This window comes from Rhodocaloribacter litoris (assembly GCF_011682235.2).
GTDB classification, from domain to species: Bacteria; Bacteroidota; Rhodothermia; order Rhodothermales; family ISCAR-4553; genus Rhodocaloribacter; species Rhodocaloribacter litoris.
In genome coordinates, this window is the sequence record NZ_CP076718.1 from 2,472,689 (window position 1) to 2,525,188 (window position 52,500).

The 52,500-nt window shown below is 67.9% G+C and carries 32 protein-coding genes and 1 pseudogene (1 of these 33 running past the window's edge); 26 read left to right on the top strand and 7 right to left on the bottom strand.

The annotated features are described in order from the left end of the window. The 21 genes from GQ464_RS10395 to GQ464_RS10500 all read left to right on the top strand — a co-directional run. Positions 1–1,105: type VI secretion system domain-containing protein (locus tag GQ464_RS10395; protein ID WP_228350191.1), on the top strand; the 1,105-nt coding region annotated here is incomplete at its 5' end. Positions 1,106–1,391: 286 nt separating this feature from the next. Then, positions 1,392–1,916: a type VI secretion system contractile sheath small subunit gene (gene tssB / locus GQ464_RS10400; protein WP_166980271.1), complete on the top strand. Its 525-nt coding sequence runs from the start codon at positions 1,392–1,394 to the stop codon at positions 1,914–1,916. A 67-nt stretch (positions 1,917–1,983) separates the two neighbouring features. Continuing rightward, positions 1,984–3,516: a type VI secretion system contractile sheath large subunit gene (gene tssC, locus GQ464_RS10405; RefSeq protein WP_166980269.1), complete on the top strand. Its 1,533-nt coding sequence runs from the start codon at positions 1,984–1,986 to the stop codon at positions 3,514–3,516. A gap of 184 nt (positions 3,517–3,700) precedes the next feature. Continuing rightward, positions 3,701–4,153, top strand: coding sequence for an Hcp family type VI secretion system effector (locus GQ464_RS10410; protein WP_166980267.1), 453 nt, complete (start codon positions 3,701–3,703; stop codon positions 4,151–4,153). Between the two features lie 109 nt (positions 4,154–4,262). After that, positions 4,263–4,679 (top strand): type VI secretion system baseplate subunit TssE, encoded by a 417-nt coding sequence (tssE, locus tag GQ464_RS10415; RefSeq protein WP_166980265.1) that lies wholly within the window; start codon positions 4,263–4,265, stop codon positions 4,677–4,679. A 78-nt stretch (positions 4,680–4,757) separates the two neighbouring features. Then, positions 4,758–6,521: a type VI secretion system baseplate subunit TssF gene (gene tssF / locus GQ464_RS10420; protein WP_166980263.1), complete on the top strand. Its 1,764-nt coding sequence runs from the start codon at positions 4,758–4,760 to the stop codon at positions 6,519–6,521. Then, positions 6,518–7,582 carry a type VI secretion system baseplate subunit TssG gene (gene tssG / locus GQ464_RS10425; protein ID WP_166980261.1) on the top strand — a complete coding sequence of 355 codons (1,065 nt, stop codon included), beginning with the start codon at positions 6,518–6,520 and terminating at the stop codon, positions 7,580–7,582. Before tssF ends, tssG begins: the two co-directional genes overlap by 4 nt. A 36-nt stretch (positions 7,583–7,618) precedes the next feature. Beyond that, positions 7,619–10,354: a type VI secretion system ATPase TssH gene (tssH, locus tag GQ464_RS10430; protein ID WP_166980259.1), complete on the top strand. Its 2,736-nt coding sequence runs from the start codon at positions 7,619–7,621 to the stop codon at positions 10,352–10,354. A 51-nt stretch (positions 10,355–10,405) separates the two neighbouring features. Beyond that, positions 10,406–13,111 (top strand): type VI secretion system tip protein TssI/VgrG, encoded by a 2,706-nt coding sequence (gene tssI, locus GQ464_RS10435; protein WP_166980257.1) that lies wholly within the window; start codon positions 10,406–10,408, stop codon positions 13,109–13,111. A gap of 15 nt (positions 13,112–13,126) precedes the next feature. Next, positions 13,127–13,456 (top strand): PAAR domain-containing protein, encoded by a 330-nt coding sequence (locus GQ464_RS10440; protein WP_228350192.1) that lies wholly within the window; start codon positions 13,127–13,129, stop codon positions 13,454–13,456. Between the two features lie 125 nt (positions 13,457–13,581). Further along, the gene (locus GQ464_RS10445) at positions 13,582–16,161 is read left to right on the top strand and encodes a DUF6531 domain-containing protein (protein WP_166980253.1); all 2,580 of its coding nucleotides are present in this window, start codon (positions 13,582–13,584) and stop codon (positions 16,159–16,161) included. Next, the gene (locus tag GQ464_RS18740) at positions 16,158–17,186 is read left to right on the top strand and encodes a pentapeptide repeat-containing protein (protein WP_166980251.1); all 1,029 of its coding nucleotides are present in this window, start codon (positions 16,158–16,160) and stop codon (positions 17,184–17,186) included. The genes GQ464_RS10445 and GQ464_RS18740 overlap by 4 nt, the downstream gene beginning before the upstream one ends. Before the next feature lie 9 nt (positions 17,187–17,195). Then, positions 17,196–18,275, top strand: coding sequence for a DUF2169 family type VI secretion system accessory protein (locus GQ464_RS10460; protein ID WP_166980249.1), 1,080 nt, complete (start codon positions 17,196–17,198; stop codon positions 18,273–18,275). A 197-nt stretch (positions 18,276–18,472) separates the two neighbouring features. Beyond that, complete coding sequence (locus tag GQ464_RS10465) at positions 18,473–20,392, top strand: type VI secretion system contractile sheath domain-containing protein (RefSeq protein ID WP_166980247.1); 1,920 nt, start codon at positions 18,473–18,475, stop codon at positions 20,390–20,392. A 35-nt stretch (positions 20,393–20,427) separates the two neighbouring features. After that, the gene (locus GQ464_RS10470; RefSeq protein WP_166980245.1) at positions 20,428–22,062 is read left to right on the top strand and encodes an FHA domain-containing protein; all 1,635 of its coding nucleotides are present in this window, start codon (positions 20,428–20,430) and stop codon (positions 22,060–22,062) included. Between the two features lie 25 nt (positions 22,063–22,087). Continuing rightward, positions 22,088–22,846: a Stp1/IreP family PP2C-type Ser/Thr phosphatase gene (locus tag GQ464_RS10475; RefSeq protein WP_166980243.1), complete on the top strand. Its 759-nt coding sequence runs from the start codon at positions 22,088–22,090 to the stop codon at positions 22,844–22,846. A 120-nt stretch (positions 22,847–22,966) separates the two neighbouring features. After that, positions 22,967–24,922 (top strand): serine/threonine-protein kinase, encoded by a 1,956-nt coding sequence (locus tag GQ464_RS10480; protein WP_166980241.1) that lies wholly within the window; start codon positions 22,967–22,969, stop codon positions 24,920–24,922. 188 nt (positions 24,923–25,110) lie between these two features. After that, positions 25,111–26,181, top strand: a complete 1,071-nt coding sequence (locus tag GQ464_RS10485) for a CsgG/HfaB family protein (protein WP_166980239.1) — start codon at positions 25,111–25,113, stop codon at positions 26,179–26,181. After that, complete coding sequence (locus GQ464_RS10490; RefSeq protein ID WP_166980237.1) at positions 26,178–27,500, top strand: tetratricopeptide repeat protein; 1,323 nt, start codon at positions 26,178–26,180, stop codon at positions 27,498–27,500. The genes GQ464_RS10485 and GQ464_RS10490 overlap by 4 nt, the downstream gene beginning before the upstream one ends. Before the next feature lie 48 nt (positions 27,501–27,548). Further along, a complete protein-coding gene (locus GQ464_RS10495; protein ID WP_228350193.1) occupies positions 27,549–32,408 on the top strand; it encodes a choice-of-anchor D domain-containing protein in 4,860 nt (1,619 codons plus the stop codon). 61 nt (positions 32,409–32,469) lie between these two features. Beyond that, entirely contained in the window at positions 32,470–33,558 is a 1,089-nt protein-coding gene (locus GQ464_RS10500) for a hypothetical protein (protein WP_166981187.1), read from the top strand. Positions 33,559–33,644: 86 nt separating this feature from the next. On the opposite strand, the gene GQ464_RS10505 is transcribed toward GQ464_RS10500, so the two are convergent. The 4 genes from GQ464_RS10505 to GQ464_RS10520 form a co-directional block, all read right to left on the bottom strand. Beyond that, the gene (locus tag GQ464_RS10505; protein WP_166981183.1) at positions 33,645–38,282 is read right to left on the bottom strand and encodes a CHRD domain-containing protein; all 4,638 of its coding nucleotides are present in this window, start codon (positions 38,280–38,282) and stop codon (positions 33,645–33,647) included. Between the two features lie 64 nt (positions 38,283–38,346). Beyond that, positions 38,347–39,249, bottom strand: a complete 903-nt coding sequence (locus GQ464_RS10510; RefSeq protein WP_166981180.1) for a hypothetical protein — start codon at positions 39,247–39,249, stop codon at positions 38,347–38,349. Positions 39,250–39,294: 45 nt separating this feature from the next. Further along, complete coding sequence (locus tag GQ464_RS10515; protein ID WP_166981177.1) at positions 39,295–41,187, bottom strand: serine/threonine protein kinase; 1,893 nt, start codon at positions 41,185–41,187, stop codon at positions 39,295–39,297. Positions 41,188–41,424: 237 nt separating this feature from the next. Further along, positions 41,425–43,107 (bottom strand): N-acyl-D-amino-acid deacylase family protein, encoded by a 1,683-nt coding sequence (locus GQ464_RS10520; protein ID WP_166981174.1) that lies wholly within the window; start codon positions 43,105–43,107, stop codon positions 41,425–41,427. Positions 43,108–43,365: 258 nt separating this feature from the next. Between GQ464_RS10520 and GQ464_RS10525 the strand changes: the two are divergent. Next, positions 43,366–44,547 (top strand): annotated as a pseudogene (locus GQ464_RS10525) (RNA-guided endonuclease TnpB family protein). Positions 44,548–44,698: 151 nt separating this feature from the next. Beyond that, on the top strand, positions 44,699–46,105 hold the full coding sequence (locus GQ464_RS10530) for an IS4 family transposase (RefSeq protein WP_228350194.1): 1,407 nt from the start codon (positions 44,699–44,701) through the stop codon (positions 46,103–46,105). A 190-nt stretch (positions 46,106–46,295) separates the two neighbouring features. Here GQ464_RS10530 and GQ464_RS10535 read toward each other — a convergent pair whose 3' ends face one another. After that, entirely contained in the window at positions 46,296–46,931 is a 636-nt protein-coding gene (locus tag GQ464_RS10535; RefSeq protein WP_166979540.1) for an OmpA/MotB family protein, read from the bottom strand. A gap of 226 nt (positions 46,932–47,157) precedes the next feature. On the opposite strand from GQ464_RS10535, the gene GQ464_RS10540 reads away from it, so the two are divergent. Further along, entirely contained in the window at positions 47,158–48,738 is a 1,581-nt protein-coding gene (locus tag GQ464_RS10540; protein ID WP_166979542.1) for a choice-of-anchor B family protein, read from the top strand. A 6-nt stretch (positions 48,739–48,744) separates the two neighbouring features. Here GQ464_RS10540 and GQ464_RS10545 read toward each other — a convergent pair whose 3' ends face one another. Then, the gene (locus GQ464_RS10545; RefSeq protein ID WP_166979544.1) at positions 48,745–49,356 is read right to left on the bottom strand and encodes a YqaA family protein; all 612 of its coding nucleotides are present in this window, start codon (positions 49,354–49,356) and stop codon (positions 48,745–48,747) included. 121 nt (positions 49,357–49,477) lie between these two features. Then, a complete protein-coding gene (locus tag GQ464_RS10550) occupies positions 49,478–50,890 on the bottom strand; it encodes a tetratricopeptide repeat protein (protein WP_166979546.1) in 1,413 nt (470 codons plus the stop codon). Between the two features lie 435 nt (positions 50,891–51,325). On the opposite strand from GQ464_RS10550, the gene tmk reads away from it, so the two are divergent. Further along, positions 51,326–51,976, top strand: a complete 651-nt coding sequence (tmk, locus tag GQ464_RS10555) for a dTMP kinase (protein ID WP_166979548.1) — start codon at positions 51,326–51,328, stop codon at positions 51,974–51,976. Between the two features lie 51 nt (positions 51,977–52,027). Beyond that, positions 52,028–52,500 carry the 5' portion of a Fur family transcriptional regulator gene (locus GQ464_RS10560; protein ID WP_166979550.1) on the top strand. Its footprint extends 4 nt past the window's final position, so only the first 473 of its 477 coding nucleotides appear in the window; its start codon is at positions 52,028–52,030; its stop codon lies off the right edge, out of view.

Genomic DNA, 52,500 nt, shown 5'->3' on the forward strand with positions numbered 1-52,500 from the left:
GGCGCTGGGGGATCAGGCGCCGGCCCTGAGCGGGCTGGTGTCGCTGTTGAACGAGCGGCTGCGTCGCGTCCCCGAGCCGGAGCCCGAGCCGGAAGCCCCGCCTGCATCCCGGCCGGCACCGCCGGCCGGCACCCCCGCTGCCCCGGCTGCCGCCCCGCCCGCCGCGGCGGGCGCCCCGGCCGAGATCAAAGCCGCCACCGACGCCGAGAGCGCCGTGCTGAAGGCCATCGGCTTCCTGCGCAACGACAACCCGAAAAACCCGCTGCCGTACCGGCTGCTGCGGGTACTCTACTGGAGCAAGATTCCTTCGGACCCGCCCCATGAGAACGGGCTGACGCGGGTGCAACCTCCCAACCTGAGCCGCCTCGCGGTCTACGAGCAGGGATTTCAGAAAGGTCTCTACGAAGACCTGGTGCGCATCGCCGAGTCCGAGTTTCCGGAAGGGAGCTTCTCGTTCTGGCTGACGATCCAGCGTTTCGTCGGGCAGGCGCTGGAGGCGCTGGGCGCGCCCTATGCCCCCGTGGCCGAGGCGGTGAAGCTGGAGCTTGCCCTGCTCCTGCGGCGGGTACCCGTCCTGACGACCCTCGCCTTTGCCGACGGCACCCCGTTCGCCGACCCGCTGACCGTCGAATGGGTCGAGACGCAGGTGAGGCCCCTGCTCGGCAGCGGCGACGGGGGCGGGGCGGCGACCGCCGCCGAGGACCACCTCGAAAGGCTATTTCAGGAGGCCAGGAAGAAGCTCGGCACGGGCGATCTCAAGGCCGCCCTCGCGGTCATGCAACAGGAAGCCGACCGGGACACCTCCGACGCCCACCGCTTCCGGCGGCGCCTCTACGTGGCGCTGCTTTGCCTGCGGGGCGGACAACCGGGCGTGGCCCGCTCGACGCTCGAAAGCCTCGACCAGCAGATCGCCCACCACGCCCTCGACGCCTGGGATCCGGCCCTGGCCCTGGAGGTGTGGTCGAACCTCTACACCTGTTACGCTACGCTGGCCCGTACCCCCGACGGCGAGCAGGCCGGCTTCCAGGAGAAAGCCCGGCAGACGCTCGACAAGATCTCCCGGCTGGACGTCGGCTATGCCCTCTCCCTGCTCGGAAAAAAATGATACGCCCCTTTTGGTTTTTTGAATTTCTTGCTATCATGAACACCTGCCGTCGCCACCGTCCCGGTGTGGCCGGAGACGTTCGCCGCGCGCGGCCGGTGTGTCGCTCCTCCTTAGTGGCTGGCGCGCGGTGGTGGGCAGAAACCCGGTGCGACGTGGCGTTGCTGAAAACCGTTCCGAGGTGAGTGGCGGGCCGGGCACGGGCCTGCACGGGTGCCGGTTATCCCTTTTCGGGCACTTCCTGGTCTCTCATCCTTATCGACAATCGCTTACGCAACGAGGTGTAGTCATGGCGAAGAGCTTTCAACACGAGAAACCCCCGGCTCGCATCAACCTTTTCCTGGAAGTGGAAACGGGGGGGGCCAAGAAAAAAGTGGAGCTCCCCCTCCGGTTGCTCGTCATGGGGGACTTTCTCGGGCGCGAGGTGGACGAAGACGTCGCCGACCGCGAGATCATCAACATCAACAAGGAGAACTTCGAGGACGTCATGCGCTCGAGCAACCTGAACCTCGAGTTCACCGTGGCGGACAAGCTCCGCGGCGGGGACAACGAGATGAAGGTGCAGCTCCACTTCGACAGCATGAAGTCGTTCAGTCCCGAACAGGTGGCCCGGCAGATCCCCGAGCTGGACCGGCTGCTGGCGGCACGCAACCTGCTGCAAGACCTGCGCAACCGCCTCATCAGCATGGGCGAGTTTCGACGGGAACTGGAGAAGGTCGTCAAGGACGAAGCGCTGCGCGAGAAGCTGCTCAGCGAGCTGGGCCAGCTCATCTCCGAGGAGGAAGCCGCCTCCGGAGACGAAGAGGCGTCGTGATCCCCCCGGAAGGCTCCCCGTTGGGTTGCCGGTTATCGTTGTTCCCTTAGCTTAATCACGTATCGTCATGGCAGAAGCACAAGCAAACCAGCAGGCGGGAGCACAGGTCGAGACCCTCGAAGGAAAGGAGAGCCTGCTCGACAGCATCCTGGCGAAGGTGGACGTCCGGGCACCGAAGGAGGCCGTCCGGATCGAGGAGTTCAAGGAAGAGAAGGCCATCGCGGAGAAGGACCGCGGCCAGATGATGGCGGCGGCGATCAAGGTGTTCGTCGAGGCCATCGTGCAGCAGGGCCGGCCGCTCGAGAAGATTGACAAGTACCTGGTCGACGGGCTCATCGCCCAGATCGACAGGAAACTCAGCGAACAACTCGATGAGGTGTTGCACCATCCCAAGTTTCAGGAGCTCGAGTCGGCCTGGCGCGGGTTGAAACTGCTGGTCGACCGGACCGACTTCCGCAAGAACGTCAAGATCGAACTGCTCAACGTTTCGAAGGACGATCTGCGGGAGTCGTTCGAGGATTCGCCGGAGCTGATCCAGTCCGCCCTCTACCGGCACGTCTACACCAACGCCTACGACCAGCCCGGCGCCGATCCTTATGCGGCCATCATCACGAACTACGAGTTCGAGAACACACCCCAGGACATTGCCCTGTTGCAGAATGCGTCGAAGGTGGCCGCCTCGGCCCACTGCCCCTTCATCGCCTCGGTCGGCCCGAAGTTCTTCGGCAAGGAGTCGATGGAGGAGTGGAAGAAGATCCCGGACCTGACGGCCTACATGGAGACGGCGGACTACATCAAGTGGAATGCCTTCCGGCAGACGGAAGACGCCCGGTACGTGGGGCTCTGCTTCCCGCGCTATATGGCCCGCCTGCCCTACGGCCCGGACACGGTCCCGGTGAAGGATTTCAACTACACGGAGAACGTCACCGGGGCCGACCACGACAAGTACCTCTGGGGGAACTCCACCTTCTGCTTCGCCGCCAACATGGTCCGTGCCTTCATGACGGACGGCTGGTGTGTGCAGATCCGTGGTCCCGAGGCCGGCGGCAAGGTGGAAGACCTGCCCGTGCACCTCTACGACGTGGGCAAGGGCAAACAGATGAAGATCCCGACCGAGGTGCCCATCAGCGAGACGCTGGAGTTCGAGTGCGCCAACCTGGGCTTCATCCCCCTCAGCCATTACCAGGGCCGGGACTACGCCGTCTTCTTCTCGGCCAACTCCACGCAAAAGCCGACCCTCTACGACGACCCGCAGGCGACGGCCAACAGCCGGATCAACGCGCGCCTGCCCTATATCTTCCTGGCCTCGCGCATCTCGCATTACCTGAAGGTGATCCAGCGCGAGAACATCGGGGCGGCCAAGGACGCCGGCGTCATCGAACAGGAACTGAACCGGTGGCTGAAAGGCCTGGTGACGGATATGCCCAACCCGGGGCCGGACATCATCGCCAAGTACCCGCTCCGGGCCGCCGAGGTGCGTGTGGAAGAGCTCGAAGACAACCCCGGCTTCTTCCGCGTCAAGTCCATGCTCATGCCGCATTTCCAGATCGAAGGCATGGACATCAGCATCTCGCTCGTCGGTAAGATGCCGAAGAAGTGAGGGACCCCGGCACCGGGTGATCCGGTATCGGCCTTTTTGCGCTATACTTGACGACGGAACACGTAGTACGTCTTGCACGCGATGTTCGGGGCGGACGGGCAGGAGAAGATGAAAAGGCTTTGGCCCGCCGTCTTAGAGCGTACACATCCCGTATCCCAAACCACAAAACAACACGAGGCACGCCATGGCGGAACAGATCTTTTGCAGCTTCGACGGCAACAAAGAGATCAAGGGAGACGTCCGGAAGGAAGGCTATGAGGAGTGGATCCGGGTAGAGAGTCTGGCCTTCGGTGCGTTCCGGGGATATGACCGCGGCACGCAGAAGGTGAACATGGACCGGGAGTACAACATCAGCTTCAGCAAGAAGGTCGACAAGGCCTCGATGCCGCTGATGAAGGCCTTCTCGGAGGGGAAGAAGTTCGATGAGGTCAAGTTCGTGCTGTTCCGGACGGAGGGGATGGAGACGAAGCCGTACCTGACCTACACGTTCAAGGAAGTCTACGTGACCAACGTCAACATGGGAGCCGCGGAAGGCTCCAGCTCCGAGAGCGAAAACGTGATATTTGCCTTCGACGAGGTGTCCGGGCTTTTCCACGACGGCAACCTCGAGTTCTCGGACAAGTACGAACGGCTCTGAGCGGGCCGTTGCACCGGGCCGGGCGGGGGAAGGCGGCCGGCCGTGCGCCCGGCGCTTTTCCCCGCCCCGGCGCTCGTTCTTTCACTGACATGCTCTCCCCGGTGCCACCATGCAAGCCGGCCTCTACGACGTGCTGCGCGGGCGGTTCTACGGCGGCACGAAGCTCGCAGACGTGCCCGAGCGTGAGCTCCGCATCCAGAGCGTGATGAGCAACCTGAACCGGCTCTTCAACACGCGCCAGGGTTCGCTCGCCCACCTCCCGGACTACGGCCTGCCCGAAGCGGCGACCATCTATCGCGACGCCGAATATCCCATCGAGGAGCTCCGCAAGAACATCAAGGAGGTGGTGGAAAAGTACGAGCCCCGCCTCCGCCGGGTCTACATCACGCACCAGGGTACGGACGACGACCGGTTTCGCCTCTCCTTCCTCATCACCGCCGAGCTCGAGCGGGGCGAACGCGTCCGGTTCCAGACGACGTTTGCCACGAACGACCTGGTGCACGTGCGGCGCTGGCGGGCCGCATGACGGGCCCGCTCGCCGGCGCCCCGCCCGCCCGGCGACTTCCACCCGGCCGGCGCACCGGCCATCGACCCCCGAGACCGTATGTCCCGCCGCTATTTCGAAGAGGAGATGCGCTACCTGCATGAGGCCGGCAAGCTCTTTGCCGAGGCCCATCCCGAACAGGCGCGTTTCCTGAATATCGACAGCGTCACGGACCGCGACCCGTACGTCGAACGGCTCTTCGAGGGGTTTGCCTTCCTGACCGGCCGGATCCGCGAGCAACTCGACGACGAACTGCCGCAGTACACCGAAAGCCTCTGCCGGCTGCTCTTCCCTCACTTTCTCAAGCCGGTGCCCGCCCTGACCCTCGTGCAGTTCACCCCGCGACCGGGCGAGGTCCAGGAGACGAGGGTCGTCGAGCGCGGCACCGAGGTGCGTTCGGAGCCGGTAGGCGAGCGCCAGACCGTCTGCCGCTTCGTCACGACGCAGGCCGTGCGCCTGCAGCCGCTGGCGCTCGAGGAGGCGGCCCTGCAGTGGCAGCCGGGCGGCATCAGCACCGCCCTGCTGCGCTTCCGCCTGGACGACCGGGCCGACCCCGGCCGCCTGCGCCTGAGCCCGCTCCGCCTCCACTTCCACGCCGACCCGACCGTCGCTTCCCTGATGCACCTCTTCTTCACCCGGCATGTGAGCCGGGTCGAGATCGCCGGGCTGACCCCCACCGGCACGGAAACCCACCCGATCACCCTGCACGGACCCGCCTGGGTGCGCCCCGGCGGGCTCGACGACGACGAAAGCCTCCTGCCCGACACGCCCCACGTCTTCGGCGGCTTCCGCCTGCTGCAGGAGTATTTCGCCTTCCGCCGCAAGTTCTGGTGCGTCGACCTCTACGGCCTCGACCGGTACCGCCCCGGCTCCTCCGGCACCACCTTCCTCGTGAAGGTGCACTTCGACCGGTCCTACCCCGAGGACAAACGGTTCCGCACCGAAGACGTGCGGCTCTTCTGCACCCCCGCCGTGAACCTCTTCGAGGCCGACGCCGAGCCCATCCTGGTCGATCACCGGGTCTCCGAATACCGGGTGGTGGCCGACGTGCGGCGCCAGCAGGAAGTGGAGGTCTATGACGTCGTGGGCGGGGTGGCCGTCGACGAGCGGACCCGCCGCCGGCGGCGCTACGTGCCGTTCTACGGCTTCGAACACATGAGCAGCCCGGAGACGCGCTACTTCGTTCCCTCCACCCGCTTCGGGCTGACCGGGCGCTTCGAGACGTACGTCTCCCTCGACACGCTCGAACAGGAGCAGATCGACCTGGCACCCGAGACCCTCTCGCTCGAGATCAGGTGTACGAACGGCTCCCTGCCGCGCGAAAAGCTCCGTGAGCGGATGATCCGCCAGCTCGCCCCCGAGGTGCCGAAGCTGGCCGAACCCTCCAACCTGACGCAGCCCACGCTGATCCTCTACCCCCCGCTCCGGGAGCGCCGGCATTTCTTCTGGCAACTGATCTCGCACTGGTCGCTCAACTTTCGCACGCTGGCCAGTGCCGAAGCCCTGAAGGGGCTGCTGGAACTGTATGACTGGACCGGCACGGACGCCAACCGCCGGCGCATCGCGGGCCTGCGCGAGGTGCGCTGGCGGCCGAAGGAGGTGCTCCGTCGCAACAGCGTCCTGCGCGGCGCCGAGGTGGTCGTCCGGGTGCAGGAAGGCCACTTCGCCGACGAAGGCGACGTGTGCCTTTTCGGCCTCGTGCTGAGCCGCTTCCTCTCGACGTTCGCCACGATCAACTCCTTCGTCCATCTGACGATCGAAATGGTGCCCTCGGGCACGACGTACCAATGGCAGCCGGAGAAAGGGACAAGGCCGACACTTTGACCGATGAGGCCGGCCGCGGCGAACCCCGGGCGGACGGAAGCACATCGGCTTTCCCCCCGCAGGAGGGCGTCTATGGCCGCCTCTTTCGGGAAGGCTATGCCTTCGATTTTTACCAGGCAGTGCGCCTGCTCGAGCGCTACTTCGCCGACGCGCCCGGGCCGGGCGAGACGGCGGAGCTGCGTCGCGAGCGCATCTTCTTCCGCCCGGACGTGGCCATCGTCTTCCCCCCCACCGACGTCCGGCGCATCGAGGCCCGCCGCCGCGAGCCCTGTGCCGACGTCGTGCTGACCTTCATGGGGCTCTACGGCATCGGCTCGCCCCTGCCCGTCTATTTCTACGACGAGCTGGCCAGCGAGGACCGCGAAACGCTGCCCCTGCGGGACTTTCTCGACATCTTCAACCACCGGCTCTACGCCTACTTCTACCGCGCCTGGAAAAAGTACCGCCCGGTCGTTCGACGCCGGGAGGGGACCCGCACGCCGGAGGACGACCCGCACCTGAGGCGTTTCCTCTGCGTCGCCGGCCTGGGGACCCGGGGGGCGCTGGACCGCTTCCCGCTGGCGAGTCCGATGCGGCTGGCAGCCTTCGCCGGGTTGCTTTCTCCGCAGGTCCGCCATGCCGAGGGGCTGCAAAAGCTGCTCTCGGCGATGCTCGAGACGGTCCCGGTCCGGATCGAGGAGAACGTGCTGCGCTGGGTACGCATTCCCCGGCGGGGCCGGCTCGGCCGGGGGGACGGCGGCCTCCGCCTGGGGAAGGACGCCACGCTCGGCGAGCGGGTGCCGGATGCCTCCGGCCTGTTCCGCGTCGTGCTGGGTCCCCTCCGTTTCGATGACTTCCAGGCGTATTTGCCGGGCGCGTCCCGGGCCCGCCTGGTCGACGACCTGGTGCGGCTCTACGCGCCGGACTACCTCGACTACGACGTCGAGCTCCGGCTGGACACGACGACGATCCCGCCGGTGCGCCTCGGAAGCCGGGACGTCCGGCTCGGGCAGACCACCTGGCTCGGCAAACCGAAGACCCCTACCCTCGCGCACCGGGTGCGATACGCGCCGGCTGCCTGAGGCCCGGCCGCTGCGCCCGACAACCCACCACCCGTCATGATTACGAAAGACCTGAAGAAGCTGCTGCAGAAGCTCAACGACACGACCACGCGCGCCCTGGAGACGGCCGCGGGCTTCTGCATCTCGCGCACCCACTACGAGGTGACCGTCGAACACCTCCTGCTCAAGTTGATGGAGGAGGGATCGGGCGACCTGATCCGCATCTTCAACCACTTCGACGTCGATACGAGCGAGCTCTGGGAGGCGTTGTTGCGCCAGCTGGAGAGCTACCGCACCGGCAATACCGGGCGGCCCTCCTTCTCCCCCATCCTGCTCCAGCTCATCGAGTCCGCCTGGATCGTTTCGTCGGTACATCACGGCCTGTCCGAGATCCGCTCCGGGACGCTGCTGGAGGCCCTGCTCGAAAGCGAGGCGCTGCAGGCGGCGCCCTACATGGAACGGCTCGCACCCGTGAAACGGGATGAGCTGCGGGACCGGTTCTTCGACATCGTAGCCGGCTCCTCCGAGGACCGGCCGTCCGCACGCGGTCCGGCCGGGCGGGTCGCCACGGACGGACGACCCGGGCAGCCGGGGCAGACCGCCCTCGACCTGTACACGACCGACGTGACCGGCAACGCCCGGGCGGGCAAGATCGACCCCGTCTCGGGGCGGGATGAGGAGATCCGCCAGATCATCGACATCCTGAGCCGCCGCCGCAAGAACAACCCGATCCTCGTGGGCGAGCCCGGCGTGGGCAAGACCGCCGTCGTCGAGGGGCTGGCACTGCGCATCGTGCACGGCGACGTGCCGGACAGCCTCAAGGAGGTCGAGATCCGGGGGCTGGACCTGGGCCTGCTGCAGGCCGGGGCAGGCGTCAAGGGCGAGTTCGAACAGCGGCTCAAGTCGGTGATTCAGGAGGTGCGCGAGGCGCCGAAGCCGACGATCCTGTTCATCGACGAGGCGCACACGCTCATCGGGGCCGGCGGCGCCGCCGGCACCAGCGACGCGGCCAACCTGCTCAAACCGGCTCTGGCCCGCGGCGAGCTGCGTACCATCGCCGCCACCACCTGGTCCGAATACAAGAAATACATCGAAAAGGACCCGGCCCTGGAGCGCCGCTTCCAGCTCGTCAAGATCGACGAGCCCTCGGTCGACAATGCCGTCACGATGCTGCGGGGGCTCAAGCACAAGTATGAGGAGCACCACGGCATCCCCATCTCCGACGAAGCCGTCGGGGCCGCCGTGCAACTCGCCGCGCGCTACGTGGCCGGGCGGCAGCTCCCGGACAAGGCGGTGGACCTGCTGGACACGGCCACGGCCCGCGTGAAGATGGCCCGCTCGGCCAAGCCCGGCGCCATCGACGATCTCGAACGGCGCCTGCAGTACCTCGACCTGAAGCTGCGCGCCATCGAACGGGACCTGCGCGGCGGCGTGCGCTCGGATGAACAGGTGCTCGAAGAGCTCAACGAGGAAAAAAGGCGCCTGGAGGAACGGCTCGAGCAGCTCAACGCCCGCTGGCAGCAGGAACGGGAACTGGTCGAACAGATCGTGCGCCGCCGCGAGGCGCTGCGTGCCCACACCGGCGACGGGCGCGAGCTGCGCGCCGAGATCGCCCGGCTGCAGCGGGAGCTGGAAACGCTCCAGGGCGAGAGCCCGCTGCTCTTCGCCGAGGTCAACACCCGCGTCGTGGCCCAGGTCGTGGCCGACTGGACCGGCATCCCGGCCGGGGCCATGGAAAAGGGCGAGGCCGAACGCCTGCTCGAACTCGAAGACCGGCTCAAGGAACGCATCATCGGCCAGGATGAAGCCATCGAACTGGTGGCCGAGACCATCCGCACCGCCAAAGCCGGCATGAAGAACCCGGATACGCCCATCGCCGTGTTCCTCTTCGTCGGGCCGAGCGGTGTCGGCAAGACCGAGCTGGCCCGGACCGTGGCGGAGGTCGTCTTCGGCGGCGAGCGTTTCCTGACCACCATCAACATGTCGGAGTACCAGGAAGCCCACACCGTCTCCCAGCTGAAGGGCTCGCCGCCCGGCTACGTCGGCTACGGCGAGGGCGGCATCCTCACGGAGGCCGTCCGGCGCCTGCCCTACTCCGTCGTTCTGCTCGACGAGGTCGAAAAGGCCCACCGCGACGTCATGAACCTGTTCTACCAGGTCTTCGACAAGGGCTTCATGCGCGACGGCGAGGGGCGCGAGATCGACTTCAAGAACACCATCATCATGATGACCTCGAACCTGGCCTCGGACATCATCTCCTATGTGGTCACGGAAGACGAGCGTCCCTCGCCCGACCAGCTGCGCCAGGCCATCCACCAGACCCTGGCCGAGCACTTCCAGCCGGCCCTGCTGGGCCGCATGAAAGTGGTGCCGTTCTACCCGCTCCAGCGTGAACCGATGAAGGGCATCGTTCGCCTCAAGCTGAACCGCATCGGCAGGCTGCTGCGCGAGGCCCACCGCATGGCGTTCACCTACAGCGACGAGGTCGTCGAGCGCATCGCCGAGCGCTGCACCCAGGTGGACACCGGCGCCCGCAACATCGACTTCATCATCGACAAAAACGTCTTGCCGGCCGCGTCGAAGGCCCTGATCGCCCGCATGGTGGAGGATCGCCTGCCCTCGAAGCTGGCCCTGGGCATCGACGAGCTCGGCAACTTCACCTATACCTTCGACGACGAACCGGTGGCCCCGGCGATGTCCCCGGTGCCGGGTGACGGCGCCCCGTCTGCCGAGACGGCGCCGGCGCCGGACGAAACCCCGGCGGGCGACGACGCACCGGAAGACGACGCCTAACCGCGCCGGAAGCCGCCGGGCGCGGGTGCCATCGATGAAGAGGATACCCCCATGCCGATAGCCAAACGCTCCGAAGCAGCCCGTTTTCTGTTCGAGTCCAGTGCGCTCGACAAGGAGGCCCTCTTTCCCGTCCGGTTCCGGGGCTACGAGGAGATCTCCCGGCCGTACCGGTTCGAGATCGACCTGGTCTCGGACGATCCCCACATCGACCTGGCGGCCGTGACGGGCCAGCCCGCCACGCTGCATCTGCAGCGCATCGGCGACGGCTTCGAACATTTCCGCCCGATCCATGGGATCGTCGTGGACTTCCAGTTGCTCCAGAGCCAGGAAGGGTACGCCGCCTACCGGGCGGAGCTGGTACCCCGGCTGTGGCTGGCCTCGCTCGCCCACCGCAGCCGGATCTTCAAGGACATGACGGTGCCGGAGATCGTCCGCGAGGTGCTGGCGCCCTACGACGTCAAGCCCGAGTTCAGCCTGGCCGAGTCGTACCCGCCGCGCGAGTATTGCGTGCAGTACCGGGAGTCGGACCTGAACTTCGTCAGCCGGCTGCTGGAGTTCGAGGGGCTCTCCTACTTCTTCCGGCACGAGGAAGGCAGCGAGGTGCTCCTGATCTCGGACAAGCCGGATGCCTTTGCCCCGATCGAGGTGCAGGAGGAGATCCCGTTCCATCAGGGTTACCGGGTGCCCCGCGAGCTGAACGAGAAAGTCGAGGAGCTGGTGTGCCGCGAGCGCCTCGTCAGCAGCCACGTCATCCTGCAGGACTACAACTACCGGACCCCCGACACGGACCTGCGTGCGGAGACGCGCCCGGACGGCCAGCCGGAGGCGGTCTACTATGAATACGGCGATCACTACAAAGACCCCGGCGCCGGGAAACGACTCGCCCGGGTGCGGCACGAGGAAATCGCCTGCCAGCGCCGCGTGCTCCACGGCCGGAGCACCTGTGCCGGGATGCAGGCCGGCTATACCTTCACCCTGAAGGGCCATACCCGGGACGACCTGAACCAGGAGTTCCTCCTCCTCCGCGTCGAGCACGAAGGCCGGCAGTTCGGGTTCATGGGAAAGGAATACGAAACCTTCTTCTCGGACACCCCGGACGCCGGCACCGGGCCGCGCATCAGCTACGGCAACACGTTCCGGTGCATCCCGGCGAGCATTCCCTTCCGCCCGCCCCGCCTTACGCCCAAGCCGCGGGTCCACGGCGTCATGACGGCCACGGTCATCGGGGACGGCGGCGGCTACGCCGCCCTGGACGAGCACGGCCGGTACTGGGCGCAGATGCACTTCGACCTGGAAAACAAAGGCTCCCGCCCCATCCGCATGGTCCAGCCCTACACGGGCAAGGGCCACGCCGGCTTCCACCTGCCGCCCCACCCCGGCACCGAGATGCTCTGGGCCTGTATCGACGGCGACCCGGACCGGCCCTACGCCATCGGCTCGGGGCCCAACCCGAACAACCCCGCCCCGGTCACCAGCGAGAACAACTCGCAGCACATCTTCCGCACCACCTCGGACAACCTCCTCTTCATCGAGGACCGGCAGGAGATGGAGCGGATCACCCTCTACACGCCGCGTTTCAACAGCCTGCTCTCGCTGGGCGACAAGCACGCGGGCAACGAGGGCTGTACCCTCACGACCGAGGAGAAGACGCTCATCCACGGCGGCAAGGGCATCGGCCTGCACGCCCCGAAGGATGGCCTGTTCATCTCCGCCTGGCCGGCCTTCGGCGACGGCAACATCGGGACGCAGATCAACGCCGCGCTGCCCCTGGCCACCGCGATCATCGGCGCCGCCACCGGCAAGTTCATCGACAGCGCCGACAGCCCGTTCGGGAAGGTCGTCCGGATGGTCAAAAAGGCGAACGACCTCTGGAGCAAGGCCTCGCTGGCCGCCAAAGCGCAGAAGTTTTTCGGGGAGGAAAACATCTACACGAAGTTCTTCGACCAGTTCGGCACGCCGGGCATCTTCGCCACGGCCCAGGGCGGGATCGACTTCGTCAATGCCGAGGGCTTCACCATCGTCACCGGCGGCGGCTATACCCTCCTGACGCCGGCCGAGGTCAAGCTCATGGCGGCGGACGACATCGGGCTCTCGAGCGGGGCCAGCGTCTCGGTCTACGCACGCCACGGCCACATCCAGATGGTGGCGGACACGAAAGACATCCTGATGAAAGCCGTCACGAGCAACGTCGTCAGCCGGGCCAAGAAGGGCATCGTCCACTCGGCCGGAAGCTCGATCTACCTCCGCGCGGGCGACGTCACGGACGACCTGAAGCGCAAGACGCTCGGCAGTATCGGCAAGGACATCGTCGGCAAGTTCAAGAAGAAGGAACCCGAGAAAAAGGTCGAGTACGAACTGCCGCCGACCGACGGGGACTGCCGCATCCAGCTCAACGCGAAGGACGGGATCTACCTGAATGCCGAGAACGGGGAGGTCATCATCCAGTCCCAGCAGAAGGAGATCGCCCTGGCCGGCGACAAGCTTGCGCTGGCCGGCGAGAACGGCGTGGAGATCTACGACGACAAGAAGCAGATCGAGCTGACGTGCGGCCAGGCCAGTATCATCCTGAAGAAGAGCGGGGAGATCACGATCAAGGGCATGAAGATCACCATCGAGGCCGACCAGACCCTCACCCTCAAGGGAGGTATGGCCGTCAACGTCAACACCGACGGCAAGGTCACCACACAGGGCAACATGGTCGAGTCGAACGGGAAGGCCGTTCACATCGTCAAGGGAGGGATTGTCAAGATCAACTAGCCGTTTCCTGGCGCCATGCCGTTTCCTGCTGCCACCGTTACTTCGAGCATGATGCACGGCCCCCCGCTGCTGGGGCCTGGCTACCCGACCGTCCTCATCGGCGGCAAACCGGCCTGGCGGGTGGGCGACCAGCACACCTGTCCGGTGCCGAACGCGCCGCCGCCGGCCGGGCCCGGCACGCCGCACGGCCCGGGCCTCACTGCGCCGCCCGGCACCATCACGGTGCTCGTCGGCGGGCCGCCGCTCGCCCGCGTGACTTCCCAGGTCATGGAGCCGGGCGCCGTCGTGCCGCCGATGGTAGCCAACCCGATTCTGATGGGGGTCGTCACGGTGATCGTCCCCTGATCCCTGCCGGAGCCTCGGGGCGCCTCGCGTCTTCGCCGTCCGGGCGTGGCACCTTCGGCCGCAGGCGGTGGCAGGGCCCCGGACCCCCTTCGATCCGCAATCCGAAATTCCCAATCCGCAAGCCGATGTTCCTTCGCGTCGATGTTGCCACCGGCGAGACGGTCTATCACGCGGTGGACCTCCAGCTCCCCGGCGCCATCCCGGTGGAACTGGCGCGGGCGTACCGCAGCGGGCAGGCACAGGAGGCCGGGCTGTTCGGTGCGGGGTGGCGGTCGAGCCTGGAGGTCGCGCTCGAGGTCGGGCACGAGGCGATCACGTTCCGGCAGGCCGGGCGGCGGCCCACCGTCTTCACCCCGATCGACGTGGGGGTGCAGGCCGTTCATGCCGAGACGGGCCTCGTCCTTCAGCACCACCCGGATGCATACGTGGTCTTTCGCTCCCCCCGGGCCCGGTACGTTTTCCCGAAGTCGCAGGGCCGGGGCGGCACGCTCTATCCGGAACGGATCGAGGATCCGTACGGGAACCACGTGCAGTTCGTCTACGCCGGCACGCGGCCCCTCCGCCTGATCGATGCCGAAGGGCGGCAGGTACATTTCTCCTACGACGGGAACCGGATCGCCGCCGTGCAGGTGACCGACGGCCGCGAGGTCGTCCGGCGACGCACCTACCGTTATGACTTCCACGGGGATCTGGTTGCCGTCGAGGACGGGGCGGGACGGGTATGGCGCTTCGAGTACCAGAGTCACCTGCTCGTCGCCTGTACGGATCGGCTCGGCGGGCGACAGTACGCCCAGTATGACGCGGACCGGCGCTGCATCGCGATCTGGCAGGCGGACGGGTCGGCCGTCCGCCACCTCGCCTACGACGAGGTCCGCCAGGCCACCCTGGTGCTCGACACCGGCGGGTATCAGACGATCTATCAGCATGCCGCTCCCGACTGCGTGCTGGGGCGGGTCGATCCGGAGAGCCGGGAGCAGTTCTTTTACTATGACGAGCAGGGAGGGCTGGCCGGCTTCTCGGGCGAGGGCGGCCGCGTGATCACCTTCCAGCGGTGGAACCGGGAGGAACGGACCTTCACCCGGGTCGACGACGAGACGTCGTTCCTGCTGCTGCAACTCGACGGGCAGGGCCTGGCGACGGAGGCCGAGGATGCCTACGGCCACCGCTACGGGTACACGTACGATGCGCAGGGTGGGCTCGTCCGGTTCACGCTGCCCTCGGGCGTCGCCTGGACGTTCGAACGGGACCGGCAGGGCCGGCTCGTGCAGGTCCTCAGCCCCGAAGGGCGCCGTGTACGCCTGGCCTACGGCCGGGACGGGCGCACCCGCACCGTGGCCGACGACCTCGGCGAGCGGTTCTCGGCCCGGTACGACCTGCTGGGGCGGCTCGTCGAACGGGTGGACGCCTCGGGGCGCCGGCAGCAACGCCAGTATGATTCCGAGGGGCGCCTCACCGGCCTCGCGGTCGGCGGCTACCGGCTCCAGTTCACCTACGACGCCGAAGGACACCTGCTTGCCGTGGCCGACAGCGAGGGCCGCAGGGCGGCCTTCCGCTATGATGCCTTCGGCCGGATGCGCACCTGGACCGATCCGGAAGGGCGACAGGGGCAGGTCGAGTACGACCGGGACGGGCACGTGGTCCGTATGGTCGACGGGCAGGGGCGCGTCCTCGATGCCCGGCCCGGCCGCGAAGCGGTCCCTCCGGCCCCGGACGTCGCCTTCGGTCCCTCGGGCGAGTTGCGCGTGGCGGTTCGCGGCGACGAGACCCTGCTCTTTCACTACGACCCCGATGGTCGCCTCGTACAGCTTCAGGGGGACGACCGGGCCGTCTCCTTCTCCTACGACGGCGACGGCAACCTGCAGGCCGTCGAAGACGCGGCCGGGCGGCGCATACGACTGGCCTACGACCCCCGCGGGCGGCTCGTGCGGGTCACGGACCCGGCCGGGCGCGACCTGCACCTGGCCTATGACGACGACGACCGCCTCGCCTCCCTGCAACGACCCGGTGGCGAGCGGCTGGTCTTTCGATACGACGCGCTGGACCGCCTCGTCGAACGCACCGGGGCTTCCGGCGACGAAACGCACACGTTTCGGTTCGGCGATGCCCCCCCCCGAAGCCTGTGCACCACGGAACTCGACCTGCCCGCCGCCGCGACGGATTCCGGCGACGGCGGCACGGTGTGGGCCTCGCTCGTTCAGGGGCGCTACGGCCTGGTATGGCTTGCGGCGTTCGGGCCCTGGTGGATCCCGGTCTGGTGGCAGGACGCGGCGTGCGACGGCGGCGGCACGACCGACGCCATGGGCCGCCTGGCCGCCTGGTGCCTGGAGGGGCCCGATGCCCCGAGGACCTGCGCCGGGCACCGCTCCGCCGGCGACGTGTTGCGGTGGTGGCAACGGGCCGCCCGGCCGTCCGATCCTTTCGACCTGCCCGCCGTGCCGGACCTCCGCGCACCGCTGTGGATGGCCGCCGAGCTGAGCCGCTTCCTCCTGCGACGCTCCTGTTACGACGTGCATCATCCGCAGGATGCCCCTTTCTTCCTTCCCCGTCCCCGGGAAGACAGCCTCCGCTCGCCGGATCCACTGGTCACCGGGGCCCACCGGTACGGCTATCTGAAACCCGGCGGGTGGAGCCGGGCCCATCCGGCCGGTCTCCTCCGCAACGGGCAGCCCCCCGTGGAACTCGTGCTGCAACCCCTCGGCGGATGATGCAGGCCGCAGGCGACATACCGCCCGTCATGGAGCAACTCCGGCCCGGTGCCGTGCTCCCGGAACTCGACCTGCGCGGGCAGGTGCTGGCCGAGCTCTCGCTTGCCGGCGCCGACCTCACGGGCGCCCGCCTGCAGGGGGCCCGCCTGACCCACGTCGACCTCCGGGATGCCGACCTGTCGGGGGCCGACCTGGCCGGGGCCGTGATCGAGGGATGCCTGATGGACCGGGCGCGGCTCCGACAGGTCACGCTGGCCGGGGCCGTCGTACGGGAGACGAGCCTGGGCGAAGCCGACCTCCGCGGCGCCGGCCTGCAGGGATGCACCCTGGCCGCCTCCTACCTGGAAGCCGCCCGGCTGGCCGGCTGCGACGCCACCGGCGCGAGCTTCCAGGAATGCTTCCTCGGCCGGGCCACCCTGGCGCGGCTGCAGGCTCCCCGTGCCGATTTCCGGCGCGCCGTGCTGACGGAAGCCAACCTGACCGAAGCCGACTTCACCGGCGCCGTCCTTTCGGGCGCCGTCCTGGACCGGGCCACGGCCCCCGGCGCCCGGTTCGCCGGCGCCACCCTGGTCATGCTCTATGCCCCCCGGGCCGACTTCTCCGCGTGCGACTTTTCCGGAGCCTGCCTGAGCGCCGCCGCCCTCCAGCGGGCCGCCCTGCCGGAAGCCCTGCTCGTCCACGTCCGGGCCGACGAGGCCCGCTTCGACCACGCCGACCTGCGCCAGGCCCGCTGCCTCGATGCCGACTTTTCACACGCCGTCTTCGTCGGCGCCGACCTCTCCGGCGGCCAGGCCGCCCGGTGCAACTTCTTCGGTGCCGACTTTCTCTGGGCACGGATCGACACCTTCGATCACGCGAAATGTGAGATGGAACATGCCCGGATGCCGCAGGCCGTGCGGCCGAAGTACGGGCCGGCGGCCCAGCCGCCCCCTGTGCGGCCCGTCCCGCTCTATCGCCGTGCCGCCACCCCCGAGGAGCGCCGGGAGCTCGTCCGAAGGGACGTGGAAGACGCGTCCTCCGCCTGATCAAGCGCCATGCAACTGCTGAACGACACGCCTCTCGCCCATGGACTGGCCGTCGGGCTGGGGCCGGAGCGCCGGCCCTGCCTGGCCGTCATCGTGAAGGGCACGTTCGAACTGCCCGGTCGGCCCGGGGACGCTCCCGCGCTGGCTCCCGAACAGCTCCCCGTGCTCACCGAAGACGAGTTCTTCGACGGCGATGCCACCGGCAGCCTGCGCCTGGAGCGCGACAACGTTCCGTTCAAGCCGCGGGCCGACGTGGTGCTCGTGGGCACGGCCTACGCACCCGGCGGGCGCCCGGTCCGTTCCCTCGACGTATCGGTGCGGGTCGGCCGCCTCCAGAAGATCGTCCGCGTCTTCGGCGACCGGCACTGGATGTTCCCCACACGGCTGGTGGTGGTGCCGCTGATCAGTGACCCCGAGCCGTTCACCGAGATGCCGCTCCGGTATGAGCACGCCTTTGGCGGCTTCGACCGGAAAGCCCACAAATACTTCAACCTCAATTATGTGGGCAAGGGGTTCCTGGGGAAGAAGACGCGGGAATCCGTCGATGGCCGGCCGCTGCCCAACCTGGAGGATCCCCGCCGGCTGATCTCCTCGTGGGACGACGAGCCGCCGCCTGCCGGCTTCGGCTTCTACAGCCCGCACTGCGTTCCGCGGATCCGCTATGCCGGAACCGAGCGCGGCTACGCGCAGCCGCATCCCCTCTTCGGGCTGGCCGCCGACTTCGACCCGGCCTTCTACAACGGCGCCCATCCGGACCTGCAGGCGCCGGGCTACCTGCGCGGCGACGAGGAGGTCGAACTGGTGGGCGTGACGCCGGACGGCCTGCGGCGCTTCCGCCTGCCGAACCTGCACCCGGCCGTCTCGCTCCGCCCGGTCGCCTCCGGTGACGAGGCCGCCGGGCCGCAGCCCTTGCCCGCCCCGCTCGACACCCTCGTCTTTTTGCCGGACGAAGGGGTCTTCTACCAGGTCTGGCGCGCCGTCTACCCGCTGGGGGAGGTGAACGACCCGGCGGCCCTGGAGGCCGCCCTGCTCGGCATCGCCGAAGTGCGCATCCGGCTGCCGGGAGACGGTGCCGGGCCGCCCGCATAGAGGATGTGCCGCATACGACCTCGCAGCCGTGGCTGTGCTTTCCTTTGGGGGATGGTCTTCGTACCTTCAAGGGAAAGCAGGCCGGGCGTGGAGCCCGGTTCCATGCACCGCCGCCGGCTTTCGAGGTTCGTCCGGGCGATCGTGATGAAGGCAGTGCACATCGTCCTTTCTGCCATTCAAGACGCAACGATTGAGCCATGTCGGATCAAACTTCGAAAGGTGTCGGCATCCGCATCACCTCGGATCCGGACGTCACCTCCATCGAACAGCCGGGCGAAGGAGCCCTGCGCACCCCCGGGCCGCTACCCCTGCGCCTGTTGCTGGTGAGCGATCTGGCGCCTCACGAGACGGAGGTGGACTGGCAGGCGACCTCGCGGGTGCGACGGGTGGACAAACACAGCGTGGCCGCGTTGTTACAGGAGTTGCAGCCCCGCCTGTCGCTGGAGGTGCCGAACACGCTCGGCGAGCAGCCCCGCCTGCTGGATGTGGAGCTGGCCTTCTCCTCGCTGGACGACTTTCGCCCGGCGCAGGTGGCCCGGCAGGTGCCGCCGCTGGCCCGCCTGTTGAAGGTGCGCACCTGCGTGCAGCAGGTGAGGGACGGCCGGCTGGACCGTGACGCCTTCCGTGCGTGCCTGGCCGAAACCGGCATCGATCCCGGATGGGCGGAGCAGTTGCACCAGGCCCTGGTCGTCCCCGAACGGCCGGCTGCGCCCCCGCCCCCGGCGTCGCCGGCCGGTGACGACCCGGTGGATCGGCTCCTGGGCATGGTGGAGGCGGGAGACCGAAAGGCGGGCCCCTCGTCCCCGGAACGGGCGGACGGCGGCTCGGGCCTTTTCGGCTCCTTCATCGCGGCCGTCGCCGGGGATGCCCGTCCCGCCGAGCGGATCGAAAAGGCCACGGCCGACGTGCTGCTGGCCGACCTCGACGCCATGCTCGGCAAGCAACTCAACGCCATCTTTGCACATCCCGCCTTTCGGCGGCTGGAGGCAGCCTGGCGTGGGCTCAAGTTCCTGGTCGACCGCCTCGACTTCCGCCGCAACGTCATCCTGGAGGTGCTGGCCACGCCGCGCGCCTCACTCAGCGAGGCGCTCTACTATCAGGTGTTGCTGCCCGAGCATGCCGCGGAAGGAGAACAGCCGCCGCTCTCGATGGTGGTGCTGGACCTGGCCTTCGACAACAGCCCGGCGGACATCGAGCAACTCGAAGACCTGGCCGAGACCGGGGCGAGCCTTCAGACGCCGATCCTGGCGGCGGCCGCGCCCGCCTTCTTCGGAGTCAGCCGGCCGCAGGAGCTGGCCACGTTGCCACCCCTGCTGCAACGGCTGGGCGAGCCGGCCTACATCGCGTGGAACAAGCTGCGGGACCGGCAGGAGGCCCGCTTCCTGGCCCTGGCGCTGCCGCCCTTCGCCCTGCGCTATGCGTACGGGCCGGACCAGCCCGTCAAGGAGTTCCACTTTGAAGAGGCGGCGTGTCTGTGGGGCAACGCGTCGCTGGCCGTGGCCGCCGCCATCGCCGGCGGCTTCGTGCATACCGGCTGGCCCACCCGCTTCGTCGGGCCCGAACACCGGGTCGAGGACCTGCCCCTCTGGCGCAGTCCCCAGGGACAGACACCGCTGTCCGTGTTGATCCCGGACGCCAAGCTCTCCGAGTTTGCCAAGGCCGGGTTCGTCGTCCTGCAGGGCCGTCCCAACCACGATGCCCTGCACGTCGCGCGGGCGCTGACGGTGGGGCGCCCGGAGACGTACGAGGACCTCATGGCGGCCACCGAGGCCCGGGTGCACGTGACGCTGCCCTGCCAGCTTTTCGTGGCCCGGGCGGCCCACTATGTGCTGGCCCTCCAGCACCGGCTTCAGCCCACCCCCGACCCGGCGCAGACCCGGCAACAGATCTGGCAGCACCTGCAGGCGCTCTTCCGCACGGAAGGGCAGCCGGTGCCGGCGGAGGCCGTCGAGGTGGAACATGTGAAGGAAGCCAACCTGCCCGAGCACGAGCTCTTTGCCGTGCGGCTGCGTACCCCGCCCTATGTGCTCAGCCGGCCCGTCAGTCTCGTGCTGGGCCTGCGCGTGCCGAAGGGGGGCGGTCCGGCAGAGAACGGCAACGCTGAAGGTGCGGATTGATCGTGGAGCAGAAGGTTCAAGCATCGTGCATACGGGTGCACCTGGAGGGTGCCGCGCAGCAGGTCTCGGGATGGCGCTTCGCGCAGTCCTTCACGATCGGGCGCGATCCCTCCTGTGACGTGCACCTGGACTCGGGGCTGGTCAGCCGCATCCACGCCGAGGTGGCCCTGGAAGACGGCCGCTGGTGGATCCGCGACCTCGACAGCACCAACGGCCTCTACGTGGACGGCCGGAAGACCCGCCGCGCCCCCCTGGAAGGCGAGGCCGTCGTACAGCTCGGGCGCAACGCCCCGGTGCTGCGCCTCACCGTCGAGGAGGATCCGGCACGGCGGGAAACCGGTCCGGCGGCGGCCGCCGGCACGGCACACCGGGAAGCCGGCGTGCCCACCCTGCTTCCGGAAACCGGACCGACCGGCTTCGGAAGAACGATCCGGGCCGTCTCCGGGACCTCTCTCCCGGACGCTACGCCGTCCTCCCCACCTCCCGATTCCTCCCTCTCGAAGATCATCGCCCGCTACTTCGATGAGGCGGCCGCCGGGCCTGCCGGCGAGCGCACCCGCCTGATCCGCCAGGCCTATGCGACGGTCAAGCAGAAGCAGCGGCGGCAGTACGCCCGCCTCCTGGGCGGGGTGCTGGTCATCCTCCTGGTCGTGGCCGGCTATGCCATCTTTCAGGCCATCGAGAACCGGCGGCTGGAGCGCCGCGCCGCCGAGCTCTTCATGGAGATGCGCGAACTGGACCTGACGATCGCCAAGCTCCGGCAGGTGGCCGAGGCCGAGGGCAACGCAGCCCTCGAAGAACAGCTGGAGGCCATCCAGACCCAGCGCGAGCGCATGGCCGCGCGCTACGACGGCTACGTCCGGGAGTTCGGGGTCTATCGCCGGTTGCGCGACGAAGACCGGCTCATCTACAAGACCGCCCGGATCTTCAACGAAAGCGAGTTCGCCCTGCCGGCCGGCTTCATCCGGGAAGTGAAGGCCACGATCCGCAACTACTGGCTGGGACCGGGCCGCCCGCGCTTCGTCGAAGCCGTCCGGCGGGCCGAAGAGAACGGCTACACCCGGCTCATCGTCGAGACCATGACGCGCTACGGGTTGCCGCCGGAATTCTTCTACCTGGCCCTGCAGGAGAGCGACTTCATTGCCGACCGGATCGGGCCGCCGACCCGCTGGGGCCGGGCCAAAGGCATGTGGCAGTTCATCCCCAGCACGGCCCGCCTCTACGGGCTCGACGTCGGCGAACGCACCGACCTGGCCTGGGCCGATCCCCAGGACGAACGCCTGGATCCGGTGAAGGCCACCGATGCCGCGGCCCGCTACCTGCGCTACATCTACAGCACGGCGGCACAGGCTTCGGGCCTGCTCGTGATGGCCTCCTATAACTGGGGCGAGCACCGTGTCATCGGAAAGCTGGAGGACCTCCCGAACGCCCACGCCGTCCTCGACGTTGCGTTTGCCGATATTCCCGAAGACCCCCATGCCCGCACCTACTGGCGCTTCCTGACCGAATATGCGGACCGGATGCCCGAAGAGACGAAGGATTATGTCCTGAAAATCTTCGCTGCGGCCGTCATTGGTCAGGATCCACGGCACTTCGGCTTCGATTTCGACAACCCGCTCTTGCCGTACATGGATCGGCCCGAGGACCAGCCCGCTCCGTCGACCGGATAGGCGCGGCGGACCACGAAAGGACCCTATGAGATGGTGGAAACCCAACCGTAAGTCGCCCGTCCGGGTCGGAGCCTGCTCCGACGTCGGGCGCGTGCGGACCGAGAACCAGGATGCCTACGGGTGTTTTCCCGCCGGTGAGGAGGCCGGGGAGCGCCTTTTCGTCGTGGCCGACGGGATGGGGGGGCATGCCCATGGCCGGGAGGCCAGTCACCTGGCCGTCGAGGTGATCCGGGAGGTCTACTTTGCCGGGCGGCGCGGGCCCGCCGGAGAGCGGCTGCGGCGTGCCCTCGAGCAGGCCAACGCCCGCGTCTATGCCCGGGCGCAGCAGGGAAGCACGGGGCCCGAACGCATGGGCACGACCTGCACCGCCCTGGTGCTGGACGGCGAGCACGCCCACATGGCCCACGTCGGGGACAGCCGGGCCTACCGGATCGATGCCCGGGGCATCCGGCAGCTCACCCGCGATCACACGTTCGTCAACGAGCTGGTGGGCCAGGGCATCCTCACGCCCGACGAGGCCCAGCATCACCCGCGACGCCATGCCCTCACCCGGGCCCTCGGCATCCAGCCCACGCTGCAGGTCGATGTGCTGGAGAACCTGCCGGTGCAGGAGCGGCAGACGTTCGTGCTCTGCACCGACGGGCTGGCGCCGGTCTCGGAGGCGGAGATCCGGGAGGTGGTCGAGGCCCTGCCGCCCCAGGAAGCCAGCGAGAAGCTGGTCCGGATGGCCAACGAACGCGGCGGCCCGGACAATGTCACCGTGCTCGTGGTCGCCGTGGGATAGCGACGCCGGCCCCGGAGGGTGCACACGGGGCTTCGTGCCGGTCCGGCCTGCCTCCTGCCGGGGTGGGGGCCGGTTGTTAGTTGTCTTCCTGCGTAGTATACTGTTATCAAAAGAGATGTGATGGTAGAGAGACAGGTTGCCGATCCGCTGGTCGGGCGAGAGGTTGACGGATACCGGATCCTGGAGGTGCTGGGTCGCGGGGGCATGGGCATTGTCTACAAGGCCGAGGACGTGGCCCTCTCGCGCCTGGTTGCCCTCAAGATGATCGACCCGGCCCTGGCACGGGACGAGGCCTTCGTGCGGCGCTTCCGCTCGGAGGCGCGTGCGCTGGCCCGCATCGACAGCCCCTACATCGTGCGCGTGCACGCCCTGCGGCAGACCGAACACGGCCTCTTCATCGTCATGGAGTATGTCGAGGGCGGCACGCTCACGGATCGGCTCCAGGCCGGGCCGATTCCGTGGCAGCAGGCCCTGCCCCTCGTGGCGCAGATGCTCACCGCCCTGGAGCATGCCCACAGCGTCGGCATCATCCACCGGGATATCAAGCCGAGCAACATCATGCTGAGCCGCTCGGGAGGGGTGAAAGTGACCGACTTCGGCCTGGCCAAGCTCAGCCAGGCCGACGCCAACCGCACCGTCACGCAGGGCATCGCCGGCACCCTCTACTACATGTCTCCCGAGCAGGTCAAAGGCCTCACCACCCTCGACCACCGGAGCGACCTCTACTCCCTCGGCATGACGATCTACCAGATGCTGGCCGGCGAACTGCCCATCGACCGCGACAGCGGCGAGTTCGCCATCATGCGGTCGATCGTCGAAGAATCGTTTCCGCCTCCGTCCAGATACCGGTCGGACCTGCCCGAGGAACTCTCGCGTGTGGTGATGAAGGCGCTGGAAAAGGAGCCGGACCAGCGGTATCAGAGCGCCGCCGAGATGCGGGCAGCCTTTGCGCGCCTGCAGGCTTCTCCGGCCGGGGATGAGGCGACGGTGGTGGCGCCCCCACACCGGAACCGGGCTGCCTTGCCGTCTTCAGCGGGGCGCCGGCGCCCCCTGATCCTGGTGGGCGGAGCCGTCGGGGTGGCGTTGCTGGCCGTGGCGGCCTGGCTGCTGTGGCCCGAAGCCGCCCCCACCGCGCTCCTGACCGTCGGTGCCAGCGAGACCGGAGCCACGGTCTACGTCAACGGTACCCGCATCGGGGAGACGCCGGTAGTCCAGCACGCCGTGCCGGCGGACCGGGATACCCTGGCCCTGCGCGTCGAGAAGGAGGGGTTCCTGCCGGTGGACACCACCGTTGCGGTGCTCGCCGGCCGGTCGCTCACCCTCTTTCTGACCCTGCCCGAGGCGGTGACGTCCGCCTCGCTGGCGGTCCGGGCCGATCCGCCCGACGCCCAGGTCTTCATCGACGGCGAGCCGGTCGGGCGTGCCTCGGAGCTGGCGGAACGACTGGACCTGCCGCCCGGCGAGCACCGCGTCGAGGTTCGCAGGGACGGTTACGCAACCTGGCGCGACACGTACCGCCTCGCGGCCGGCGAGACGCGGGTCGTCGAGGTACGGCTGCGCCCGCTCGGTGGCGGGGGAGGAACGGACGAAGAACCGCCGCCGGCCACGGCCACCCTCACGCTGAACGTGTCCCCGAGCGGGACGATCTCCGTGCAGGGCGAGACGTGTGTCGCCGGGCAGGCCTGCACCGTGCGCGCCGGGCCAAAGCGGGTGACCTTCATCCACCCCGTCTATGGCGAGCGCACCGAGACCGTCCGCGTCAATCCCGGCGAACGGAAGGCCCTGACGTATCATTTCGAGGCAGAGCTGGTTATCCAGGTTCGCCAGGAAAGCGGCGATCCGATCTGGGCCACGATCTACGTCGACGGCGAGGAACGGGGCATGATGACGGACAAGGCCGAGACGCTGGGACCGGGCCGGCACGTCGTGCATGTGGAACGGACGGGATACCGGCTCGTCCGGGTGGAACGGGACGGGGCCCCGGTCGATCCCGGCCCGCAGACCCTCACCGTCTCGCCCGGCTTCGACCCGCCGTCCCACCGGCTGGTGTTCTACATCCAGAAGCGCGATGCCTGACCTGTTGCCCATGATTTTCGACAGCCCCCGGCCTCGTCCGGTCCTTTCGACGGCCGAAGGGAGGGGGGATCTCCCCGCGGAGCCGTATCCCGGCCGGGAGGCCGGCCCATGGCTGCCGTGCCCGCCTGGCAATGCGTATGCGTCGCATGCGGGCTTTGATGTTCCCAACAAGCACATGGAGGAATGAGATGAACCGCACAAGGGTATCGTATGGATGCCGTCTGCTTGCCGGGCTGTACCTGGCGTGCCTGGTTGTCCTGCCGGTGTACGGGCAGGGGTCCGACGCGTCCCTGGAGCAGGCGATCTCGGTGTACAACGAGGGCGAGTATGACGAAGCCGCCCGCCTCTTTGCCCGGCTCGCGCAGGACCCGAACGAGGACAAGGCGATCCGGCGGGAGGCGCTGAAGTACCTGGGCCGTGCCTACATCGCCCGGAACATGCATGAGGAGGCCCGCAAGGCCATCGCCGACCTGCTGGCGTTGCAGCCGCCGCTCGTCGAACTGGATCCGGACGTCGAGCCGCCGCCGCTCGTGAACATCTACTTCGAGGAGCGGGGCTCGCTGGAGGTACCGAAAGAAGACCCGGGCATGCGCACCCTGGCCGTGCTGGACTTCCGCAACTATGCCCTGGACGACCACGACCGGTGGGATCCGATGCAGTGGGGTTTCTCCTCGATGATGATCGAACAGCTCAGCGGGGCCACCGACCTCAAGCTCGTGGAGCGGGAGAACCTGCAATGGGTTCTGAAGGAGCTGGAGCTTCAGCGTGATCTCTCCAAGGTGGATCAGTCCACCGCCGTCCGGATGGGCAAGCTCATGGGCGCACACGCCATGGTCTTCGGCGGGATCTACGTCACCGGCAAAAAGATGCGGCTGAGCGCGCGCGTGGTCAAGGTGGAGACGGGCGAGGTGCTGCTCGGCGAGAGCGTCGAAGGAGAAGCCAAGGAGTTCTACAAGCTACTGGAAGACCTGAGCCTGCGGATCGCCCGGTCCGTCAACAGCGCCGTGTCCGAAACCCAGATCGGCAGCCGGACCGAGACGAAGTCGATCGATGCGATGCGGGCCTATGCCGAGGGGTTGCAGTTGCTCGAGCGGAGCGACTACCGGGCCGCCTACGAGAAATTCCTCCAGGCCCAGGAGTACGATCCCAGCTATGCCCGTGCCCGGATCAAGGCGGAGAGCCTGAAGCCGATGCTGGCGGCCATTGCCTCGTCCGATACGGGCGGCGAGGGTAAGAAGTCCGAAGGAGAGCGGCCATGATCCGTTTCAGATGCCTTCCCACACGGTTCCTTGCGCTGCTGGCGGGGGTGCTCCTTGTCCTGGGCGGGGCCGCGTGCGCTACGGTCCCGGTGGAAGAAGACCTGACCGACCACGAAGGCCGGATCGAGCAGTTGCAGCAGCGCATCGCCCGCAACCCGGACGACGCCGAAGCCCTGCGTGACCTCGGCATCATCTACCTGCGTACCCGGCAGTACGGGCGGGCCAGCGAATACCTGGAAATGGCTTTTGCCCGCGATCCCGGCGATCCGGCCACGCTCTTCCACCTGGGTATGGTGAACGAGGCCCTGGGCAAACGGGAGTCGGCTCTGCGGCTCTACGAGAAGTATCCCGAAGTCTCCAGGGCGTCAAAGTACCGCAAGCTCATGGCCGGCCGGTACGAGTGGGTCGTGCGCCGGATGATGGAAGAGGACGTCCGTGACCGGTTGCGGCGCGAGCAGGAGCTGCGGGCCCGCGGCGACACCGCCTGCCTGGAGCCGGTAGAGCCGCGCGTGGTCGGCGTCTATCCCCTGGTCTACCAGGGGCAGGACGAGCGCTACGCGGCCCTGGGGCGCGGGCTGGCCGAAATGATCACGATCGATCTCACCCACGTGAACAGCCTGCGCGTGGTCGAGCGCGTGCGCCTGCAGGAGCTGATCGACGAGATCAACCTGGCCCAGACCGCCCTCTTCGATCCCGGCACGGCCCCCCGGGTGGGCTGCCTGATGGGAGCCGGGCGCCTCCTCGGCGGCGTCTACAACGTGCTCGGAGACGACGACCTGCGGCTGGACGCCACCGTGTGGGAAGACGAGGAAACGGTCGAACTCGACCCTCAGACCGATGCGCTACGCCGCCTCTTCGAACTGGAAAAAGCCCTGGTCTTCAGCTTCCTCGACCGGATCGGCGTCCAGCTCACCCCCGAAGAACGACAGCGTATCGAGTACATCCCGACCCAGAACCTCCAGGCCTTTCTGGCCTACAGCCGGGGCCTCGAACGGGAAGATGCCGGCGCCTACGGAGACGCCGCCGCATTCTACCAGCAGGCTGCCCGGCTCGACCCCGCCTTCACCGAAGCGGCGGACCGGGCGGACAAGGCCGAAGGACAGGTTACGGTGGCCGGCCCGGTGGAAGGTGCACTCTCCGCCCTCTTCACTCCGGCCGGCCCCACCGTCGATCCGATGGGAAGCCGGCTCCGGCACCTCACCGGCGGCATCGGAGCGTCCCTCGTCCCCGGCCAGGACAATCGCAATCCCGCCGAAGAGGCCGGCAGTACGACCGCCACGCTGCCCGACCCCCCGCCCCCGCCATCGCGCGGCAACTGACGCACCGTACATCGCTTCACGGTCTTTGCCTCGCTAGCCCCCCTTCCTATGCTTCGCCCCTGCCCCGTACCGGCCCGCTTACCGGCGCTTGCGCTCCTGCTGGTCTGGGGCCTTGCCGGCTCCGTCGCCAGAGCCCAGAACCAGGAGCCCCTCTCGCTCTCGACCACTTTCCTGGACTTTGGCGAGGTGGTCATGACGACGAGCAGGGCGCTGTCGTTCACGGTCACGAACATCACGTCGAGCCCCGTGGAGATTGCCTCGCTCGGCGTCACGCCGGCCGGTTCGGCCTATGAGGTCGATCCGCAGACGGACTTCACCTCGCCCCCCATCGTGCTTGCCGGCGGCGAGAGCCTCGTGGTGGAGGCTACGTTTTCCCCGACGGGGGTGGGGTTTCGCTCGGCCACGGTGGAGGTCTGGGACCAGTTTGAGAACCTCTACACGGTTTCGTTTTTCGGGACGGGGGTCATCGAGGCGAGCCCGTCTTCGCTTGCTTTCGGGGTTGTGGCGGTCGGGTCGTCGGCGGTGCGGACGCTCACGCTGCGGAATCCGAGTTTGGAGCTGTCGGTCACGGTGGACAACATTTATGCCCTGGGTTCTTCGGAGGAGACGATCGAGTACACGGCCAGTCCGGGGGGTGATTTTGTGCTCGGGCCGGGGGAGAGCCGGGACGTTTCGGTCACGTTCGCGCCGACCTTCCCGGGCACGCAGAACGGCGACCTGTACGTGAGTTTCAGCAGCAACGACAGCTTTGCCAGTATCCGCATCCCGCTCAGCGGCGAAGGAGCCGAGGCGCGGCTTGCCTTCAGTCCCGGCTCGCTGGATTTCGGAGAGGTAGCCGTGGGAGATCAGGCCGGGCTGGTGGTCACGTTTCAGAACGAGGGGGCCTCCCCGGTGACGATCCTGGGGCTGGCGCTCGACGGCAGCGATGCGGCCGCGTTTCAGGTAAGCGATACACGCACGACGCTGTCGCCGGGGGAGTCGTTTCCGGTGGAGGTGGTTTTTGCTCCGGAGAGTCCGGGGGAGAAGATGGCCGAACTGGTGGTCACGAGCGACGATCCGTCGGGGGAGCACCGGGTGCCGCTTTCGGGGAAGGGGGTGGTGCTGGTGCTGAATATTACGCCGTCGGTGCTCGACTTCGGTGAGGTGGCCGTCGGGGACTCCGCGACGGCGGAGGTGGTTTTGTCGAACGAGGGGGAGGGGACGGTGGAGCTGGCGTCGATCGGGGTAGAGGGTTCGGGGGCCTCGGCGTATGCGGTGGGGGTGTCGTCGTTGAGCCTGGCGCCGGGCGCAAGTGAAGCGTTGCCGGTGACGTTTGCGCCGTCGTCGGGGCAGGCGTATGAAGCCATGCTGGTGCTGGAGGGGAACGTGGGTCGCCGGGAAGTGGCGCTTTCGGGCACGGGGCTGGCACCACGCCTGGTTTTTTCGCCCGAGGTGCTGGATTTCGGTGAGGTGGCCGTCGGGGATTCCGTGAGGCAGGAGTTGACGCTGGCCAACGAGGGCGGGGCTTCCCTGACGGTTTTCGAGGTGACGTTGACAGGGGACGATGCCGGGGCGTTCACGGTGGGTTCCGTGCCGGCGACGCTGTCGCCGGGGGAGTCGTTTCCGGTGGAGGTGGTTTTTGCTCCGGGGCGTCTGGGGGAGCAGGTGGCCGAACTGGAGGTCACGAGTGACGATCCGGGTGGGTCGTCGCGTGTGTTGCTGCGCGGGCAGGGCGTATCCTCCTTCATCCTGTCCGACAATACGCTCGACTTTGGCGAGGTGGTCATGACGACGAGCAGGGCGCTGTCGTTCACGGTCACGAACATCACGTCGAGCCCCGTGGAGATTGCCTCGCTCGGCGTCACGCCGGCCGGTTCGGCCTATGAGGTCGATCCGCAGACGGACTTCACCTCGCCCCCCATCGTGCTTGCCGGCGGCGAGAGCCTCGTGGTGGAGGCTACGTTTTCCCCGACGGGGGTGGGGTTTCGCTCGGCCACGGTGGAGGTCTGGGACCAGTTTGAGAACCTCTACACGGTTTCGTTTTTCGGGACGGGGGTCATCGAGGCGAGCCCGTCTTCGCTTGCTTTCGGGGTTGTGGCGGTCGGGTCGTCGGCGGTGCGGACGCTCACGCTGCGGAATCCGAGTTTGGAGCTGTCGGTCACGGTGGACAACATTTATGCCCTGGGTTCTTCGGAGGAGACGATCGAGTACACGGCCAGTCCGGGGGGTGATTTTGTGCTCGGGCCGGGGGAGAGCCGGGACGTTTCGGTCACGTTCGCGCCGACCTTCCCGGGCACGCAGAACGGCACACTGTTCGTGATGTTCACGGGCGGCGAACAATCTGCCGGTATCGCCATACCGCTTGAGGGGGAGGGCGGGTTTGGCCGGCTTACGCTTTCGCCCGAGGCGCTGGATTTCGGTGAGGTGGCCGTCGGGGATTCCGTGAGGCAGGAGTTGACGCTGGCCAATGAGGGCGGGGCTTCCCTGACGGTTTTCGAGGTGACGTTGACGGGGGACGATGCCGGGGCGTTCATGGTGGGTTCCGTGCCGGCGACGCTGTCGCCGGGGGAGTCGTTTCCGGTGGAGGTGGTTTTTGCTCCGGGGCGTCTGGGGGAGCAGGTGGCCGAACTGGAGGTCACGAGTGACGATCCGGGTGGGTCGTCGCGTGTGTTGCTGCGCGGGCAGGGCGTATCCTCCTTCATCCTGTCCGACAATACGCTCGATTTCGGTGCGGTACGGGTCGGCCAGACGCAGCGCCGTACCTTCACCGTCACGAACCGGACGGCCGGTTCGCTGGTCCTGGCGCTGTCCCTTGACGATGAGGCGGGCTTCGACCTCGAGGGAGGGGTTTCCTTTGTGTTGCAAGACGGCGAGGCGCGTGAGGTGGCCGTCAGCTTCGCCCCTGCGGCGCGCGGGGTGCAGGCGACCACCCTGCGCGTCCAGGCACCGGAGACGGAAGCCCCCGAGCAGACGGTGGCGCTGCGGGGGCAGGGGGTGGCTCCTCAGATGCAGGTGTCGGCGGATTCGCTCGATTTCGGCACGGTGGTCGTCGGGCTGTCGACCGGCCTTCCGCTCGAGCTCTCCAACGCCGGGGACGACGTGCTGGCCGTGTCGGAACTGGCGATCGAGGGGGCCGGAGCCGCTGCGTTCAGCCTGGTCGAGGCAGGGGAGTCGTTCTTGCTGGAGCCCGGGGCGCAGCGCACGCTGGCCGTGCAGTTTGCGCCGCGCTCGGGCGGGGAGCAGGCGGCCGTGCTGCGCATCCGGTCCGACGATCCCGAGCAGCCGCAACGGGATGTGGTCCTGGCCGGCAGCGGGGCGGCCATCCAGAACGAATCGCCGGTTCTGGGGGTGGTGAATACGGCCGTCGATGTCCGGTTCGTCCTGCCTCCTGATTTCGAACCGACCACGGCCCGTCTCTTCTACCGCGTGGGTGGGCGGCGGACCTATGAGACGACCGATCTGTTGCCCGACGCCAATCAGTACGGCGGCGCCATTCCGGCGGAAGCCATGACACTGCGCGGCGTGCAGTATTATGCCGAGTTCGTGCGGGAGGATCAGGTGGTCACGATCCCCCCGCAGGATCCGACCGGGCACCCGGAACAGATCCGCGTGCAGGTGGACCACGTGCCGGCCGAAGTGCCGGCGTCGTTCCTGCCGCTACGGCCGGAGACGTATGCGCTGGTCTCCGTCCCGCTCGAACTGGCGGATCCCGGCATTCCCGCCGTCCTGGCCGACGACTACGGCACCTACGACCCGGCCCGGTGGCGTGTGCTGCGCTGGGCGACGGCCTCTGAAGCGTATGCCGAGTTTCCAGGCCTGGAGGACGGGTTCTCCGGCGGGCGGGCCTTCTGGCTCATCACGCGAGACGGCCAGGGATTTGATGTGGACAACGGCCTTTCGACCGATCTGTCCGGCCCGTTTGTGATTATCCTTCCGCCCGGGTGGAGCCAGATCGGTAATCCTTTCGCGTTCCCGGTGGCCGTGGACGACACGGAGGCCGGCGGGGTGCTGGAGGGACCCCATGCCTTCGACGGGCAGCAATACCTGCCGAACCGTTCTGTGCTCCAGCCCTGGCAGGGCTACTTCGTCTTCAACCCGGGAGCCGGGCCCGTGATGCTATCGATCCCGCCCGTCGAGGCCGGTGAGGTGGCGGCCAAGGAGGTTCCGCTTCCCTGGCAGGCCGCGGATTTTGCCGTGCAGCTGATGGCGGAAGTGCCTCGTTACGGTCTCCGGGATACGTACAACGCCGTCGGCTTCGCCGGTGCGACGATGGCCGGATGGGGTTCGCTGGATCTGCGCGAGCCTCCCGGCATCGGCCCGCATGTGCAGCTCAGCATCGTCGAGAACGGGCGTCGCTACCTCAGCCGGTTCGTCCGGGCACCGGAAAGCGGCGCGGCCTGGGACCTGGAGGTCTCGGCGGCCCTGCCCGGGTCGGGGGCGGAGACGGTCCTCGTGACCCTCGTCGAGCACGGAGCACGGCCGGCCGGGTTCGTGTTGTACGTGCTGGACCGGGACGAAGGGCAAGTGCTCCCGGCGGAAACGGGGCGCTTTGCGGTTACCCTGTCCCCCGAACGACCGGTGCGGCGCCTGCGCCTGATCATGGGAACGGAGGACTTCGCCGAGAGCCGGGCCGACGGGGTCTCACTCGCCCCGTCGTTCTCGCTGGAGCCGAACCATCCCAATCCGTTCAATTCCACGACCCTCATCCGGTACAGCCTGGGCGGGGAGAGCCCGGTGTCGCTCGAGGTCTTCAATGTACTGGGCGAGCGGGTGCGCACGCTCGTGGACCGGCACCAGCGGGGCGGGTCGTACGAAGTGATCTGGGATGGACGGGACGAGGGCGGCCGGCCTGTGGCCAGCGGGGTCTATGTCTACCGGCTGCGCGCCGGTGCCTTCACGGCGTCGCGGACGATGGTGCTGCTCCGATGACACGCCTGCTGCCGGGTCGCCCCCGGCAGTCGATCTTCCTTCATCTTTGCCGAAAAAGCCTGTGAAACGTTTGCTCAGCCTGCTTGCTGCGTTCGGTCTGGTGGTGCCCGGATGGGCCCAGGAAAACCCGGTGTATCTCACCGGAGAGGAACAGTCCGTCCAGGTGTCGCTGGGCGGGTGGTACCAGCACTACACCCGGGACGAGGTCCGGCTCTCCGAGGTCAGCATTCCGCTCTTCGTCGCGGTGCCGCTGGGCCGGACCGCCGGGGTCACGGTGCGGGCGAGCCAGGCCTCGGCCAGCAGCAACACGCTGGCGAGCCTCAGCGGCATCAGCGACGTGCAGCTGGGATTCAGCTACACGCCGGCGCTGGGCGAGGGCAGCCTGGTGCTGAGCCTGGGACTCAACCTGCCGAGCGGCAAACGCGAGTTGACGACGGACGAGTTCGAGACGGCCGTGATGCTGAGCCAGCATTACTTCGACTTCTACGTGCCGGGCTTCGGGCAGGGCTTCAACCTTGCCCCCGGGATCGTGTGGGCACGCCCGATCGGCGAGGACGTCGTCGCCGGGCTGGGGGTGTCGTACCAGTACCGGGGCCCCTACCGACCACAGGCAGCCGGCGGCGACTACGACCCCGGGGATGAGCTCGTGCTCACCGGGGGCATCGACTATCGCCTGCGCGAGACGGTGAACCTCTCGCTGGACGCAAGCTATACCCGTTACGGGAAAGACGCGCTCGACGAGGTGGAGGTCTTCGAGCAGGGAGATAAGGTGACCCTCACCGGCCAGTTGCTGGCCTACCAGGGGTTCCGTGCGTGGCGGCTCGTCGTGCGGTACCGCAGCCCCGGCCGAAGCACCTTTCCGGCGGCCGGCGGCGTGGCGCGGGAGCTGCGAGTTCTGCCCGCGCAGCTCCTGGTACGCGGGAGCTACCACCATCCGGTGAACCGAACCTTTGCGATCGGTGCGCTCGTGCAGGGACGCTTCCTCGACGAAACCGTCCGGTTCGACCGCGCCACGCTGGTAGATCTCGGCGTGCTTCCCGAGTTCGCCCTCTCGCGCGTCACCCGCCTGAACGGTCGCTTCGTCTACACCCTGGGTGACTTCAGCGGCTTCGCGGCCGGGGTCGGCCTGTCGGTCGTCTGGGTCCCGTGAGGTCCTGATCCGGCGCCGGGTCCGGTGTGCCGCATGGGGCGCGGTACGGCCTGCGTGGCCCGCCCTACGGTCCTGCGGGGGCGGTGTCACTTCACCAGAACCATGGTTTTCGTCAGCACGGTGGATCCTGCCCGCAGTGTGCCCAGGTAGACGCCGCTGGCCACAGGTCGCCCCGCGTCGTCCCGCCCGTCCCAGTGCGCCGTATGGTATCCGGCCGGCTTCCACGTGCGGTCGAGCAGGACGGCCACCTGTTCCCCGAGCAGGTTGTAGACTACCAGCGTAACGGGACCTTCCTCCGGCAGGCCGTAGTGAAGGGTCGTGGCCGGGTTGAAGGGGTTGGGAAAGTTTTGAAGCGAGTACTGCCGCGGGCGCATTTCGGCCTGTCGTTGCTGCACCTGTTCCGGACGGGCCACGATCAGCTCGAACCGTTTCGGGCGGTCCTCGCCGGTGGCCTCGAACGCATAGCCCGGCGTGGCCCGCACGTCGTGCCAGAGCTTCAGGTCGGGATCGACGAGCCAGACCTCGAACGACGCCGGCACGGTCTCCAGCCCTTCGAAGTCGAGCTCGACCCGGTCCTCGATGTTCGTCCGCACCTCAAAGGTCCACGTTTCCGCCTCGACCGGTTCCGGGCGCGCGTCGGTGCTGAAGTGGTCCACGAGGAAATCCCATTCGGGATGCGGGAAATAGACCGACACGTAGGCGCCGATGACGGGGGGTTCCGGCTGGTCGAACGCGTCCCGGCCTTTCGACGCCGACGGCACCGCAGCCAGAAGGTTGTTCTCGTCCCGGGCTTGCTGGACGCGGGCGCGGATCCGGATGTGCCAGGCGGCGCGCTCCAGCCGCGGCGCGACCGGTGCTTTGCTCGAACCGTCGAAGGGGTCGATCAGCAGTTCGTCTGCGGTGCTGGCGAAGACGGCGTATCCCCGGAACGGCTGGAGGGCGCCGGTGTGCTCGGACCAGGCGCCGTTGTAGGCGTGCAGGGTCAGGGGGGCCCCGGAGGCCAGGCGGACCCGGGACAGCGGTACGTCGAAGGCGAACGGCGTCCCGATGAAGTTCCACCGCTCATGCAGGGCGATCGTGAACGGTTCCTCCAGCGGGTTCGAGGTGCCGGGGCCCGTGTCGAAGGCGGTGCTTTCGGAGACGATGAGCCAGAAGGCCGTGCCGGCCGTCATGGCGGCGGTGCCGGGAAACTCGGCGTACGACTGGTCGGGTCGCAGGCCGAAGAGGCGCCAGCGGGTGTCGTCGTACGGGCCCAGGTCGTCTTCGAGGACGGCCCGGGGGGCGGTGTCGTCGAGGGCCAGCGGGACGGAGACCAGGCGATAGGCGTTCTGGTTGCTCCCGCCGGTCAGGGTGAAGGAGCGTAGCCCTTCCCCTTCGATGCGGACCCGGAGGGTGAAGGGACCGGCGTCCGTGGCCAGCCCCATCGCGTCTTCCGCCCGGATGAAGTACTGCAGCCCGCGTGCGGTGACGGCGCTCGCCGGGATCGTGGCCGTATAGGTGTTGCCGGAGGGTGTCATGACGACCTCGGTGAAGGCGGTCGTGCCGCCCTGCCGGTAGCGCACCACGGCCCGGCTGAGGCCGGAGGCGTCGGTGATGGTGGCCGAGACGGTTACGTCCTGCCCGGCGCTGACGGTCGGGGCCGCCGGCGTGTGGGCGACGGCTGGGGCCTCGTTCGGGCCGCGGCTCAGCGTCACGGGCCGCGGTGTGCCGGCCGAGGGGGCGCTGCCGTCCGTGGCGACGACGCGATGGTACCACGTCACGGCGCCGCCCGGTTGCACGCCCGCATCGTTCAGCAGGGCGTCCAGCGTGCTCGACGGTATCTCGAACGACGTGTTCGTGCCGGCCCGCTCGCTCACCTGTAGCGTGGCGAAGTCGTCCGTCGTCGCAAGCTGCCAGGCGTAGAAGACCGTGTGGCCGTCGGGGTCGTCGACGGCCTCCCAGGTCACGCGGAACGGGGCGTCGGGATCGGCCTGTACGTCGAAGAATGCGCCGGCTTCCGGGCTCGTGATGGCCGGTGGCGGGGGCGGGTTGTTCGGTTGCAGGTAGAGCTGGCCGCGGATCTCGCCGCCCGGATGGGTGGCGGAGTGGATGAGCACGTAGAGGTTGCCCGTCTCCAGTGCCTGTCGCAGGTTGGCCGGGAGGGCGAAGGTGTTGTTCTCCGCCTCGTAGGTGGCGCTGCGGCCGTCCGTCGCCAGGGTGGGCTGGAGCGTGATCCGGACGGGGCCGTTGGCGGTGACGCCGGCCTCGTGGAGGTGCGAGGCGGCATACGTGCTGCCCAGCCCTTCGAACGACCCCGTGAGGGTGAGCGTGTCCCCCCGGGTGTTGAGCCGAACCGTAAACTGGCCGGTGCCGGTGCTCGGCACCGCATCGGGCACCATGTGAATGCCGGAAAGCCGGGTCTCGTAGGTGGCCTCGGCGCGGACGGCCACCATGAAGGTGTCGCGGGCCACCGCGTCGTTCGGGTCGAGCGCCGACACGATGACCTGCGTGTCTCCGAACTCCAGGGCGGTCACCACCAGCGTGTTGCCGGAGAGGTCGGCCGAGGCCACGGAGGGGTCGCTCAGGGTGGGGGGGAAGAAGGAGAGCGGGTCGCCGTCGGGATCGCTGAAGACCGTCGTCAGGTCGGCCGTGAACGTGTCGCCGGGCGGGAGGACCAGGTCGGGGATGGGGTTTTCGACCACGGGCGGGCGGTTGCCGCCGGCGGGCGTCACCGTCAGGACGGCCCGGGCCAGGGCGCGGAGGTTACCGTCGGAGGCCTCGACCGTGAGGGGGTGGGTGCCCTCCTGTCCGGCGACGGGGGTGAACGCCAGCAGGCCGCTTTCGGCGTCGAGTGTGGCGCCTTCGGGAGCTTCGAGGAGGCGGTAGGTGATCGGCGCCGGGCAGGCGTCCTTCGGGGCGGCCCGGTAGGCGAAGGTGAGCGTGTTTCCCACGGTCACGGCCGTGTCCGGCAGGGCGGCGGTGAAGGCGGGACCGACCCCCGTGTCCAGCGCCTGCAAAGCCTCCTCCCACAGCTGCCGTGCCGTGTCGGCGTTCTGTTCGAGTGCGGCGCTGCTCGTCCCGGCGACCAGGGCGAAGACCAGCTCGGCCGAGCAGCCGGCCTCCAGGGTAAACGGGCCGGCCCCGCTCAGCGTCGAGACGTCGAGGGCGTCGAGCGCGGGGGTCTGCACCCCGCCGCTCAGGTAGGCCCATTTTTCGTCGTCCGTGAAGCCGTCTTCGAACAGCTCGGCGGCGTTGTCGATGGCACGGTGCATGTTTCCGGCTTCCGGGGCCAGGAGGGCCGTGCCGACGAGCATACCCGGCGCGTTCGCGGCGTTCTGCACGATGCTCATCCGCCGGGCCGCATCGTAGCGTGCGAAGTCCCGGGCGTCCGCGTTCAGGTCCCAGTCGAAGAAGAGTCCCGCATGCAGGCCCGAGATCCGTGCGGCGGTGGTGTTGGTGAGGATGTACCGGAAGACGACGAAGCCGGCCCGTCCCGGCGAGGTGTCCGCATAGCTTTGCTGGGTGACGAGCACGCCGGTGGGAGCGTCGGCGGGGGTGTCCTCCCACACGACCCGTCCTTCTTCGGCGGTGGTCGTTCCGGGACCGAGGAACAGTTCGGTGCCGGGCTTCATCCGGAAATCCGCCTCCTGCACCGTGCCCGGCGGGTCTCCGCCGGCGCCCCGCACGCTGCTGGAGATCTGCGTGACGCCGGTGCCCATCAGGAAGCCCCCCTCGAAGAGCAGGTTGACGCCGTCGAGTTCGAAACCCACGCCCACCGAGGTGGAATCGGCGAATACGTTCGGGTTGAAGCCCGTCCACCCGATGTTGCCCTGGTCCGTGATGGCGGTTCGGATCGTGCCCGTGTCGTGGATGGCGAAGTCGGGGGTGTCGATGCGGAAGACGGCGCGCACGGGGATCACCGTGTTGGTCATGTCGGCCCCGTTCTGCAGGCTCACGTCCCACAGGGCAGCCCGGATTCCGCCGGAGAGGAAGACGTGCGAGACGTTTTCCCCGGAGAACTGTGAAGGCGCGATCACCACATAGTTGGTGTCGGGACCCTGCTCTTTGTAGCCCACATGGATGACCGAAGGCAGGTCGGCCAGCGCGCCGGCATGGGCGCTGAGGTCCACCTCGAAGAAGTTGGAAAGGGGACAGGGGTCCGTCGAGTTGTTGTCGGTCAGGACGCAGGGGACGTTCGGGTCGATGGCGAGGTAGGCGGGGCCGAGGTCCACGGGCAGGGAGAAGAGCTCATTGCCGGGTTGCCCGCCGGCATCGTCCCAGATGGTCACGGCCACGTCGCGCGGGGCGTCGAAGCCGGCGAACTGGTTGCGGAAGAAGGGGGCGATGAGCACCCGGTCGAGCACGGCGCCGGGCGGCACGGCGAAGCGGGTGGCGGCGGCGCCATCGGGGCCGGCACCGGTCAGAAACAGGCGTGAGCGACCGGCGCCGTCGAGGACGTGGAGGTGGTCGTCGTCGTACCGGAGGGTGACCAGCGAATCCTGCGGGACGGTCCACTGCACGCGTGCGCCGGATTTCGGCGTGGGGGGAGGCGTTGCCGGGAGAGGAGCCTGGCGGTGGAGCGTCCCCTCCGCGGAGACGGGAGCCGGGCGGAGCGGCCGTTCCGTTTCCTGGGCAGCCGCGTGCCGGGCCGGGAGCCAGGCTGCCCCCGCAAGCACCAGGCAGAGGGGAATGAGCAGGGAGGGTATGCGCCGGCGGGAACGTGCGTTTTCGGTAGCCATGATCATGGAAGTATGTCTCGGTTTCCATCGTACCCGGCCTGACCTTTTCCGGTCGTCCCGGCGCGCGGCTTCAGTTGCCGGAGGGCAGGGCCGGGGGAGGAGGCAGGGTTTGCGCCCCGCCGCCGTTGCCGTTGCCTCCGCCGTTGCCGTTGCCGCCGCCCCCCAGCAGCAGGGCGACGGTGGCGCCGCCGCCCGCCACCACGGCCCCGGCCAGCACGTAGAGCAGCCCTTTGCCGCGCCGGGCCCGCGCCGTCACCCGGAGGCGGCCGTCCGTGCCGGCGAGACCGTCCGGAAGGTCTTGCAACACCGCCCATACGATCCGCCGGTCGTTGCCGGGGGCGACGTCCCTGCCCACGTCGCCCGAGAGCGCCTGCGGCAGGGGCAGGAACGTCCGGCCTCCGTCGGTGGAGAGCAGCAAGGCCACCTCGTACCGGTCCGCGGAGCCGGTCAGGTCGTAGGTGATCACCAGGCTTTCCCCTTCATGTCGTATCCGGACGTTGCGGATCCCGTCGCCCTGCTCCGCGGCCGGTTTCACCGTGAGGGGCGGCGGTTCGGGAGCGGCTTCCGCGGCCACCTCGCGCCGGATCTCCTCCACGAGTGCCACGAAGGGCTGCGGCTCCTGCGCCGGGTCCGGGCGATAGCCGGGAACCAGTTCGAGGAGCTGGCGCAGGGCCTCCCGCGCCTGTTCCTCGAAGCCCTTCGCCATGTGGGCCTTGCCGAGCAGGATCAGCGCCTGCGGCTGTTCGCTGCGCGAGAGGGCCTGCTGCTGCAGGCACCGGGTAAGCAGGTCGATGGCCGCGTCGAAGCGGGCGTCTTCGTAGAGCCGGCCGGCCGTGGCGAGCGCCTCCTCGCAGCCCGGCTGCTGGGCGTGTGCGGCGTTCGGGCCCAGCAGGAAGAGGGTGGAGGCGAGGCACAGGCTCGCTCGCAGCAGGAAAGAGGATCGCCGTGCGGAGGACGAGAAGCAGGGGGCCATGGCGGTCAGGGGTTGATCTTCGGAGCTATAGGTTGTGCGCGTGCCTCATGGATCATCGGATCCGTCCTTTTTGAGGATGACGTGCAGCACCCGGTTGGCGGTGCGTTCGTCGAAGTTGATCTGAAGGCCGAGGGGGATGTCGGCTCCACCGGTGACGTCGCGCACCTCGACGGGCGTATAGCCCTCGGCCCGGACCTCGATGCGGTGCAGCCCGACGCCGACCCGGATGCCCCAGGGGGTCGTGTGGCCCGTCGGCTGCCCGTCCACGTAGATGGCCCCCCGGATCGTCCGGCCTTCCTGGTCCTTGGCCGAGATGCTCACCGGCACCTCGCGGTTGAAGTCGACGGTCACCTCGGTGACGGCGTCCGGGCGTATGGCCACGGTCGATTCCCAGACGCGCCCGCCGAAGTAGGCGAGGCGGACCGGGTGCGCGCCGGCCGGCAGGGTGAGCGTGTAGGCGTAGTCGACGCCGCGCTGCACGAGCCGATCGCCGATGTAGAGGTCGCCCCAGGGTTTCGGGTGGATGCGGAGCGTGCCCGTGAGCGGCACCAGCGCCCCGGCGACCTCGGCCGTCTGCGCCGGTTCGACGGCGACGGTGGTGCGGTAGGGGGCGAAGCCCTCGCGCCGCAACTCGACCTCGTAGCGGCCCGGCGGCAGGGACGCCAGCGTGGCCGGCGTCACCCCGCGCTCGGTGCCGTCGACGAAGAGACGGGCTCCCGGCGGATCCGAGCGGACGACCAGCCGCCCCGGTGCGGGCGAGGGCGCCGGGCGGGTTTCTGACGGGGCCGGGGTGTTTTCTCCGGGGGGGCGGCTGAGCGGCGGTGCCTCGTTCGCGCCGGCCGTCGTGGCCGGCGGGCGGCCGGTGTGCTCGTCACGCTCGCCGGGGGACTCGCCTTCGTCGACCGGCCTTTCCGGCTCCGTGACGGAAGGCGGTGCGGCAACGGTCCGGGGGCCGTCCTCCGGGGAGGGCGCCGGCCAGAACAGGTAGCCCAGCACCGCCACCAGAAGCAGCACCAGCGGCAGGGCCAGGTACGCCCCGGCCCGGCGGCGCGACGCCGCCGGGGGGTGAGCCTGCGCCGCTTCGAACGCCTCCAGCTCGCGCAGCATCTCCTCGGCGCTCTGATACCGCCGGGCAGGATCCTTCTCCAGCGTCCTGGTGACCACCTTGACCAGCGGCCGGGGCAGGTCCGGGATGAAACGGGTCGGCGGGGGGAGCTTCTCCTCCACGATCCGTTTCATGACGGTGAACTCGCTGTCCTCCCGGTCGAAGGGAAGCTGCCCCACGAGCATTTCGTACAGCGTCATGCCGAGGGCGTAGAGGTCGCCCCGGTGATCCACCTCGCGCAGCCCCTTCACCTGCTCCGGGGACATGTAGTAGAGCGTGCCGGCCATCCCGGCGGTGGCGGTAGTGACCATGCCCCGCGTCACGGTGCTTTCACGCCCGTGCCGCCGCACTTTGGCCAGGCCGAAGTCCGTCACCTTGACCTGCCCCTGCCGGGTCAGCATGATGTTGCGGGGTTTGATGTCCCGGTGGATGACGCCGACGCTGTGGGCGTGGTGCAGGGCCTGCAGGATCTGTTTGACGATGGAAAGGGCACGCGGCCACGGGAGCGCACCGGCCTCGTGGATCAGGTCGGCCAGGGTGCCGCCGTCGACGTACTCCATCACGATGAACAGACCCGCCTCGGTTTCGCGAAGCGCATAGATCCCCACGATGTAGGGACTCTGGATGCGGGCCAGGGCCTTGGCCTCCGAACGGAAGCGGCGCATGAACGCCCGGTCGCCGGCCAGGGCGGGATCGATGATCTTCAGGGCCACCGGGCGGCTCAGGGCCACGTCTTCGGCTTTGTAGACGATCCCCATCCCACCACGCCCGAGCACCTGCAGGATGTGATAGCCGTCGATCGTTTGCCCTATGAGGTTCGTCCCGCCGTACATGTGCAATTGTGCTGCTCCGGCACCCGGCTCCCACGGGCCCTTGCCGGATCAGCTCACCCGATGTGCAACGTCTCGGGATGGACCGATACGACCCGGCCGCTCCTCCCGGCCGGCGTGTCCACGACAGACCCGATAAGACATAAGTAAAAGGATCGGGAAGTGGCTCGTCAAGTGGCGGGGGCAGGGCGCGTTGCCGGGGACGGCGCGAAACCGGGCCGCCGGGGGCGGTTCGGGGTGTTATGGCGTATCGTTCCAGCCGGTCCAGCCCGGCCCGCGCACGACCCGTCCCGGCGTGGCGCCGGTGTGCTCGCCATCGCGGAGGACCTGCACGCCGTTGACGAAGACATGGACGACGCCGGTGGCGTACTGATGCGGGGCCTCGTAGGTGGCATGATCCCGGATCGTCGACGGGTTGAAGACGACGACGTCGGCATAGTAGCCCGGCCTGAGGGCGCCCCGGCGGCGAAGGCCCAGGTTCGTGGCCGGGAGGGTCGTCAGCCGCCGGATGGCCTCTTCGAGCGGGATGAGGCCCTCGTCCCGCACGTACCGGCCCAGCAGCCGGGCGAAGTTGCCGTAGGCCCGCGGGTGCGGGTTGCTGCGGAGGAAGACGCCCTCGGGGGCCAGCGCGGCCGCATCCGAGCCGAAGCTCATCCACGGCAGGGTGATCTGCCGGCGCACGTTCTCCTCGGACATGAGGAAGTACACCACGTCGACGCGGCTGCTGTCCTCGACGACCAGGTCCATGGCGGCTTCCTCGGGCGAGACGCCGCGCTCGGCGGCGACCTCGGCCAGCGTCCGGCCGATGTAGCGGCGGAGCGCTTCGTTCCGGAAGCCGACGAGGAGGGTGCCCTCCGGCCCGGCGGCCCGCAGCAGGTTCTCCCAGTCGTCGGACGGCGTGCGCATCTCGCGGAGGAGGCGGCGCCGGATGGCGGGGTCCCGGAGGCGTTGCCGCCACGCCTCGAAGCCGCCCTCCTGCACCCAGGGGGGCATGGCGGCGTCGAGCCCGGTGGCACCGGCGGTGTAGGTGTACATGTCCGCGGTGATGCGGAGTCCTTCGGCACGGGCGGCCTCCACGCGCGCGATGACGGCATCGAGCTTGGGCCAGTTGTCCCGCCCGGCGGCCTTCAGGTGGTAGATCTCGGCCGGGAGCCCGGCCTCGCGCGCGATGGTGATGAGTTCGTCCACGGCCTCGAGGAGGCGGTTGCCCTCGCTCCGGAGGTGGGAGATGTACATGCCGCCGTAGGCGGCGGCTTCCCGGCTCAGCGCGATGAGCTCGTCGGTGGAAGCATAGAAGGCCGGCGCATAGATGAGCGACGAGCCCAGGCCGAGGGCGCCTTCCTCCATGGCCTGCCGCACGAGCGCCCGCATGCGGTCCAGTTCGTCCGGAGTGGGCGGGCGGTTGGCGTACCCCAGCTCGTGGATGCGCACCGTGGTGGCCCCGACGAACGAGGCAACGTTCGGCGAGACGCCCCGCCGCTCGAGGTGTTCGAGATACTCGCCGAGCGTCGTCCAGGCGACGTCGAACGTGATGTCGGACGGGCCTCGCTTCAGGTCGGCTTTCATCGCCTCGTTGAGCGGGCCCATGGACCAGCCCTCGCCGAAGACCTCGAGCGTGACGCCCTGCCGGATGTCGCTCTGTGCCCGCCCGTCGTGCAGGAGCGATTCGGTGGCCCAGCTGAGCATGTTAATGAAGCCGGGGGCGACGGCCAGGCCGGTCACGTCGAGTTCGGTGCGCCCGCGGGCCCGGCCGAGGTCGCCCACGGCCGCGATGGTGTCGGCGCGGAGGGCCACGTCTCCGGCGAAGGGAGGATTGCCGCTGCCGTCGTAGATCGTCCCTCCCCGGAGGATCAGGTCGTATTCGGGCGCGGGGGTGCAGGCGGCAACGAGCAGGACGGGGAGCATCAGCGTGAACCGGAGCATGGTGTCTCGGGGATGGAAGATCGCAGGGTGGACTCGGGAGGGTTGCAAGCTTGCGGGTTGAAGGGAAGGCAGGCTGAAAATTATGGATTTGCCGTCTTATAGAGATTGGGGAGGTGTGGAGGGGAGGACAAAACCCCGCGCTTTCAAGCCGGGGATGTAGGGACCCCCTCCGCTTCCCGTGAGGGAGTTCTCCGCCGTCTGTAGACGGCGGCACGACCGAAGGGGAACCTTACGCACATAATAGGGGTGCGTGTAACTATGCCCGAGGTGATACGAACATATCGTTACCGCGTCTACCCCAATGCCGAGCAAAGGGACAACCTTGCCCGAACGTTCGGCTGTGCCCGCTGGGTGTACAACTGGGGGCTGGAGCGTAGAACCAACGCCTACCACGGTGAGGGCAAAAGCCTCACCTACAACAGCCTCGCCGTCGAACTCACGCAGATCAAGAAGCAGGAAGAAACACGGTGGCTCGGCGAGGTATCCAGCGTCGTACTTCAGCAATCGCTTCGCAACCTCGAACGTGCCTTCACAAACTTCTTCGAGGGTCGGAGCGGCTACCCCTCCTTCAAACGCAAGCGTGGAAAACAGAGTGCAACGTACGCCAGCAGCGCCTTCCGCTTCGACGCTGAAGCAATGACACTCACGCTGGCGAAGCAGAAGGCACCGCTCAAGATCCGATGGAGCCGGAAGCCGGAGGGCGAGGTCGTCAAGGTGACGGTGACGCTCGATCCGTCGGGTCGCTACCACGTCTGCCTGCATTGCCGGTGCCACGTGGAGCCGCTGCCGCCCGCCGATCCGGGCGGAAAGACAGGCAAGAGCGTCGGTGTCGATCTCGGGCTCAATGACGTGGTTGTGACCTCTGACGGTTTCCGCAGCGGCAACCCCAGGCACCTCCGCAGAGCGTATCGCCGTCTGCGTCGGGCGCAGAAAGCTCTCAGCCGGAAGCAGAAAGGGAGCAACAACTGGGAGAAGCAGCGCCGAAAAGTGGCGAAGCTCCACGCCCGCATTGCTGACCGGCGTAGCGACTTTTAGGCCGCGTGACGCGGCCTGCACAAGCTCACGACCGATCTTGTCAAGAACCACGACGTGATCGCTGTCGAGAGCCTTGCGGTGAAGAATATGCTGAAGAATCGCACCCTTGCTCGCTCCATATCGGGGGCGAGTTGGGGCGAGATCGTACGTCAGCTCGAATACAAGTGCGCGTGGTACGGGCGTACGCTCATCAAGGTAGATCGCTGGTTTCCAAGCAGTAAACGCTGTAGCGCGTGCGGGCACATCCGGGCCGAAATGCCGCTCGCCGTGCGCCGCTGGACCTGCGAGGAGTGCGGCAGCATACACGACCGCGACGAGAACGCGGCGAAGAACATTCTGGCGGTCGGAGCGACCGTTGCAGCCTGTGGAGACCTGAGTAAGACCAGCGCAGCAGGCGATGTATGATCGCCTATTCAGTTGCATGGCATCGGTCGATGAAGCAGGAATCTCCCGCTTTCAAGCGCTTACCTTTACCCACAAGTGCCGTGAGATTAGCAGAAGGATGCTGATCAAATAACCTTTTACCCCATCGAAGCCATTGAAGAGGAGCCCCCCGATGGATACGGAAGCAATCCCAGACCTCCCTGAGGTCGATGAACTCTCCACCTGGCTTGTGCATGAATTGCACGACATGGCGCTGGGCGACAAGCGCCTGGACCGGCGACTGCTCGACACCGGCGCCAAACTGGCGGCCAGGCCTTCGGTGTCGATCAATCAGGCCTGTGCGGATTGGGCCGACACCAAGGCCGCCTACCGGCTCTTCGACAATGCCAAAACGACCGCCGAGAAGATCCGGGCGCCCCATTATCGCCGTACGCGGGAGCGGGCCCAGGGGCACAAACGGCTCTTTGCCATTCAGGATACGACCTACCTGAACTATACCCATCATCCCAGTACAAAGGGGCTCGGACCCATCGGCACCGCGCAGCAGAACCTGTCCGGCATAGTCATGCACACCAGCCTGCTCATGACCGAGCAGGGCCTTCCGCTCGGATTGGCCGGTCAGGCCATCTGGGTGCGCCCCCCCACGATGCACCAGCGCACCGCAGACGAACGACGCAAGCTGCCCATCGAAGAGAAGGAAAGTTCCAAGTGGCTCCAGGCCCTGCAACAGACCCAGGCCGTCGTTCCCCCCGAGGCCCAGCTCATCACCATCGGCGACAGCGAGTCCGACCTTTTTGAGCTTTTTCACCAGGCCCGCACCCTGGAGACCGACCTGCTGGTGCGAGCCGCCCAGAACCGCTCCGTCTGTGCACCCGAAGTGGGGCGGCTCTGGGAGGTGATGGGCCGGCAAGCGGCGTGCGGGCAGTTGCAGGTGCTCGTCCCCGCCCGCAAAGGGAAGCCGAAACGCCAGGCCTCGGTCACGGTGCGCTTTGCGCCTGTGAGCTTGAAAGCCCCTCGGCACCTGCGCAAAAAGATGGGCGATATGCCGCTCTATGCGGTGCTGGTGCAAGAGGAGGCCCCGCCCGCGGAGGACCCGCCTTTGTGCTGGCTTCTTTTGAGCACGGTGCCGGTGCATCGTTTTGCCGACGCCGTGGAGCGGATCCGGTGGTACGGCCTGCGCTGGCAGATTGAGGTCTATCACAAGGTGCTCAAATCGGGATGCCGTGTGGAAAAAGCCCCGTTGGCCGGCGTGGAGCGTCTGATGCCCTATCTGGCCCTGTTCAGCATCATAGCCTGGCGTCTTTTCTGGATGACCCTGGTGGCCCGTCATGCGCCTGATGTGCCCTGCACGCTGGTGCTGGCCGAGCATGAGTGGCGGGCTCTGTATGCCTTCCACCACAAGACGCAGCAGGTGCCTGCCCGGCCGCCCACGGTGGGCCAGGTGGTCCTGTGGATCGCCCGGCTGGGCGGCTTTCTGGCTCGCAAAAGCGATGGGCCTCCGGGTGTCACTGTGCTCTGGCGCGGCTGGCAACGTCTCACCGATATCGCCTCCGCCTGGCTCGTCTTTCACCCCTCCTGATTTGTGGGTAAAGGTAAGCTTTCAAGCGGGGGAGGCTCAAGTGTGCCTTTGTGTCTTCGAGGCAACCGGATCGGGCGTGTGACGTGTTCCTGTGTCCGCCGGAGGCCGTGCGTCCTCGACGGGCGCACCCGGTACGTGCGGGACCTTCGTTCGGTGTGCGAGACCGCTTTCCCCGTGCAGCGCGGGGCGGTCATGGCCGCACGGCGATGTGGATACGGCGGTTGCGGCGGCGGCCGAGCGGGTCGTCGTTGCGGGCCACCGGGCGCGTGTCTCCGTAGGCGACGATCTCGAAGCGTGCCGGCTCGATGCCGGCGGCTTCGACGAGGTGACGCACCACGGCGGCGGCGCGGGCGGCGGACAGTTCCCAGTTGCTCGGGTAGACGGCCCGGAGGGCGGGACCCGGCGGGATGCTGTCCGCATGGCCCTCGACGCGGAAGGAGCGGTCGGCATACCGGACCTGCAGGGTCTCGGCGAGGGCGGTGAGACGCCTGCGGCCTCCTTCGGTGAGCGTGGCGGTGCCGGGGGCAAAGAGGTCGTCTACGAGCAGGGTGGCCACGCCGGCGCCGCCGTCGCGGCAGGTGGCCAGCAGGTACTCCAGCCGGTTGATACGCGCCCGCAGGGCCTCCATGTCCCGCGCGTATTGCCCGGAGCGTACGGCCTCGTAGAAGGCGAGGGAGTCTTCGAGGGCGAGGCGCTCCGCCTGGTAGGCCGCATTCACCGTGCGAAGCGAATCTATGACGGCTTCCTGCCGGGCCAGGCGGGGCGACACACACCCCGTCATCAGGAGCAGCGACAGGCAGGCCGTTGCCGGAAGGATGCGTAGCATGGGGCCAGAGGAAACGTTGGAAAAGCAAAGCGCCCGGCACCAGAAGGGAACCGGACGCTTCAGGATAGCTGAGAGGGAGGGTCAGCTATGTATGGTTAATAATTTCGCCATCCCGAAGGAACGATGCAACCCTTCGGGCGAAAAATACACCTCCGGCCCGGGTGCGGTCCAGCGTCGCCGCGGGTCGTTTTCCCTTCAGCCTCTCCGTTCCTTTAACGCCAGCGTCATGACTTCCCCCCTCTTCCGTCTGGCAGTGGGCGCCGTGCTCTGCTGCCTGAGCGTGCCCGCCGGTGCACAGATCCTCAGCCGCCCGGATTACGATGCGGCGGCCCGGGCCAAAGGCGCCACCCTGCAGGCGGTCACCGGGGCGGAGGTGCGTTGCGCCGGCGGCGTTGCGGCCGGCTTTCCGTGCAGCGAGGTCAACCTGCTCAGCTTTTTGCCCATCGCCGACCTCGGCGGGCAGGCCGGGGTCAACCTGAACGACATCTGGGGCTGGACCGACCCGGCGAGCGGGCGCGAGTTCGCCCTCGTCGGCCGCACGGACGGGACGGCGTTCGTCGAGGTCACGGACCCCGTCAACCCCGTTTATCTCGGGTCCCTGCCCCTGCACGCGGGAGCACGGCCGAGCGTCTGGCGCGACATCAAGGTGTATGCGGGCCACGCCTATGTCGTGGCCGACGGGGCGGGTGCGCATGGCCTGCAGGTCTTCGACCTGAGCCGCCTGCTGGCGGTCGAGAACCCGCCCGTCACCTTCACCGAGGATGCCCACTACGACGGCTTCGGCAGCGCGCACAACCTCGTCATCAACGAGGCAACCGGCTTTGCCTATGCCGTCGGCCTCAGCTTCGGCGGCGCGACGTGCGGCGGCGGCTTTCACATCGTCGACATCCGCGAGCCGAAGAACCCGCAGTTCGCCGGCTGCTTCGCCGACTTCGACACCCGGCGCGGCTACACGCACGACGCGCAGTGCGTCCTCTACCACGGGCCGGACGCCGAGCATCGGGGCAAAGAGATCTGCATCGGCTCGAACGAAGACAAGATCACCCTGGTCGATATGAGCGACAAGGCGCAGCCCCGCGTCATCGCCAACGCCGGCTATCCGAACGCGGCCTACACGCACCAGGGCTGGCTCACCGAAGACCACCGCTACTTTCTCCTCGACGACGAGCTGGACGAGCGGCAGGGCGGGGGCGCAGGCACGCGCACCCTCATCTGGGACCTGACCGACCTCGACGACCCCCTGCTTCTCACCGAATACATCGCATCGCAGCCCTCCATCGACCACAACCAGTACGTCCGGGGGCACTATGCTTTTCAGGCCAACTACACCAGCGGCCTGCGCATCCTCGATCTCCACGATATCACGGCACCCCGGGAGGTGGCCTTCTTTGACACGTATGCCCCGGACGACGGGATCAGCTTTCGCGGAGCCTGGAGCGTCTATCCCTTCTTCCCGAGCGGTACGCTCGTCGTCAGCAGCATCGGGGAGGGCTTGTTCGCGCTGCGGTCGCCGGTGGTGGCCGAGCCGGTGGAAGTGCCGGACGGGCCGGTGCGGATGGAGGTCTACCCGAACCCGTCCGGCGGGGCCGTCACCGTGGCGTTCGTGCTGGCGGATACGCAGCACGTCGAGGTGGCCGTCTTCGATGCGGCCGGGCGCCGGGTGGCGACGCTGCATCGCGGGGTGCTTCCGGCGGGGGTGCGGCACCGTTTCGCGTTCGACGGGCAGGGGCTTGCCGGCGGGGCCTACCTCGTCCGGATCGAGGGGGCGCATTTCGCCGAGACGCGTCCCTTCGCGCGTGTCCGGTAGGGCCGGTCAGAGCACGTACTTCACCAGCACGAACCCACCGATGAGCAACGCCGTAAAGGCGATGGCGAGCAGGTTGAAGTAGCGGTCGATGAAAGCCCGGATGGGTGCGCCGAAGCGCCAGATGAGCCCGGCCACGAGGAGGAAGCGGGCCGTGCGGCTGACGGCCGAGGCGAGCACGAAGAGCGGAAAGCTGACGTCGAAGGCGCCGGCGCTGATGGTGAAGACCTTGTAGGGGATCGGCGTGAAGCCGGCGGTGAAGATGATGACGAACCCCCAGGCTTCGAACTGCTCGCCGAGGCGGTGGTAGAGTGCGGGGTCGAAGCCCGGGATGTGGTTGAAGAAGAAGTGGGCCACCGGGGTGAAGCCGTCGCCGGCGAGCCAGAGGAAGTGGCCGAGGGCGTAGCCGGCCATGCCGCCCAGGAGGGAGGCCACGCTGCAGATCAGGGCGAACCAGAGGGCTTTGTTGCGGTTGCCCAGCGCCAGCGCGATCAGGAGCACGTCGGGCGGCACGGGGAAGAACATCGACTCCGTGAAGGCCAGCGCAAAGAGGGCTGTCGCGCCGTGGGGCGTCTCGGCCCAGTGGAGTACCCAGTCGTAGAGGCGTCGTAGCCAGGTCATGCCGGTGCGGCGGCTGGTGCCGGTTCAGCGGGTGTGGCCATGGAGGCGGGGGAACATGAAAAAGGGCAGGCAAAGAGGTGCCTGCCCCGGCGGCGAAGTTTGGGGGGAAGATCCCGCCGCTTCAGGAGTCGAGGTCGAGGAGGCGGCGGATGCGGGCATCCCGGTAGAGTTCCGGGTAGATCTGGCGAAACTCTTCCTTCTTTTTGGGATCGAGGCAGAAGGCCATCTTGAGCGAGCGGATGCTTTCTTCCGAGCGGCCGAGGGCGAAGAGGGCTTTGGCCTGCTGGAAGTAGACGCCGGCCCAGTCCGGTTTGAGGCGGAGGGCGCGGCCGTAGGCTTCGAGGGCCTCCTCGGCGCGCCGGGCTTCGAAGAGGGTTTCGGCGTAGTCGAGCCAGGCCTCGCGGTTGTCCGGTGCCAGGCGCACGACGGTGCGGTAGGCGGAGAGGGCTTCGCTGAGGCGGCCCAGGTTGTAGGCGCAGTCGGCCTTGGCGTACCAGTATTCGGGGGTGTCCGGGCTGAGGACGATGGCGCGGTTGAAGTACGTGAGGGCTTCCTCGTAGTGTTCGAGGGCATCGTAGCAGCACCCCAGCCCGTACCAGGCCTCGGCATAGGTGTCATCCTCTTCGAGGGCCCGCTGGAAGTACTCGATCGCCTTGTCGTAGTGTTTCAGCTCCTCATAGGCGAGGGCGATGTTATAGAAGGTGGCCGTGTCGCCGCCTTCCAGCTCGATGACGCGCAGGTAGCTCTCGATGGCCTCGGGGAGGGCGCCGAGGTTGGCCAGCGCGTTGCCGCGGTTGTAGTAGGCCGAGGCGAAGTCCTCACAGATGAGGATCGCCATGTCGTAGGACGAGACGGCTTCCTCGTAGCGGCCGAGGCGGTTGAGCACGATGCCGCGGTTGTACCAGGCGTCGTGCGAGTAGGGGTCCACCTCCAGGTGCCGGTCGTAGCAGGCGATGCTGCGCTCGTCCTCGCCCAGGCGGTCGTAGCAATAGCCGAGCTCGTACCAGACCTCCGGGTGTTCGGGGTTCCGCTCGGCGCACCGGTTGAAGGCCTCGACCGCTTCCTCGAGGCGGTTCATGCGCTCGAGGGCCACGCCCCGGTTGAAGAGGGCTTCGTCGTTGAGGGGGTCGATCTCGAGCGCGGCGTCGTAGGCTTCGAGGGCCTCCTCGCCCCGGTCGAGGCTGTCCAGCGTGATGCCCCGGTTGATCAGCGTCTCGGTGTCGACGGGGTTGAGCGTCAGGGCACGTTCATAGGCTTCGAGGGCTTCCTCATGCCGGCCGAGGTTGTTCAGCAGGATCCCCCGCCGCATCCAGCCGTCGGACGAAAAGGGGTACATCTCGAGCAACCGGTCGATGACCCGCAGCGCATCCTCGAAGCGCCCTTCTTCGAAATAGTAGGAGGCGATGTCTTCCAGCGTGTCGGAGTCGAAATATGCGTTCTCGCCCTGCGCTTCGAACGAGGCGACCAGCTCCTCGAGTCGCGTCTCCCCCGGAAAGTCTTCGAAATCCTCGAATTCGAAGTCGAACATGCTCATAAAATACCGCTAAAGGCTGCGTGCTCGGACAGGCTGAAGAGCTTAAAAGCCAGAATGCCCAAAAGGTTCGGCCTTCCGTTAATTATACTTGGAGATTGTGCAATTTGCAAGAAGCCGCGCCGGGGATCCTCTATACTATAACGAGGGATTTTTAGATTCTCGCTTTCCCGGGCCTGACGTTATAGCGTTGGTCCATGCTATTGAAGGCGTCGGTGTGCAGCGCGATGTAGCCGCACCCTTCACGGGTGCGCCCCCTGGCCCACAGGAGAGCCCGGACCGACGGGACGCGTTGCGCGTCCAGATCCGCGGCTACACGTGAGCCGTTCGCTAAGGGTAGCCATGCCCTCAATAACCACGACCTCCGCTATATGCGTCTGATGGGCCCGGGGCGCGGTCGTCGTCGGGGTGCCGGTGCCCGGCAGGAAGGTCTGTATTATGCTGGTTTCGTTCGAAGGGATCGACGGGAGCGGGAAGAGCACGCAGGCGCGCTTGCTGGCTGCCCGCCTGGAGGCGGCGGGGATCCCGGTGTTGCTGGTCCGGGAGCCGGGGGGCACGGCCCTCTCGGAACGGGTGCGGGCCCTGTTGCTCGATCCGGCGCTTCACATCGTCCCGTTTGCCGAGCTGCTGCTTTTCTCCGCCGCCCGGGCGCAACTGGTGGCCGAGCGCATCCGGCCGGCGCTGGAGGCCGGGCAGGTGGTCCTCTGCGACCGGTTCTACGACTCGAGCACGGCCTATCAGGGCGGCGGGCACCGCGTCGAAAGCCTGGCCTGGCTCCGGGATTTCCATGCCCGGGTGACCGGCGGGCTGCGCCCGGACCGCACCTACCTCCTCGACGTGCCGCCCGCCGTGGCCCGTCGCCGCCGGAGCGACCGCGGCACCGACCGCATGGAGGCCGCCGGTGAAGCGTTTTTCGAACGGGTGGCGACCACCTATGCCCGGCTCGCCGAGGACGAACCCGAACGCTTCCTGCACCTCGACGGTACCCGCCCGCCCGAGGCCGTTCACGCGCAGATCTGGGCGGATCTGCTGCCCCGCCTTGCGGACCGGCGCGGAACACCCGTATCCGGAAGCGGTTCACCGGGTTAAAGAGCGGCAGGCCTGCCGCTCTTTGCCTGCCCTCACGTGTCGATACCCGCCATGCCCGCTTTGCCGCAGCAAAAGATCGACGAAGTACGACGCCTCTTCAGCGCTTATCTCAAAGAGCACAACCAGCGCCAGACGCCGGAGCGCTTCGCCATCCTGGATGAGGTCTATGCCTCGGACGACCACTTCGACGCCGACGAGCTCTACCTGCGCCTCAAGCAAAAGGGGATCCGGGTCAGTCGGGCCACCGTCTACAACACGCTCGACCTGTTGATCGATTGCAACCTGGTGGTGCGGCACCAGTTCGGCAGCAAGCAGGCCAAGTACGAGCGGGCCTACAGCTACTGGCAGCATGACCACCTCATCTGCCTGGATTGCAACGAACTGTTCGAGTTTTGCGACCCCCGCATCCAGAGCATACAGGAGATGGTCGCCGAAATCTTCGGGTTCGAGATCACCCATCACTCGCTGCACATGTACGGCCATTGCCGGCGGGAGGCCTGCCCGAACCGCCCGGTCGAGGCGGC

Excerpts from the sequence above, each read along its gene's own strand:
- GQ464_RS10520 (WP_166981174.1), bottom strand. The coding sequence starts at position 43,107 with ATGCTCCGGTTCACGCTGATGCTCCCCGTCCTGCTCGTTGCCGCCTGC.
- GQ464_RS10475 (WP_166980243.1), top strand. The coding sequence starts at position 22,088 with ATGAGATGGTGGAAACCCAACCGTAAGTCGCCCGTCCGGGTCGGAGCC.
- GQ464_RS10535 (WP_166979540.1), bottom strand. The coding sequence starts at position 46,931 with ATGCTACGCATCCTTCCGGCAACGGCCTGCCTGTCGCTGCTCCTGATG.
- GQ464_RS10445 (WP_166980253.1), top strand. The coding sequence starts at position 13,582 with ATGTTCCTTCGCGTCGATGTTGCCACCGGCGAGACGGTCTATCACGCG.
- GQ464_RS10540 (WP_166979542.1), top strand. The coding sequence starts at position 47,158 with ATGACTTCCCCCCTCTTCCGTCTGGCAGTGGGCGCCGTGCTCTGCTGC.
- tssI (WP_166980257.1), top strand. The coding sequence starts at position 10,406 with ATGCCGATAGCCAAACGCTCCGAAGCAGCCCGTTTTCTGTTCGAGTCC.
- GQ464_RS10460 (WP_166980249.1), top strand. The coding sequence starts at position 17,196 with ATGCAACTGCTGAACGACACGCCTCTCGCCCATGGACTGGCCGTCGGG.
- GQ464_RS10495 (WP_228350193.1), top strand. The coding sequence starts at position 27,549 with ATGCTTCGCCCCTGCCCCGTACCGGCCCGCTTACCGGCGCTTGCGCTC.
- GQ464_RS10550 (WP_166979546.1), bottom strand. The coding sequence starts at position 50,890 with ATGAGCATGTTCGACTTCGAATTCGAGGATTTCGAAGACTTTCCGGGG.
- tssB (WP_166980271.1), top strand. The coding sequence starts at position 1,392 with ATGGCGAAGAGCTTTCAACACGAGAAACCCCCGGCTCGCATCAACCTT.
- GQ464_RS10480 (WP_166980241.1), top strand. The coding sequence starts at position 22,967 with ATGGTAGAGAGACAGGTTGCCGATCCGCTGGTCGGGCGAGAGGTTGAC.
- GQ464_RS10530 (WP_228350194.1), top strand. The coding sequence starts at position 44,699 with ATGGATACGGAAGCAATCCCAGACCTCCCTGAGGTCGATGAACTCTCC.
- tssE (WP_166980265.1), top strand. The coding sequence starts at position 4,263 with ATGCAAGCCGGCCTCTACGACGTGCTGCGCGGGCGGTTCTACGGCGGC.
- GQ464_RS10490 (WP_166980237.1), top strand. The coding sequence starts at position 26,178 with ATGATCCGTTTCAGATGCCTTCCCACACGGTTCCTTGCGCTGCTGGCG.
- tssF (WP_166980263.1), top strand. The coding sequence starts at position 4,758 with ATGTCCCGCCGCTATTTCGAAGAGGAGATGCGCTACCTGCATGAGGCC.
- GQ464_RS10485 (WP_166980239.1), top strand. The coding sequence starts at position 25,111 with ATGAACCGCACAAGGGTATCGTATGGATGCCGTCTGCTTGCCGGGCTG.
- GQ464_RS10510 (WP_166981180.1), bottom strand. The coding sequence starts at position 39,249 with ATGGCCCCCTGCTTCTCGTCCTCCGCACGGCGATCCTCTTTCCTGCTG.
- GQ464_RS10410 (WP_166980267.1), top strand. The coding sequence starts at position 3,701 with ATGGCGGAACAGATCTTTTGCAGCTTCGACGGCAACAAAGAGATCAAG.
- tssH (WP_166980259.1), top strand. The coding sequence starts at position 7,619 with ATGATTACGAAAGACCTGAAGAAGCTGCTGCAGAAGCTCAACGACACG.
- GQ464_RS10465 (WP_166980247.1), top strand. The coding sequence starts at position 18,473 with ATGTCGGATCAAACTTCGAAAGGTGTCGGCATCCGCATCACCTCGGAT.
- GQ464_RS18740 (WP_166980251.1), top strand. The coding sequence starts at position 16,158 with ATGATGCAGGCCGCAGGCGACATACCGCCCGTCATGGAGCAACTCCGG.
- tmk (WP_166979548.1), top strand. The coding sequence starts at position 51,326 with ATGCTGGTTTCGTTCGAAGGGATCGACGGGAGCGGGAAGAGCACGCAG.
- tssC (WP_166980269.1), top strand. The coding sequence starts at position 1,984 with ATGGCAGAAGCACAAGCAAACCAGCAGGCGGGAGCACAGGTCGAGACC.
- GQ464_RS10545 (WP_166979544.1), bottom strand. The coding sequence starts at position 49,356 with ATGACCTGGCTACGACGCCTCTACGACTGGGTACTCCACTGGGCCGAG.
- GQ464_RS10505 (WP_166981183.1), bottom strand. The coding sequence starts at position 38,282 with ATGATCATGGCTACCGAAAACGCACGTTCCCGCCGGCGCATACCCTCC.
- GQ464_RS10440 (WP_228350192.1), top strand. The coding sequence starts at position 13,127 with ATGCCGTTTCCTGCTGCCACCGTTACTTCGAGCATGATGCACGGCCCC.
- GQ464_RS10515 (WP_166981177.1), bottom strand. The coding sequence starts at position 41,187 with ATGTACGGCGGGACGAACCTCATAGGGCAAACGATCGACGGCTATCAC.